Raw genomic sequence first — 54,061 nt, 5'->3', positions numbered from 1 at the left:
CGGCGAGCGCCCGGCCGAGTGCCGCGTTGCGGGCGAGCACCGTGACGTCGTCGAATCCCGCATCGCGGAACGCGGCGACGACGGCCTTCGCCATGCCGCCGGAGCCGCGCACGAGCACGCGCAGCTCGGGGTCGAGGTCGTTGCCGGCGATGAGCTCGGCGATCGCCTCGAAGTCGGTGTTCGAACCGGTCAGCACCCCGCCGTCGTTCACGATCGTGTTGACCGACTCGATCGCCGCGGCCGAGGGCTCGATCACGTCGATGAGCGGGATGACCGCCTCCTTGAACGGCATCGACACGGAGCATCCGCGGATGCCGAGCGCCCTGATGCCGCGCACCGCGCCCTCGAGGTCGTCGGTCGTGAACGCCTTGTAGGCGAAATTCAGGCCGAGCTCGTCGTAGAGGAAGTTGTGGAACCTCGTGCCGAGGTTCGACGGGCGGCCGGCGAGCGAGATGCAGAGCTGCATGTCCTTGTTGAGGATGGGCATGGATCCATTCTCGACCCGGTGGTCGAGGAGCGGAGCGTCTCGAGACCCAGGTATCGAGACGCGTCCTCCTGCGTCGGGCGCTCCTCCACCCGCTCGGCGGTCAGGCGATCTGGGGCGGGCCGATCAGGAGGAGCACGGCGAAGAGTGCCGCGATGCCGGCGACCGCGAGCACGGTGAGCAGGATCGGGCGGGCGAGGAAGAAGCGCAGCAGCCGATTCACCCAGTTGCCGTCGGCGGCGTGGTCGGTGGCCTCGAAGCGCCAGTCGCCCTCGAGGTGCCCCCTGCGGATGAGCCACAGCTCGAACGGGATCGTGGCGTAGGGCACGATCGCGGTGAGGACGGCGAACGCGATCCGGCCGACGTTCCAGCGCTGGTTCACGCCGACGAGCACCGACGAGAACGCGTACGACAGGAACACGAAGCCGTGGATCGAACCGCCCACGAGCACGGCCCACTCGATGCCGGCCGCGTACTTCAGGATCATCGCGACGATCAGGATGGTCCAGGTGACGGCCTCGGCGAAGGCGAGCGCGCGGTACAGGCTCTTCGGGGTCAGCCGGCTCGCGGGGGCGGCGACGGCGTCGGTCGTAGACGTGGCGGGGGAGGTGGTCATCTCGGTCGTGGCTCCAGTGGTCGGGATGCTTCCATCGTCGCAAACGGAGATGTGCGAGGCATCCGTCGAAGGTTGGAAAGACGCGCCCAGCAGGCGCCCGGGAGCGCGGGCTACTCTTGCACGGTGAACGAGCAAGATACCCGTGCCCTCGTCGAGTCACGGCTCGCGCTCATCCCAGACTTCCCCGAGCCCGGGGTGCTGTTCCGCGACCTGACGCCCGTCTTCGCCGACGGCGAGGCGTTCCACGCGCTCGCCGAGTCGCTGACGGCGCCGTTCGCCGGCCGATTCGACGTGCTCGCGGGCGTCGAGGCGCGCGGGTTCCTGCTCGCGGCTGCGGCCTCGGTCGCGGCCGGCGTCGGCGTGCTGCCGGTGCGCAAGGCGGGCAAGCTGCCGCGGGCGGTGCTCACCGAGGAGTACTCGCTCGAGTACGGCACCGCGGCGCTCGAGGTGCACGAGGGCGAACTGCCGCCCGGCACCCGGGTGCTCGTGGTCGACGACGTGCTGGCGACGGGCGGCACCGTGGGCGCCGCGGCCCGCCTCGTCGAGCGCGCGGGGTGGCGGGTCGCCGGCGTCTCGGTCGCGATCGAGCTCGCCGGCCTCGGCGGCCGGGCCGCGCTGCCGCCCGAGCTCGAGGTGTTCAGCCTGCTCCGGTACTGAGCCGCGCGCGGCGCGCGCCGCGCGCCCCGCGCGCCCGCCCGCGCGCGCCGCGCGCCCGCCCGCCCGCGCCCGCGCCCGCGCCCGCCCGCGCCCGCCCCGCCCGCCCGATGCGTTGCGGGGGTGCTTTTCCGCAACTCTCGTGTCGAACACGCGCCCGCGATTGCGCAACAGCACCCCCGGAACGGAAAAGTGGGCGGGTGCGGGTGCGGGTGCGGGTGCGGGTGCGGGTGCGGGTGCGGGTGCGGGTGCGGGTCCGGGTCCGGGTGCGTCACGCGTTCGCGGCGGTTTCGCGGGCCCGCAGGTCTTTGCGGAGGATCTTGCCCGACGCCGACTTCGGGATCTGCTCGATGAACTCGACGACGCGCACCTTCTCGTGCGGGGCGACGTGGGCCGCGACATGCTCCATGACTCCCGAGTCGTCGAGCGCGGCGCCCTGCTGCACGACGACGAACGCCTTCGGCACCTCCTGCCCGTCGTCGTCGGGCACGCCGATGACGGCGGCGTCGGCGATCGCAGGGTGCTCGAGCAGCACGGCCTCGAGCACCGCCGGCGCCACTTGGTAGCCCTTGTATTTGATGAGCTCCTTCAGCCGGTCGACGATGCGGTAGACGCCGTCGGCGGTGACGGTCGCGATGTCGCCGGTGTGCAGCCAGCCGTCGGAGTCGAGCATCTCGGCAGTGGCATCGGGTCGGCCGAGGTAGCCCTGCATGACCTGCGGTCCCCTGATCCAGATCTCACCGGGCTCGCTCGCCTCGCCGGGCGACGCCGGCACCGTGACATCCTGCCCGGTCTCGGCATCGATGATGCGCGCCTCGGTGTTCGCGAGCAGTACGCCGATCGTCGAGCGGTCGAGGTCGGGGCGGTCGATGGGGATCACGTGCGTCACGGGGCTCGTCTCGGTCATTCCGTAGCCCTGGCAGACGATGCAGTCGAGGCGCTTCGCGACGAGTTCGGCGAGCGCGCCGTCGAGCGGCGCCGCGCCCGAGAACACGACCTTCACGCTCGACAGGTCGAACTGGTCGATGAGGGGATGCTTCGCGAGGGCGACCGCGATCGGCGGGGCGATGAATACCCACGTCGTGCGGTGCTCGCTCACGACGCGCAAGAACTCGGCGAGGTCGAACTTCGGCATGGTGACGAGGCTCGCCCGCTGTCTGAGTGCGAAGTTGAGCAGCACGGTCATGCCGTAGATGTGGAAGAACGGCAGCACCGCGAGCACCCGGTCGTCGTCGGTGAGCGAGATGGTGGCGCCGCACTGGGCGACGTTCGCGACGAGGTTGCGGTGGGTGAGCATGACGCCCTTGGGTCGCCCGGTGGTGCCCGACGAGTACGGCAGCACGGCGAGGTGGGTGGCCGGGTCGAAGCTCACCTCGGGCGCGGGGCGGCCCTCGCCGAGCAGTTCGGCCAGCGACGGATGCCCCGGGGCGCCGTCGAGCACGATGATCTGCTCGCTCGGGATCGCGAGGTGCTCGGCCGCGGCGAGCACCCCGGGCAGGAGGGGGCTCACCGTGACGATCCAGCGCGCACCGGCGTCGCGCAGCTGGTTCTCGATCTCGTCGGGGGTGTAGAGGGAGTTGATCGTGGTCGCCGTCGCGCCCGCCCTGAGGATGCCGTGGAACACCGTCGCGAAAGCGGGCACGTTGGGGCACAGCACGCCCACGACCTCGCCCACGCCGATGCCGCGTGCGGCGAGCGCGCCCGCGAAGAGGCCGATGTGGGCGATCAGCTGCCGGTAGCTGGTGGCGGCACCGCTCGTGCCGTCGATGATGGCGACGGTGTCGAGCCGATCCTCGTCGAGCGAGCCGAACAGGAACTCGAAGACCGACACGTTCGGGATGTCGACCTCGGGGTGGGGGCTGCGAGCCATGCGATCTCCTTCGATCAGCCGCGCCGATCACCGTCGATCGGGCGTGGATTCATCCTGCTTCACCGAGGTCTCCGATGGAAGGGGCAGCCCGGGGCAGTTGTTTTGAATCACCCAAAACAACTGCTAGCGTGAGGGCATGGACACCGAGACGGCCCCCGAGCGCATTCGCGCCGCGGGCCTGAAGGTCACCGCACCGCGCTCGGCCGTGCTCGAGGCGCTCTCCGGCCCCGGCCACCTCGATGCCGAGGCCGTCTACGAGCGCGTGCGCCAGACGCTGCCGACGACCTCGCTGCAGGCCGTCTACGGAGTGCTCGCGGCGCTCACGGGTGCGGGTCTCGTGCGCCGCATCGAGCCCGCAGGCTCATCGGCACTCTACGAGGGGCGCACCGGCGACAACCATCACCACCTCGTGTGCACGAGATGCCACACCGTCGCCGACGTCGACTGCGTCGTCGGCGAGCCGCCCTGCCTCGAACCGAGCGACGCGGGCGGCTTCGCGATCCACACCGCCGAGGTCACCTTCTGGGGCCTCTGCGCCGACTGCCGATCGGAGACCGCGGTCTAGCCCGCGACATCCGCCCCATCGCTTCCGCCGGCCCTGCCCGGCGGAGTGCGAGCGCGCGCCCTCGAGCGCGCGCTCGTCGCCGCGCCCCGCCGCGGCATCGTCACCCGCCCGCCAACCGACCAGAAGGACGAACGCATGACGAACCACACCACCACCCAGACCGGAACTCCGGTCGCGAGCGACGCGCACTCGCTCACCGTCGGCGCCGACGGCGCGACCGTGCTGCACGACCGCTACCTCGTCGAGAAGCTCGCGCAGTTCAACCGCGAGCGCATCCCCGAGCGGATCGTGCATGCGAAGGGCGGCGGCGCGTTCGGTCGCTTCGAAGTCACGGCGGATGTCTCGCGCTACACGCGTGCGGCGGTGTTCCAGCCGGGCGCCGAGAGCGAGACCCTGCTGCGCTTCTCGTCGGTCGCGGGCGAGCAAGGTTCGCCCGACACCTGGCGCGACGTGCGCGGCTTCTCGCTGAAGTTCTACACGACCGAGGGCAACTACGACCTCGTCGGCAACAACACCCCGGTGTTCTTCATCCGCGACGGCATCAAGTTCCCCGACTTCATCCACTCGCAGAAGCGCCTGCCCGGCTCGGGCCTGCGCGACGCCGACATGCAGTGGGACTTCTGGACCCTCTCGCCCGAGTCGGCCCATCAGGTCACCTACCTCATGGGCGACCGGGGCCTCCCGACGTCGTGGCGCGAGATGCAGGGCTACGGCTCGCACACGTATCAGTGGATCAACGCCGAGGGCGAGCGCTTCTGGGTGAAGTACCACTTCCGCTCGCGCCAGGGCGACCTGCACCTGGACGCCGCGGAGGCCGAGGCGATCGCCGGTGCCGACGCCGACTACTACCGCCGCGACCTGTTCGACGCGATCGATCGCGGCGACTTCCCGAAGTGGGACATGTTCGTGCAGGTCATGCCCTACGAGGAGGCGAAGAGCTACCGCTTCAACCCCTTCGACCTCACCAAGGTGTGGCCGCACGCCGACTACCCGCTCATCGAGGTCGGCACGCTCACCCTCGACCGCAACCCGCAGAACTTCTTCGCCGAGATCGAGCAGGCGGCGTTCTCGCCCGCGAACACCGTGCCCGGCATCGGCATCAGCCCCGACAAGATGCTGATGGCCCGCGTGTTCAGCTACCCCGATGCGCAGCGGTACCGCGTGGGCACGAACTACAACCAGATCCCGGTGAACGCGCCGCACGCGGCCCCCGTCGCGAACTCCTCGCAGGACGGCGCGCAGCGCCACGGCTTCAACGCGCCGTCGACGCCCGTGTACGCGCCGAACTCGTTCGGCGGTCCGGTCGCGTCGGCCGAGGCCGCGGGCGAGGGCTCGTGGGAGGGTGACGGCGAACTCGTGCGCACCGCGTACACGTTGCGCGCCGACGACAGCGACTTCGGTCAGGCGGGCACGCTCTACCGTGACGTGTACTCGCCCGAGGCGAAGCTGCGCCTGCAGGCGACCCTCGCCGGGCAGGCGCAGGCGATCACGATCGACGAGATCCGCGAGCGCTTCTTCCAGTACTGGACGAACGTCGACGCGGGGCTCGGCGGGGTGCTGCGCGAGGGATTCGCCGCCGTACGCGCCGCGGCCTGATCGGTGCTCACGGGCCCGGATGCCGCCGTCGGCGCGTCCGGGCCCGCCCGCGGCATCCACGAGCCTCTGCCGGCGCCGCCGGCACGCGAGTAACATCGCGCGCATGGCCGAGCAGCCGGACTTCTCAGACCTCCGTGCCCTCTTCGTGAACTGCACGTTGAAGCGAAGTCCCGAGGTGAGCCACACGCAGGGCCTCATCGACGCGAGCGCCGCGCTGATGCGCGAGCATCGCGTGCAGGTCGACGAGTTGCGGTTCGTCGACCTCGACGTCGCGACGGGCGTCTACCCCGACATGCGTGAACACGGATGGCCCGTCGATGTCTGGCCCGACGAGGTGTGGCCGCGCGTCGAGGCCGCCGACATCCTCGTGGTCGGCGGGCCGATCTGGCTCGGCGACAACTCCTCGATCACGAAGAAGTTCATCGAGCGGCTCTACGCGATGAGCGCGCTCGTGAACGATCGCGGGCAGTACGTCTACTACGGCAGGGTCGGCGGGGCGATCATCACCGGCAATGAAGACGGCATCAAGCACTGCGCGCAGAACATCCTGTACAGCCTTCAGCACATCGGGTACTCGATCCCCCCGGGTGCCGACGCCGGATGGATCGGCGAAGCGGGACCGGGCCCGAGTTATCTCGACCCCGGATCGGGTGGCCCCGAGAACGACTTCACCAACCGCAACACGACGTTCATGACGTACAACCTGCTGCACCTCGCGCGGCTGCTGAACGATGCGGGCGGATTCCCCGTGGGCGGCAACGTGCGCGCCGAGTGGGATCGCGGTGAGCACTTCGGCTTCGAGGCGAACCCCGAGTACCGCTGAGCGGCGTCCAGCGTACCGGCTGCCAGGGGCTTGCGGGAGGGCTCGCGAGAAGCAGGGACGAACGGGTGGGGATCGTTCAACAATCCGGACGCCCGTCTCTTGAGTCGCGACCACCTCGCTCCATAGGCTGCCCATACGTCTCGGGGGAGACGGCCGCACCGACTCCCTCGGATTCGTGTCGCATTCGCGCCATGCCATCTCGATGAGGAGAAGAACATGACCAACGGCTCGAAATCACAACCACGCACCCGGCGCTCGATCACCCTCGCCGCTACGGCGGCGCTCGCGCTCGCCGCCCCGCTCGCCACGAGTTCCCCCGCCTTCGCCGACGCCAACTTCCCGTCGCCGAACGGCAACACCAACACGTCGAGCATGCTCGACTACGCCGACCTCGTGGCCGAGCTCGAGAAGCTCGAACAGACCTCGCGCTTCGGCCTCGACGCCTTCACGCTCGCCGAGGCGGGCACGTCGGTGAACACCTCCGAGTCGGGTCGCGACCTCTACGTCGCGACCGTGGGAAGCGGCCCCGAGAACGTCTGGCTGCAGGGCCGCATCCACGGCAACGAGCCCTACGGCACCGACTCGCTGCTCGCCGTGCTGAAGGAGCTCGGCACCAACGGCTCGCCCGACTGGCAACTGCTGCGCGACAGCTACACCTTCCACGTCATCCCGATGTACAACCCCGACGGCTCCGAGCTGAACATCCGCCACACGGTGCTGCAGGACGGCACCGCGAAGCGGATCGACCTCAACCGCGACTGGGGGGTCGGCAAGTTCGAGGCCGCCGAGTCGGAGGGCTACTACGAGTACTGGACGATGGTCGACCCGGCGTTCGCCGTCGACGTCCACCACCAGGGCCTCAAGACCGAGCGCGGCGACGGCGACGAGGTCACCCTGTCGCTCGGGGTCTCGCTCGCGCCCGGCGGGCAAACGCTGCCCGGCATCGAGGGCGGCGCCTACGACATGCTCACCCGCCAGATGCAGGTGCACGTCTTCGACGAGCTCTCGAAGTACGGGTACATCAACATCGACCGCTACGACGTCGGCCGCGGCATCGAGATCGACATCAAGGGCGGCGTGGTCTCGGCGATGATGCTCGGGCTGAACCACGACGGGCTGAACCCCGAGGGCCACAGCAACCCGGCGATCTTCTTCGAGACGAGCGGCAACACGAGCGACGGCAGCCTCGGCCAGAAGGCGCGCGGCAAGTCGATCAAGCAGAACGTGCTCGCGCTGCAGGAGCTGCTCGTCGGCATGGCGACCGGTGAGGTGGCGCAGGAGGACCCGGCCCGCTGGGACGAGATCCCGCACGCGCCGGTCACGGCCTACCAGACCGACAGCGGGGTGATCCCGGCGTCGTTCTAGGCACTGCTCTGACGCACGATGCGGCGGCCGGTCCCGGTTTCGGGGCCGGCCGCCGTCGTCGGTGCGGCGTGCCTCGGCGCGCCCGCCCTCCCTGGCCTGCCCGCCGTTCCTGCCCTGCTCACGGCATCCGTCGCGTCGCCGAAACCGCTCGTAATCGCCCCGTTTCGAACGGCTTTCGGCGACTCGGGCGTCTGGATGCCTCGCGTCAGTGTCGAGCGTCGCGTTCGGCCAGGTACCCCGCGTTGCCGCGGAGCGCCGGCTCGTAGCGACGCAGTTCGTCGGTCGGCAGCCGGTCGGCGATGAGTTCGACGAGCATCGCGACGGCGGCGTCGCTGCGCCCCGACTCGTGCAGCGTGAACGCCTCGAACACGCGAAGCGAATCGGACTCCGGGAACTCCGCGCGAGCTCGTGCGAACACGGCGAGTGAGTCGTCGAACCGCTCGAGGTTGCGCAGTGTGCTGCCGTATTGCAGCAGGCACCGACGCAGTGCGTCGCCGGCGAGCCCGCCGTCGATCGAACGCTCGTAGTATCCCGCGGCGACCTCCTCCTCGCCGGCCGTGTCGTACGACCCGCCGACCTCGTAGAGCACCTCGGGGTCCTCCGGGTGTTCGGCGAGCACGCCGAGGAACGCCTCGATCGTCGGTCGCATGTTGGCGCGGTCGCGGGCGGCGAAGATCTCGGCGAGACGAGCTCGCAAGTCGGGCGGCGTGGGGCGTGGCATCCGTTCAGTATGTCGTTCGCACGGGTGCGCCCGGGGGTTCGGCTCGCCCTCTCCGCTTCGTCGAGTCGTCACGAATCGTCCGAACGTGAACGGGTTCGAGCGGAAGTCGGCGACTCGCCCCGTCAAGTCCGGGCTCCGCGTGCAGCCAGAGCCCGCTCGACCCGCGCCGCCGTGTCACCGGGGAAGCGGAATCGCCCGCGGGCGCGACCGTGCACGACCTGCCGGCCGGCGCCCGCACCCGGGAAGTCCCGCGACCGTGCCGCCCGCTTGGGAGCCATCCAGTACGGTGAGCGAGGAGGATGACATGATCACACCGGAGTTTCCCCGCGACCTGCTCATGACCGGAGCGATTTTCGGGGTGGCGGCGTTCATCTGGGCCGGGTGGGCGCAGGAGCGCCCGCCACGGCACTGGATCTGGCGCGTGTTGCTGGCCGTGATCGGGCTCGGCGGAATCGCGCTCGCCGCGCTCAGCATCCCGAGGGCCATCCGCAACTGGAGCTCGCCGACCGCGATCGAGGTCGGCGGGCCGGCGTTCATCACCTACGTCGTGGTGTTCTGGGTCGAGGTGATCGCGATGATCGTGTTGTCGATCCTCGCCACCCGCCGCGGACGCTCCGACCTGATCGCCCCGCTGATCCTCGCGGTGGTGGGCATCCACTTCCTCCCGCTTGCGTGGGTGTTCGGCCAGCCGATCCTGGCTGTCACCGGTGCGCTCGTCACGATCGTCGCCGCGTTCGCCACGCGTCCCCCGCTGACGATCGCGGCGCGCAGCTTCTGGTGCGGCATCGTCGGCGGACCGATCCTACTGATCTCGGGCGCGGTCTGCGCCGCTGCGGGTGCTGCGGCGCTCGCCTGAGCCCGCTCGCTCCTACGCCTCGACGAGTGCCCGCTTCACGACGCTCGTGAAGAACCCGAGCCCGTCGACCCCCGACCGCATGGCGGCGGCGGTGTCGGGGCCGAAGCCGGGCTCGACCGCGTGCTCGGGGTGCGGCATGAGGCCCACGACGTTGCCGCGCTCGTTCGAGATGCCCGCGATGTCGCGCAGGGATCCGTTGGGGTTCACGTCGACGTAGCGGAACACCACGCGACCCTCGCCCTCGAGCCGGTCGAGCGTGTCGCCTGCGGCGATGAACCCGCCCTCGCCGTTCTTCAGCGGGATGGTGATCTGCTGGCCGGCGTCGAACTCGGCCGTCCACGCGGTCGAGTCGTTCTCGACCGTGAGCACCTGGTCGCGGCAGATGAACGAGCCGTGGTCGTTGCGGATGAGCCCGCCTTCGAGCAGGCCCGCCTCGGTCAGCATCTGGAAGCCGTTGCAGATGCCGAGCACCGGCATGCCGGCGTTCGCGGCGGCGACCACCTCGGTCATGATCGGGCTGAGCGAGGCGATCGCGCCGGCGCGCAGGTAGTCGCCGTAGCTGAAGCCGCCGGGCAGGATGAGCGCGTCGACGCCCTCGAGGTCGTGCGAGCCGTGCCAGAGCGCGACGGGCTCACCGCCCGCGAGCCGTACCGCGCGCTGCGCGTCGCGGTCGTCGAGCGAGCCGGGGAAGGTGATGACGCCGATGCGCATGCGATCGCTCCCGGCGCTCAGTGGGTCTCGCCGGCGGGCGCGCCGAAGCCGTCGGCCGTCGTCGAGCCCGCGTGGGCGGCCTCTTCGGCGAGCTCGGCGTTGGTGACCTCGTAGTGGATGCCAACGACGTCCTCGATGACCTGGTTCGAGAGGATCTCTTCGGCGATCTGCTGCACGTTCGCACGGAGCGCGTCGTCGACGGGCCCGTCGATGGTCAGTTCGAAGCGCTTGCCGATGCGCACGCCGCTGAACGCGGTGTGGCCGGTGCGGGCGAGGGCGCCGGCGACGGCCTTCCCCTGGGGGTCGAGCAGTTCGGCCTTGGGCATCACGTCGACGACGATGGTGGGCACCGCGGTTCTCCGTCCGGTGTCGAGGGTGTGGATGCCTCGATTCTAACGTGCCGGCGCAGGCCTCCTCCGCAGTGCCGTCGACACGCTCGAGTCGAGGATGTCGCGCCGCGCGCCGCTCGTCCTCCCGCCGAGGTTTACAGGACAATTGCCGCTTTGCAGGACGCGTCACCCACGAGTTCGTCCTGTAAACCCCAAGATGTCCTGTCAACCCAAGGGGGGCGGCGGGGGGCGGCACAGGGCGGGACGGGTGAGAGGCGTGCGACTACGCCAGCCCCGCCCGCTCGGTGAGGACTTCGCGCAGCACTTCGCGCGTGGCAGCCAGACCTCGGTGCACCTCTTCGAAACTCGTCGACAGCGGCGAGAGGCCGATGCGGAGGCCGCCGGGGTCGCGGTAGTCGGGGATGACGTCGCGCTGCCAGAGCCGGGCGGTGACCTCGCGCATCGAGTCGTGGTGCAGCGTGACGTGTCCGCCGCGCTCCTCGGCGTCGGCGGGGGAGGCGAGCGTCACCCCGAGCGGGGCGAGCCACTCCTCGGCGAGCGAGATCGCGAACGACGTCAACGCGACCGACTTGGCGCGCAGCGCAGGCATCCCGGCCTCTTCGATCATCGCGAGGGTCTCCTCCATGGCGAGCATGCCGACGATCGGGGCGGTGCCGCTCACGAAGCGGCGGATGTCGGGCACCGGCTCGTACGAGGGACCCATCGCGAACATGTCCTTCGTGCCCCACCAGCCCTGGATCGGCTGGGTGAGCACGCCCTGCAGGTCTTCGCGCACGTACGCGAACGCGGGCGAGCCGGGCCCGCCGTTGAGGTACTTGTAGGTGCAGCCGACGGCGAGATCGAAGCCCCAGGCGTCGGCCTTCACCTCGACCGATCCGGCCGAGTGGCAGAGGTCCCAGAGGATGAGCGCGCCCGCGTCGTGCGCGATGCGGGTGAGCTCGGGGGCATCCGTCAAGTAGGCCGAACGGTACGCGACGTGCGAGACGACGACGAGTGCCGTCTCGGGGCCGGCCGCCTCGGCGAGCTGCTGGGGCGTCACGCCCGACGAGGTGTCGACGTCGATCCAGCGCAGCCGCATGCCCTTCTCGCGCGCGATGCCGTCGACGATGTACCGGTCGGTCGGGAAGTTGTCGGTGTCGATCACGATCTCGTGCCGGGCGGGGTCGCGCGCGAGCTGCGCGTCGACGGCGGCACGGGCGAGTTTGTAGAGGAGCACCGTCGTCGAGTCGCCGATGATCGTCTGGCCGGCCTTCGCCTCGATGAGGGCGCGACCGATGCGGTCGCCGATCTCGCCGGACATCGCGAGCCACGACTCGTCCCAGCCGCGGATGAGTCGACCGCCCCAGTCTTCGCGGAGGAACCGTTCGACCCGCTCGACCGCCGACACCGGGGGGCGCCCGAGCGAGTTGCCGTCGAAGTAGACGAGCTCGCTTTCGGCGCCGACGAAGCGCTTGCGGTAGTGGGCGAGCCCGTCGGCGCGGTCCATTCGGCGGGCGAAGGCGAGGTTCGGGTCGAGGGTCACAGGAGCTCCAGGTCGTCGGCCGGCACGACTCGCGCGTTCGCGAGCCAGGTCGGCAGGGAATCGGGGGGTTCGCCGGGCACGAAGGTCGCGACGCCCCCGTGACCCCAGCCGTCGCGCGCGGCGAGCGGCCACGGGTCGGTCAGTGCCTCGATGAGGTCGGATGCCTCGAGCCCGGCTCGCACGAGCAGTTCGAGCTCGTTCGTGTTCACTCCGACGGGCAGCTCGCCGTTGCCGAGGTCGGTGCCGTAGAGCACCCTGCCTCCGGCGGCGCGGAAACGGGCGAGGTTGTCGATCGCGAACGCGAGTTCGGGCGAGCCCTCGCCGAAATCGCGCGCGTGGATCGCGAGCGTCGAGATCCACGCCTGCCCTGCCGCCACGGCCCGCTCGACGAGGGCGTCGTCGAGCCGTTCGGTCCACGGCGCGTGCACGAGTGCATCGGCGCCCGCGTCGATCGCGAGGCCCGCGGTTCCGGCGCCTTCGGCGTGCACGGCGACGGGCAGGCCACGGGCGTGCGCGGCGGTGACGACGGCGTCGAGCGTCACGCGGTCGAATACCGGGCCCGCGTCGGCGTTGAGCACGACCTTCACGACGGATGCCCCGAACGCGCGCTGCTCGTCGACGGCGGCCTCGACGGGGCCGGGCAGGGCGGAGTGCTCGCGCGCGGCCTCGCGCCGGTCGCGCGACTCGCCGGCAGCCGGGAGCTGCGGCACCTCTCGGACACTGCCGTCGGGCCGCCACGCCCGGTCGGACGGGTACCCGCCGATCGCGGTCAGGAACGCGCCCGCGTAGCGCACCACCGGCAGCCCGTCGCGTGCCGCCCGCGCGGCGACCGCCGAGGGGTTCGCGCCGAGGTCGACGACGCCCGCGATGCCGCCGGCGACCGCCCGGTCGGGGCTCGTGAGCTGAACGTGCACATGGTGGTCGATGAACGGCGGCAGCACGATGCCGACCTCGCCCGCGTGCGCTCCGTTCAGCGACCGCCGGGCAGCCCGTCCGAGCTCATCGTCGTTCCGGGGGTGCATTTCCGCAGCATTCATGCTCGGAATCCGGCTCGCCTTGCGGGAAAGCACCCCCGCAACGGCATCGCCCGCATCGCTCGCATGATCAGCCCGGGATTTCTGTGCGCACGGCGTAGAGCTCGGGGAAGAAGGTCAGCTCGAGGGCCCGCTTGAGGAACGGCGCGCCGCTCGACCCGCCGGTGCCGGGCTTCGAGCCGATGATGCGTTCGACGGTCTTCAGGTGGCGGAAGCGCCAGAGCTGGAAATTGTCCTCGAGGTCGACGAGCTCCTCGCAGGTCTCGTACGCCGACCAGTGCTCGGTGGTGTCGCCGTAGATCTGCGCGAACACGGGAACGAGCTCGGGCGTGAAGGTCCACGCGAGGGTCACGTCGCGTTCGAGCACCGACGCGGGGATCGGGTACCCCGCCCGGGCGAGCAGCCGCAGGAACTCGTCGTAGAGGCTCGGCGACTCGAGGGCGTGGCGCAGCAGGGCCGTGGCCGAGGCATCCGCTTCGAAGACCTGCAGCATCTTCGCGTTCTTGTTGCCGAGCACGAACTCGACCGCGCGGTACTGGTACGACTGGAACCCGCTCGCGTTGCCGAGCACCCCGCGGAACTGCGCGTACTCGGCGGGAGTCAGCGTCGCGAGCACCGACCATTGCTCGGTCAGCGTCTTCTGGATGTGCTTGACCCGGGCGATGCACTTGAGCGCCCGGCCGAGCTCGTCGGCGCGCAGCAGGTCGCGCGCGGTCTCGAGCTCGTGCAGCACCAGCTTCAGCCACAGCTCGGTGGTCTGGTGCTGGATGATGAACAGCAGCTCGTCGTGATGCTCGGGTCGCGAGATCGGGCGCTGCGCGCTGAGCAGGGTCGGCAGGTCGAGGTAGCCGCCGTAGCTCATGCGGTCGCTGAAATCGGTGACGACGGATGCCTCGATGGTGCGGGTGTTCGCTGCGACGCCGCCGTCGGTCACGCCTTCGTGTTGTGTCACCCCACCAGCCTATGCGTCACCAGCGGGTTGAGGAGGAGCGCAGCGACGTCTCGAAACCCCGAAGCGACGCGGCGGACGCCGACCGGGCGAACCGGCGCGCCCGCCGCGTCGTGCCCTCCACCCCCCAGTGGAGGAGCGCCGACCCGTTCTTCGGGTAAACGGAGACGGCCCTCCGAATCATACGCGACGATTCCGCGTACAGTGAAGCGATGACCTCGTCGATGTCGTCGCGTCGTGACGCGCGGCGCAATCACGAACGCCTGCTCCGCGAAGCGCGGCGGCTCTTCGCGGAACGCGGCATCGACGCGCCGCTCGACGAGCTCGCCGCGCGGGCGGGGGTCGGCGCCGGCACCGTCTACCGGCATTTCCCGAACCGCGACGCCCTCGTGCGCGAGATCTACGACACCGCGGTCGCCGAGTTGCACGATCTCGCCCCCGAGATCCTCGGCGCCGAGACGGGCTGGCGTTCGGTCGAGCTCTACGTCGAACGACTCGGCGCCTGGGTCGCGGACTCGCCGTACCTGCCCGCCGTCATGCGCCGCGTCGCCGAGCTCGACCCCACGCATCGGCCGGGCGTCGAATTCGAGCCGCTGGTCGAGGGCCTCATCGCCAGGGCGCAAGCCGAGGGAGCCTTGCGCGCCGACGTCACGGCGGTCGACCTCGGCATCCTCGTCGACATGCTCGGCTCGCTCGGCCAGTACGGCGGCGAGTACCTGCCCTTCTGGCGCCGCCAGCTCACCATCGTGCTCGACGGGCTGCGGGCGAGGCCCGGCACGACGCCGATGCCCGTGCCGGGGCAGGCGTTCGCGGCGTTCCACGACATGTCGCACGCGAAGGGACCGAAGCCCGCTCCCCGGTGAGTCGGAGTCGTCGGTCCAGGACCGTGACTAGACCACGACCCCGCTCGCGCGGGCCCGGTACACCGCCTCGATCCGCGTCCTCGCGCCGAGTCGGGCGAGGATGTCGCGAACGTGCTGCTTCACGGTCGGCAGGCCGATGGCGAGCTCGCGCCGGATCTCGTCGTTCGAGTACCCCTTCGCCACGAGCGCGAGCACCTCGAGCTGCCGCGGGGTGAGGCGCGGCAGTCGATGCGCGCTGCGGCCCGCGCAGAGGGTGTGCACGGCGCTCGCGAGCTCGGCGGGTGCGGCGTCGGGGTCGAGCAGCAGGATGCCGTGGTCGCGACCGGTCTCGCCGGGGGCGGCGCCCCGGTGCAGGGCGAGCACTCCCGGGTTGCCGCCCGTCGCGCGGAGCTCGTGCAGGAAGCCGGCGCCGTGCTCGGTCGAGAGCTCGAGGTCGACGACGACGAGCTGCGCCCGGTCGGCGTCGGCGGCGATGATCGCCTCGGTGTACCCGGCGGCCTCGCCGACCGAGCCGATGCCCTGCGCCCGCAGCAGGTTCGAGAGCGCGATGCGCATCAGGCGTCGCGGTGAGACGACCACCGCTCTCACGTCGTTCCGGTCGTGGTGCATGTCGGGCTCCCTCGCAGGGGCCGTCGGGTGCGGCCTCTGCAATGAATATGTCCGGATGCGGCGTTCGGGTTCCCGATCGGGGCGGTCAGACCTGCGCGTCGCCCGCTCGCCGAGCGGCGCCGACGGGGTGCTGCGTCGCGGCCGGGCCCGCTGCCTCTTCCGCCGCGTCTTCTGCCTCGTCGGCCGCAGGCGATCGCACCTCCTTCTTCAGGATGTGCATCGACTGGCCGAGGCTTCGCGCGAGTTGCGGCAGCTTCGGCGCGCCGAAGATCAGGAGGATCACGAAGAGGATGATGACGGCGTGCCAACCGGTCAGATTGTGGAGCATGTGACTTCCTTGTCGTGGGCATGACTCGGGCGATGGCCAGGATGGACCCCACACCCGAGAGGTCGCCTCACTTCACCACATCTGACATCAGATGTCCAGTGTGGTTGGATGCATTCGGACACCCAGCGAGAGGACCCCGATGTACGTCGACCTGCCCGAGACCGAACTCCGTGAATACCGTGGAAGCGCACGCGAACCGAAGGACTTCGATCGGTTCTGGTCGGAGACCCTCGCGGAGGCGCGGGAGTTCGACCTCGACGTGCGGATCGAGCCGGTCGAGACGCCGCTCGCCACGGTCGAGGTCTTCGACGTGTCCTTCGCGGGTTCGGGCGGGCAGCAGGTGCGCGCGTGGCTCCGGATTCCGTCGGGGGCGAGGGGGCCGCTGCCCGCGGTGGTCCAGTTCCACGGCTACGGGCGGGGCCGCGGCGACGCCGCGGAGAACCTGCTCTGGGCGTCGGCGGGCTATGCGCATCTCGAGCTCGACACTCGCGGGCAGGCCTGGAGTGGATCGCGCGGCGCGACACCCGACGATGCGGGCTCGGGGCCGCAGGTGCCCGGCTTCCTGACCCGGGGGATCGAGGGCCCCGAGACCTACTACTACCGGAGACTGATCGTCGACGCGGTGCGGTTGACCGAGGTCGCTCGTGAACTGCCGCAGATCGATCCGAACCGCGTCGGCGTGTTCGGCGTCAGCCAGGGCGGCGGACTCGCGCTCGCCGTGGCCGGCCTCGTTCCCGCTCTCTCGTGCGTGGTGGCGAGGGTGCCTTTCCTCTGCGACTTCCCGCGGGCGACCGTCATCACCGATGCGCGGCCGTATCGCGAGATCGTCGACTACTTGTCGTGGTATCGCGACCGCCGCGAGGACGTGCTCGATACGCTCGCCTACTTCGACGGGGTGAATTTCGCCGCCCGGGCTGCTGCGCCGGTGCGGATCACCGTCGCCCTCATGGACCCGGTCTGCCCGCCCTCGACCGTGTTCGCGGCGTACAACCGCTATGCCGGGCCGAAGGAGATCACCGTCTGGCCGTACAACGCGCACGAGGGCGGCGGTCACGATGACGACCTGCTCACGCTCCAGACCTTCGCCGAGCTGCTCGGCGCAGAGTGAGGCGGGTGGTGCCACGCACGCCCGGTCAGTTGCGAGGCGACGCCTTCTCGAGCGCGCGCCGCAGCGGGAGGTAGTGTTCGACGACGGCGGCGCGATAGCGGGCGACATCGCCCGCGACCGCGGCCTCGAGCATGGCGCCGTGCGCGTGTGCGGTGTCGGCGATGTCGGCGGCCGGCGCGAGGCCGAGCTTCGGGTAGACCACCGTGTTCACCTCCCAGAACGCGGCGACGAGCTGGCCGACGAGGGCGTTGTCGAGGTAGTCGAGCAGACGTGTGTGAAAGGCGTAATCCTCTGCGGCGAACCCCTCGCCGCGATTCGCCTTCGCGGTCATCTTCGCGACGAGCTCGGCGAGGTCGGGGTCGTGCGTGCCCTCGAGCGCCGTGACCACCTGTTCGGCCATGGCGAGATCGAGCGCCTCGCGAACCTCGACGACCTCGCGCAGGGCCGCGACGCTGTCGTCCTGGTCGACGACGCCCCTGAAGACGAGCCCCTCGACGAGTGGGGCGAGCGAGAGCTGGCCGACATAGGTGCCGTGGCCGTGGCGCACCTCGACGATGTCGAGCGCCGCGAGCATCCGCATCGCCTCACGCACGCTCGAGCGACTCACTTCGAGGCGGGCGCAGATGTCGGCCTCGGTGGGCATCAGGTCGCCGGGTCGCAGACCCTCCGAGAGAATCAGGTCCTTGATCCGATCGGTCACCGCATCGCGCTTGCGCGGAGCGGCTGAGAAGACCGGGGTGACGGTCTGATCCTGTGTCGCCATCGTCGGCTTGACCTTTCGTTCGTATCGGGGCTAGATTCACTTTACTCAGATACGACGTCTGATGTCCGATATCCAGGAGAATTCATCCAATGTTGAAGGAAACGCTCCACGTTGAGACGAGCCGCCGGGTCTTCCTCCAGGCGGCCGGCGCTGCCGGCATCATCGCCACCCTCGCCGCCTGCTCGGGGCCCGCGTCCACCAACAAGCCCGGCGCCGAGGCATCCGGCGGTGCCGTCGATGAGAATGCCACCATCGAGGCCGGCATCTCGTACGCGCTCTCGACCGGCTTCGATCCGATGACCACGACCGGCGCCGTGACCGTCGCCGCGAACTGGCACATCCTCGAGGGGCTCGTCGAGCTCGACCCCGTCAGCCGCGAGCCGTACGCGGCGCTGGCCGCCGACCTCCCTGAGGTCGACGGGACGAAGGTCACCGCCGCGCTGCGCAAGGACGCCGTCTTCCACGACGGCAGCCCGGTGACCGCCGACGACGTCGTCTTCTCGTTCCAACGGGTCCTCGACCCGGCGAACGCCTCGCTCTACGCGACGTTCATCCCGTTCGTCTCGGGAATCACGAAGGTCGACGACCAGACGGTCGAGATCTCGCTCAGCCAGCCGTTCTCGCTCGCGCTCGAGCGGCTCTCCGTCGTGAAGATCGTGCCGAAGGCGATCGTCGAAGCCGACCAGGCCGCATTCGATGCGCTGCCCACCGGCACCGGCCCCTACAAGATCACGAGCGCCAAGAAGGACGACAAGATCACCTTCGAGCGCAACGACGCCTACAACGGCCCGCGCCCCGCGCTCGCCGCGGCGATGACCTGGAACCTGCTCTCCGACGCCGCAGCCCGCGTGACCGCGGTGCAGTCGGGCCGCGTGCAGGCCATCGAAGACGTGCCCTACATCGACGTCGCGTCGCTCTCCAAAGACGTCCACGTCGAATCTGTGCAGTCGTTCGGCCAGCTGTTCATGATGTTCAACGCCGCCGCGAAGCCCTTCGACGACGTGCGCGTGCGCCAGGCGTTCCGCTACGCGATCGACTACGACAAGCTCGTCGACGTCGGCATGCTCGGGCAGGCCGCCGCCGCGACGAGCTACCTCCAGAAGGAGCACCCCTCGTACCAGAAGGCGTCGACGGTCTACAGCTACGACCTCGACAAGGCGAAGTCACTGCTCGCCGACGCGGGCGTCAAGGACCTCTCGATCGAACTCATCGCGACCGACACCAGCTGGGTGAAAGACGTGCTGCCGCTCATCAAGGAGGATCTCGATGCGCTCGGCGTGAAGACCACGCTGAACGTCAACCAGTCGGGTGCGCAGTACAAGATCGTCGATTCGGGTGCCTACACGGTCATGGTCGCCCCCGGCGATCCCTCGGTGTTCGGCAACGACGCCGACCTGCTGCTGCGCTGGTGGTACGGCGCGGCGACCCCCTGGCCGACCCAGCGCTACCGCTGGGCCGACTCCGAGGGCTTCGCCGAGATCACCCGGCTGCTCGACTCGGCGGTCGCGACCGCCGATGCGGCCGAACAGAAGCAGCTCTGGGGTCAGGCGTTCGACATCATCGCGGAGGAGGGGCCGGTCTACCCGCTCGTGCACCGCAAGCTGCCCACCGCATGGGACGACGACGCCCTCGCCGCCTTCGAGCCGCTCGCCTTCACCGGCCTGTCGTTCATCGACGTCGCCCGCAAGGGCTGACGCCGGGTCCGATCGCTTCCGGGGGCCGGCGTTCCACACCGCCTGCCCCCGGTCTCCACTTCGAAGGAGTCCACCCGTGACGACCCTGCTGCGGCTCATGCTGCGCCGCCTCGCGATCCTGCCGATCATGGTGCTCGGCATCACCGCGCTCGTCTTCTTCGTGATGCAGTTCGCCCCCGGCGACCCCGCGATCAACGCCCTCGGCGAGAGTTCATCGCAGGAGGCCCGTGACGCGTATCGCGAGAAGATGGGACTCAACGACCCGGTCATCCTGCAGTACCTGCGATTCCTCGGGAACCTGCTCCAGGGCGACCTCGGTACCACCGTGCCGCCGGCGCAGCCGGTCTCCGAGGCGATCGCGACGGCGTTCCCGCTCACGCTCCAGCTCACCTTCCTCGGCCTCCTCATCGCCGCGGTGCTCTCGCTCACGATGGGCGTCACCGGAGCCCTCTATCGCGACCGGTGGCCCGATCAGCTCACGCGCGTGCTGTCGATCGCCGGCATCGCCATCCCCTCGTTCTGGCTCGCGATCCTGCTCATCCAGACCTTCGCGCTCGGCCTCGGCTGGTTCCCGACGGGCGGCTACGTGAATCCGAACGACTCGTTCAGCGGCTGGCTGATGTCCATGGCGCTGCCCGCGGTCGCCCTCGGCATCCCCGTCGCCGCCTCCCTCACCCGCGTCGTGCGCACCTCGATGGTCGAAGAACTCGACCGCGACTACGTGCGCACCGCCATCGGCAGCGGGCTTCCCCGCCACGTCGTCGTCGGCCGCAACGTGCTGCGCAACGCGCTCATCACCCCGGTCACCGTGCTCGGCCTTCGAATCGGCTACCTCCTCGGCGGGGCGGTCGTCATCGAGGTCATCTTCGACCTGCCCGGCATGGGCAAGCTCATCCTCAACGGCGTCACGAACAACGACATCAACCTCGTTCAGGGCGTGACCCTCACCATCGCGCTCACCTTCGTGTTCGTGAACATCGCCGTCGACCTGCTGTACCTCCTCATCAACCCAAGAATCCGGACGGTGTAACCGATGCGTCGCTCACTCGCCGAACGCCTCAGCGTCCCCGGTCAGCGCATCGGGGCGATGCCGATCGGCTCGAGGATCGCGCTCGCGTTCCTCGTGCTCATCGTCCTCCTCGCTGTTTTCGCCCCACTCGTGGCGCCGTACGACCCGCTCAAGTCGGGCATCCCCGCTCAGCCCCCGTCGTGGGAGCACCTCTTCGGCACCGACCGGAACGGCCGCGACATCTTCTCGCGGCTCGTCTTCGGGGCGCGGTACTCGCTCGCGATCGGTCTCGGCGCGACGACTCTCGCCCTGATCGCCGGTGCGGTCGTCGGCTCGATCGCCGCGACCGGGCCGAACTGGGTCCGCGAAGTCATCATGCGGATCCTCGACATCATCATGTCGTTCCCCGGCATCGCCCTGGCGATCGTCTTCGTCGCGGTCTTCGGCAAGGAGCTTCCGGTGCTCATCGGCACCATCGCCTTCCTCTACATTCCGCAGATCGCGCGAATCGTGCGGGCGAACGTGCTCGCACAGGTCGGTGAGGACTACGTGGCGGCCGAGCGCGTCATGGGCGCGCGCATGCCGTACATCCTCGCGTGGCACGTCGCCCGCAACTGCGCCGCACCCATCCTCGTGTTCGTGACGGTGCTCGTCGCCGACGCGATCGTCTTCGAGGCGAGCCTCTCGTTCATCGGTGCCGGCGTGCAGGATCCGGCGCCGTCCTGGGGCAACGTCATCGCCTCCGGCCGCAACCTGCTGCTCTCGGGCGGCTGGTGGGCGACCTTCTTCCCCGGCGTGCTCATCCTGTTGACGGTGCTCTCGCTCAACGTCCTGGCCGAGGGCGTCACCGATGCGCTGGTGAAGCCGGGCGTGAAGCCCCGCGCCGCCAGGGCCATCGCCGAGGTCGCCGCCGAAGACGCCGCGCTCGACGCCGTGGTCGACGCCGAGGCGGGCTACGACCCGGCGCTCGACACCAGGTCGGCGACGATCACCACGGTCACCACCACCGCGACGAGCGCGATCGGCCGCGAGGCCGCCGAGGCGGCCGCCCGATCGGGGGCGCTCGAGGCGCACCTTGCCGAGCTTCGGGCCGCGGAGTCGGCGCGTAGCGGCCGGCTCGTCTACGAAGGCGACGCCGAGCCGCTGCTCGAGGTGCGCAACCTCTCGATCCGGTTCCCCGAGCGGCACGGCGACGTCGCCGTCGTCGACGGGGTCGGCTTCTCGGTTCGTCCCGGCGAGACGATGGCGCTCGTCGGTGAGTCGGGGTGCGGAAAGTCGATCACGAGCCTCGCGATCATGGGCCTCCTCCCCGAGTCGGCGGTCGTGAGCGGCGAGATCCTCTTCCAGGGGCGCGACCTGCTCACCATGCCGCCGAAGGAGCGCCGGGCGCTGCTCGGCCATGAGATGGCGATGGTCTACCAGGACGCCCTGAGCTCGCTCAACCCGTCGATGCTGATCCGTTCGCAGCTCGCGCAGCTGACGAAGCGCGGCGGAACCCGCACGGCGGAGGAGCTCCTGACCCTCGTCGGCCTCGACCCGGAGCGCACGCTCAAGAGCTACCCGCACGAACTCTCGGGTGGACAGCGTCAGCGGGTGCTCATCGCGATGGCGCTGACCCGCAGCCCCAAGCTCGTGGTCGCCGACGAGCCGACGACCGCGCTCGATGTGACCGTGCAGGCCCAGGTCGTCGACCTGCTCAACGAGCTCCGCGAGAAGCTCGGCTTCGCCATGGTGTTCGTGAGCCACGACCTCGCCCTCGTCGCCGAGCTCGCCCACCGCATCACGGTCATGTACGCGGGACAGGTCGTCGAGTCCGCACCGACCACGAGTCTGCTCACCAGGCCCCAGCACGAGTACACCCGGGGCCTGCTCGGCTCGGTGCTCTCGATCGAGGACGGTGCGGACCGACTGCATCAGATTCCCGGCACGGTTCCGTCACCGCGGGACTTCGTGACCGGAGACCGCTTCGCGCCACGCTCGATCGAGGGTCGGCCGGTCGGCGCCCGCCGCCCGGAGCTCGTGCCGCTGACCGACGCGACCGGCCACAGCTATGCGGCTCGCGCCGACGACGCGGCGCCCGAGAAGGAGGAGGCCCGATGAGCGGCGAAGAGATCCTGCGGCTCGACGACATCCACGTCGTGCACAAGGCCCGCACCGGAAAACTGTTCCGCCGGGATCGCGTGCACGCGGTCGCAGGTGTCAGCCTCTCGGTGCGCCGCGGCGAGACGATCGGCGTCGTCGGCGAGTCGGGCTGCGGGAAGTCGACCCTGGCCCGCGTCATGGTCGGACTTCAGGAGCCGACCGCCGGCACGGTCGCGTTCCGCGGCACCGAGCTCGGCAAGCGCGACGGAGCGCTCCGGACGGCGTACGGCAAGGCCGTCTCCGTGGTCTTCCAGGACCCCTCGACGGCATTGAACGCACGCATGAGCATCAGGGACATCCTGCTCGACCCGCTCAACGTGCACGCCATCGGCACGAAGGCCCAGCGCGAGGCCAGGGTGGTCGAACTTCTGCAGCTCGTCGGGCTGCCCGCCTCGGCCGCAGAGGTGTTGCCCGGTCAGGTCTCGGGCGGCCAGCGGCAGCGTGTCGCGATCGCCCGCGCGCTCGCGCTCGAGCCAGACCTCATCGTCGCCGACGAGCCGACCAGTGCGCTCGATGTCTCGGTGCGTGCGCAGATCCTCAATCTGCTGGCTGACCTCAAGGAGCGGCTCGACCTCGGCATGGTGTTCATCTCGCACGACATCCAGACCGTGCGCTACGTCTCCGACCGGCTCATCGTCATGTTCGCCGGCCGCATCGTCGAGGAGGGCGACGCCGACACGGTGCTCGCCGACCCACGCGACGCCTACACCCGCACCCTGCTCGGAGCCGCACCAGGCCTCCTCGCCGGCTGAGCGCGAGCGCAGGTGCAGAGTGCCGGCGCCGACCGCCCCCGCACACCGCGAACCGAGACATCCATCACCGCAGCACCACTGAATCACCCACTGGAGAACCGCACGTGACCACCACCTTCCGGGGAGTCATCCCTCCCGTTCTCACTCCGCTCGACGAATCGGGCGCGTTCGACGAGCCCGCCTTCGAGCGGCTCGTCGAACGTCTCGTCGCCCGCGGCGTGCACGGGCTGTTCGTGCTCGGCTCCTCGGGCGAGGTCGCCTTCCTCTCCGACGCCGAGCGGGCGCGCGTGCTCGCCTCGGCCGTGCGCATCGCCGCGGGCCGCGTGCCCGTCATCGCCGGGGTCAACGAGATGACGCCGGCCCGCGTCATCGGCCAGGTGCGCCTCGCCGAGGCGGCGGGCGCCGACGCGATCGTCGCGACGGCACCGTACTACGCGCGTCCGAGCGCCGCCGAGACCGAGTCGCATTTCCGTGCGATCGCCGCGGCCACCTCGCTGCCGGTCTTCGCGTACGACGTCCCCGTGCGCGTGCATTCGAAGCTCGACCCGGCGATGCTCGTGCGGCTGGGCGCCGAGGGCGTCATCGTCGGCGTCAAGGACTCGAGCGGCGACGACGTCGCCTTCCGACGCCTCGTGATGGCCAACCGCGCCGCGGGCAGCCCGCTCGTGATCTTCACCGGACACGAGGTCGTCGTCGACGGAGCCCTGCTCGCCGGGGCCGACGGCGTCGTACCCGGGCTCGGCAACGTCGACCCCGCCCGCTACGTCGAACTGTTCGACGCGGCCGCCGCCGGCGATTGGACGCGCGCGAAGGCGGTGCAGGACGAGCTCGCAGAACTCTTCGAGATCGTCTTCCAAGCGAGCGGCGTGAGCGGCGAGGCGGCGGGGCTCGGAGCATTCAAGTCCGCGCTCGCGCACCTCGGGGTGCTGTCGTCGAATCGCATGTCGGCGCCCGTGCCGTCGCTCGACGACGCGACCGTCGCCCGCATCGCCGCGATCGTCGACCGGTCGGCGCCGGCCTTCTGATGCGTCTCGTGATCGGCGTCGACCTCGGCGGCACCAAGATCGCCGCCGGGCTCGTCGGCGATGGCGCGGTGCTCGATCGCGAGACGGCGCCGACGCCGGCGCAGGAGGGGCCGGAGGCGGTGCTCGCCGCTCTCGTCGACGTCGCGCGCCGCCTCGTCGCCCGTGCGCCCGCGGGTGCCCTCATCACGGGGTGCGGCGTCGGCTCGGCCGGCGTCGTCGCGCCGGGCACGGGCGTCATCGTCTCGGCGACCGACTCCCTGCCCGGCTGGGCGGGCACGCGCGTTCGCGGGCGCCTCGAGGCGGAACTCGGAATGCCCGTCGCCGTCGTCAACGACGTGCACGCGCACGCGCTCGCCGAATCGCGGCAGGGTGCCGGGGCCGGTCTCGCCACGGTGCTCGTGCTCGCCGCGGGCACGGGCATCGGCGGTGCCCTCGTGATCGACGGCCGGGTGCAGACGGGCCGCGTCGGCGTAGCGGGCCACTTCGGCCACGTCACCTCGCCGGATGCCGCGGATCGCCCCTGCACGTGCGGCGGCGCCGGGCACCTCGAGGCGGTCGCCTCGGGGCCGGCCATGTGTGCCGACTACCGCGCTCGTTCGGGCGACGACTCCGTCGACGACGGGCGCGAGGTGGTGCGGCGCGCGCTCGAGGGCGACGCCGACGCCGAGACATCCGTCGTTCTCGCGGGCACCGCACTCGGTCGTGCGGTGGGCGGGTTCGTGAACTCGCTCGACCCCGACGCGGTCGTCGTCGCCGGGGGGCTCGCCGATTCGGGTGAACTGTGGTGGAGTGCGGTGCGGGCCGCGTTCGCCGCGGAACGTCTGCCGGTGCTCGCCGACACCCCGCTCATCCCGGCCGAGCTCGGCGGCGACGCCGCGATCCTCGGGGCGGCGGCGCTCGTGACCGACCCAACCGGCCGGCCGGCTTCCCCGCGAACGAAGGAGACCCGATGACCTCGCTCGACCTGAACGCACTGCGGGGCGGCCTGATCGTCTCGTGCCAGGCGTACCCGGGAGAGCCGATGCGCCACCCCGAGACGATGACCCAGCTGGCCGAGTCGGCAGTCGTCGGCGGCGCGGTCGGAATCCGCGCCCAGGGCGTCTCCGATGTGCGCAGCATCCACGAACGCGTCGCGCTCCCGCTCATCGGACTCTGGAAGGACGGCGACGGCGACGTCTTCATCACGCCGAGCCTCGAGCACGCGATCGCCGTCGCCGGGGCCGGTGCCGAGATCGTCGCCCTCGACGGCACGCGTCGCGCCCGCCCCGACGGGCTGAGCCTCGCGGAGACGATCCGTCGTCTGCGTGACGAGACCGGTGCGCTCGTGATGGCCGACGTCGGGTCGGTCGATGACGGCCTCGCCGCGGTCGACGCGGGAGCCGACCTCGTCGGCACGACCCTCTGCGGCTACACGGGCGAACGGCCGAAGACCGCCGGGCCCGACCTCGAGGTGCTCGCGGCGCTCGCCGACCGGATCGCGGTGCCCGTGATCGCCGAGGGCCGGGTGCACACGCCCGCGCAGGCGTCGGCGTGCATCGACGCGGGCGCGTTCGCGGTCGTCGTCGGCACCGCGATCACGCACCCGGCGACGATCACCGGCTGGTTCGCCGACGCGATCAGTCGCTGAGTGCGCCGACCGGCTCGACCCGGTCTGCGACCGGCTCGACCCGGTCGCCCACCCTGATGGTCGCCGGCACCACCACATCGGCGTAGACGGCGAGCGACATCTCGCGTTCTTTCGTGAGCGGAATCAGCAGTCGGCCCTCGGCTGCCGTGCCGTCTTGTGCGACATCGATGGTTCGGCACCGCTCGACGCGCTCGACGACGCGCAGCCGGGCGTCTCCGACCGTGATCTCGTGCCCGAGCCACGTCTCTTCGATGAAGGGCTCGTCGGTCTCGACGACGAAGTTGACGCGTAGGCGCCGCGAGTCGGCATCGATGCCGAAGCGCTCGGCGCACCACGCGAGCGACGCGGTTCCGACGATCGAGATCTGCCCGCCGTCCTGCATGGGGATGTCGGCCTCGGGCAGCGCCCGCACGCTCGCGCCCATGCGCTTGGAGAGGTCGGCGTCGAGTTCTTCGTCGCCGATGAGCCAGAGCCCGTGGTCGCCGCGCTGCACCTGCACCGAGCCATCCGCCGTCGTCGACGCCGCGTACTCGAAGACCCCGTCGCGTCGGCGGAACCGGCGCGTGTTCTTGCCCGAGGCGAACTTGCCGTCGTCGTCGGCCACCGCGAATCCGCGGTCGCCCACGAGCCCGCGGGCGTCGAGCTCCACCTCGGTGAGGGCCTCGCCTCCCATCGCCTTCACTGGGTACCGGCGGATCGAGCGGAGCGGAAAGGTCATCGGGGCAGTTTATCGGGGCGGCCCCCGCTGATTCCCCTGACGAGCTGTGGGCAGTCTCCTCCGTACAGATATGTCCGGGCGACCCGCCCGCACGCGGCGTCGAAGGTGACGAAGACGGTCGGTACGACGCAGACCGCGTTGAACTACTCGTACGACAACGCGGGCAATACGTTGACGCGCTCGACCGACACGCTGGCGTACGATCCGCTGGGTCGGATGACGTCGTTCACGGCCGGGACGCGGACGCAGAAGAACGTCTTCGATGCCGAGGGCAACCTGTTGCTGCGGGTCGATTCGAGCGAGGGCTCGACGCTGTTCCTCGGCGACACCGAGCTTCGTAAGGCGGCGGGTTCGTCGTCGACGACGGGTGTGCGCACGTACGAGTTCGGTGGCATGCCGGTCGCGGAGCGGGTGTCGGTGGCGGGGTCGTCGACGAACAAGGTGTTGTGGCTGTCGCCGGATCATGTCGGCACGGTCGGGTTGCAGGTGAACTCGGCGTCGGGTGCGATCACGCGGCGTTGGGCTGACCCGTACGGCGTCACGCGGGGACGGCGGCGACGTGGTCGTCGAACCATGGCTATTTGAACGCGCCGTCCTCGTCGTCGGGGATGACGCGGCTGGGGGCCCGCGAGTACGACCCGGTGCTCGGGAAGTTCTTGACGGTCGACCCGATCCTGGTCGCGGGTGATCGGCAGCAGGGCAACGCGTACTCGTACTCGGGCAACAACCCGGTCATGTTCGAGGACGCGTCCGGGCTGTGTGCGCTCGGTGCGGATGACTACACGGATGTGTGCGGCAACCAGAAGCTCACGAACCCGAACACGGCCGGTGGTGGGACGACGACGTCGTACAAGCCGCCCGCCGCCGGGGATGGTGATGGTGGGGACGGTGACCCGTGGCTGCCGTGGGAGTGGTCTGAGGATCAGTGGCAGGACGCGGGAGCGATCGCGGGCGGCATCGTCGTCGGTGTTGTGATCGGCGCTGCGGTCGGGGCGTGCGTCGTGGCGACGGCTGGGATCGGTGCTGCGGCTGGGGCTGGGTTCTTCATCGCCGGGATGGCGGTCGCGGGTGCGACGTCGAGCGCGATGACGTACCACTGGTCGTCGGGCGAGAAGACCGCCGACGGTTTTGTTAGGGTTCGCGACCGCCGGCGGCGAAGAAACTGACCGCGCGCCCCGAATGGAGGGTCCGCACCGGTGACTACCGAGTGCTGTATCGGATCAACGACGGCGAGCTGATCGTCGTCGTGGTCGGCGCCGGCCATCGTCGCGAGATCTCCGACGTGCGCTGACGTCGTACATGCCGCACAGCCGGCCTACTGCGCCGCCCGCACCTCCACGAGGTTCGCCCACGGGTCGTCGAACGCCAGCGTGCGGCCGTCGTCGCGAGTTCCCACCCGGTAGTGCGCCATGCGTTCGCCGAGTTCGCCGAGGTCGTCGGCGGTCGGCACGACGATCTCGACCTTGCCGAGGCCGAGGGCGAGCCCGCGGCGGCGGGCGCCCCGGCTGTTCCACGTGTTCATCGCCATGTGGTGGTGATAGCCGCCGGCCGAGACGAAGAGCGCCTGGTCGCCCATCTCGGCCGTCGTCTCGAAGCCGAGCCGCTCGACGTAGAACTCGCGTGCGCTCGCGACATCGCCCACGGAGAGGTGCACGTGGCCGACGACGGCGTGGCCGAGCCGGGTGCCGTCGGTCGCGGCGACGGCCGCCGTGCCGGCCTCGCCGAGGTGCTCCCGCAGGTACCCGTTGGGGTCGAGGTAGATCGTCGCCATCTCGACCGTGCCGTGCACCCAGCTCCACTGCGAGCGGTCGCGATCGAAGTACAGCTCGACGCCGTTGCCCTCGGGGTCGGTGAAGTAGAACGCCTCGCTCACGAGGTGGTCGGCGCTGCCGGTGAACGTGCCGGGGTAGCGGGTCGCGACCGACGCGATCGCGGTGGCGAGCGCCTCGCGGGTGTCGAAGAGGATCGCGGTGTGGAACAGCCCGGCGTCGCGCGGCGAGGCGTGCTTCAGCTCGGGCGCGTGCTGCAGGATCACGATCGGCGTCGTGCCGCGACCGAGCACGGCGACGGGGCCGTCGTGGCTCAGCAGTTCGAGGGTGACTCCGTCGCGGTAGTAGCGGACCATGCCGTCGAGGTCGGCGACGCGCAGCGTCACGGCGCCCATGCCGGTGTCGGCGGCGAGGAGTCCGGCGCCCTCAGGCGCCCCATTGGTTGTAAGCACAACTAATACTAACGGATGCCACGGCGAAGGTATTCCGTCAGGGCCCGGGTCAGGCCATCCGCACGAGATACCATCTGGAGGGTGAGCCCGACCTCCGCGAGCACGTTCGCCGGGCTCAGCGCGTTTCCGCTCACCCCGCTGTCGGGTGACGTCGTCGACGAGCGGGCGTTCGAGAGGCTCGTCGAGCGGCTCGCCGCCGCGGGCGTCGACTCGATCACCGCGCTCGGCTCGACCGGGTCGTACGCCTACCTCTCGAGCGACGAACGCGCCCGCGTCGCGCGGCTCGCGGTCTCGCACGCGGGCGAGACGCCGGTTTTCGTGGGGATCGGAGCGCTGCGCACGCGCGACGTGCTCGCGAACGCGCGCAACGCCGAAGCGGCGGGCGCCCGTGGGGTGCTGCTCGCGCCGATGAGCTATCAGCCGCTGACGCACGACGACGTGCTCGAGCTGTTCCGTGAGGTGACGTCGAGCACCGAGCTGCCGGTCATCGTCTACGACAATCCGGGCACCACGCACTTCACGTTCACGACCGAGCTGTACGCGCGCCTCGCCGAGCTGCCGGGCGTCGCCTCGATCAAGATCCCGGGCATGCCGCTCGATGTCGACGCGATGCGTGCGCGGGTCGCGTCGATCAGAGCGGTCGTGCCGCCGCAGGTCACCATCGGCATCTCGGGCGACGCGTACGCGGCGACCGGACTCATCGCCGGTTGCGATGCCTGGTACTCGGTGATCGCCGGCACGCTGCCGGAGCCGGCGCTGCGCATCACGCGGGCGGCGCGGGAGGGGCGAGCGGCGGCGGCGCTCACCGAGTCGGCCCGGCTCGACCCGCTCTGGACGCTGTTCGCCGAGTTCGGCGGCAGCCTGCGGGTCGTTGCCGCGATCGCCGAGCACCTCGGGCTCGCGCCCGCTCGGTGCCTGCCCCGACCCATCCTCGGTCTCGACGAGGCGCAGCGTGCTCGCGTCGCCGATGTGGTCGCGGATCTCGGGCTCGCCCCCTGATCCGCCCGCCGCCCGCCGCCCGCCGCCCACCGCCCGACGCCCACCGCCCGCCGCCCACCGCGTGACGCCCTTTTGCCGCCGTACGACGCTTGACGGAGCAGCGCGAACCGGCGTGGGACGGCAAAAGGTCGTCACGCCGCCCGCGTGCGGACCGCGGGCGGGCGGGCGGGCCCGCGGGCGGGCGGGTTCAGGCCGCGCGCGGCTGGCTGAAGCGCAGCATGTTGCCCGCCGGGTCGCGGAACGCGCAGTCGCGGACCCCGTAGAACTGGTCCGTCGGCTCCTGCAGCACGTCGGCTCCCGCCGCCCGGATCGCCTCGAAGGTCGCGTCGCAGTCGGACGTCGAGAAGTTGACGCCGCGCAGCAGTCCCTTGGCCAGCAGCTGCGCCGCGGCATCCTTGTCGGCCTGGGTGGCGTTGGGGTCGGCGATCGGCGGTTCGAGCACGATGTTCACGTCGGGCTGCGACGGCGAGCCGACCGTGACCCACCGCATGCCTTCGTAGGCGATGTCGTTGCGCACCTCGAGGCCGAGCACGTCGCGGTAGAACGGGATCGCGGTCTCGTGGTCGTCGACGGCGATGAAGCACTGGGAGAGTGAGATGTCCATGACCCCGACGCTACCGAGGCGAGGCCTGACCCGCTTCTCCATTTCTGACGGGTCTCGTCTGCACCTTCACGATGCACGCGGGGATGGGCGCGGCGACCTCGTGCGAGCGGGCGCGATAGGCGCTCGGGCTCTCGCCGACGAGCTCGCGGAAGCGCGAGCTGAACGAGCCGAGCGAGGTACAGCCGACCGCGAAGCAGACCTCGGTCACGCTGAGGTCGCCTCGGCGCAGCAGCGCCTTCGCCCGCTCGATGCGCCGGGTCATCAGGTAGCCGTACGGCGTCTCGCCGTAGGCCTCGCGGAAGCTGCGCGAGAAGTGCCCCGACGACATCAGCGCGACGCGCGCGAGCGCCTCGACGTCGAGCGGCTGCTCGTAGTCGCGGTCCATCGTGTCGCGGGCCCGGCGCAGGCGCACCAGATCGTCGAGGTTCACGTCACCACTCTGGCACAGGGCGGAGGCGAAGGGGCCGGGCGGTTTCGAGACGCTCGCTGCGCTCGCTCCTCAACCAGCGGAAGGACGCTCGCTGCGCTCGCTCCTCAACCGGCGGAAGGACGCTCGCTGCGCTCGCTCCTCAACCAGCGGAAGGACGCTCGAGCCGCTCGAGCAGCTCGCGGTAGCGCGCCGCCGTCTGCGCGACGATCTCGTGGGGGAGGGTCGGCGGCGTCTCCGAGACATCCTGATCCCAGTTGGCGGCGAGCCAGTCGCGCACGATCTGCTTGTCGAAGCTCGCCATGCGCAGCTCGGGCGTCGCGGCCGAGGCGAACACCGCGGCATCCCAATAGCGACTCGAATCGCTCGTGAGCACCTCGTCGGCGAGCGTCACGATGCCCGTCGCGCGGTCGGCGCCGAACTCGAACTTCGTGTCGGCGAGGATGAGCCCGCGCTGCTCGGCGATCTCCTGCGCGTTCGCGAAGATCTCGAGCGAGAGCGCCCGCAACTGCTCGGCGACGACCTCGCCGACGAGTTCGACGGTGCGCTCGTACGAGATGTTCTCGTCATGCTCGCCGAACGGGGCCTTCCACGCGGGGGTGTAGACCGGTTCGGGCAGGCGGTCGCCGTTCTGGAGGCGCTCGGGCAGCGGGATGCCGCCGATCGCCCCCGTCGCGACGTACTCCTTGTAGCCGCCGCCGGTGAGGTAGCCGCGCACCACGCACTCGATCGGGAACATGTCGAGCGTGCGGCAGAGCGTCGCCCGATCGGCGACCTCGGCCGGCACATCGGGCAGCTCGAGCACTTCGAGCCGGTCGTCGAGCGGGTGCGCCAAGTGGTTCGGCACCTGGGGCAACTGATCGAACCACCAGTGGGTGAGCGAGGTGAGCATGGCCCCCTTGCCGGGGATCGCCGGCTCGAGCACATGGTCGTACGCGCTCACCCGGTCGCTCGCGACGACGAGCACGACGGGGGAGACGGCGAGCGGGTCGCCGGTCCAGCTGTCGTCGTCGGTCATCAGCTTCGTCGGCACGTACAGGTCGCGCACCTTGCCCGAATAGACGTGGGTCCAGCCGGGCAGTTCGCCGCTCTCGTTCATGCTCGCTCCTCGTGCTGGGTTATTCGGCGACGCGCGCCGCGATGTCGGTACGGTACTGGGCGCCGTCGAGGCGGATGCGCCCCAACGCCTCGTAGGCCCGGCGCCGGGCCTCGGCGAAGCCGTCGCCCACGGCGACGACGTTGAGCACGCGCCCGCCGGTCGAGAGCAACGGGGCCTCGTCGCCGGGCTGGGCCTCGTCGGGCAGGGCGCCGACGGCGGTCGCGGCGTGGGCGAGGTGCACCCCTGGCACGGATGCCGCGGCGTCGAGCCCCTCGATGGCCCGGCCCGTCGCGGGCGACTCGGGGTAGCCCTCGCTCGCGAGCACGACGGTCACGGCGGCGTCGGCGCTGAACACCGGGCGCGGCAGCTCGCCGAGCCCGCCCGTGGCCGCCGCGAGCAGCAGGCCCGAGAGCGGGGTCTCGAGGCGGGGCAGCACGACCTGGGTCTCGGGGTCGCCGAAGCGCGCGTTGAACTCGATCACGCGAATGCCCCGCGAGGTGAGGATGAGCCCCGCGTAGAGCAGGCCGACGAACGGGGTCTGCTCGTCGGCGAGTCGCCGCACCGTCGGCAGGGCGATGGTCTCGATGACCTCGTCGACGAAGGCCCGCTCGCTGCCGAACCGGCCGCCGCGACCGTCGACCGCGTCGTCGAGCCAGGGCAGCGGCGAGTAGGCGCCCATGCCGCCCGTGTTGGGGCCGGCGTCGCCGTCGCGGAGGCGCTTGTAGTCCTGCGCGGGCGAGAGCGGCAGCACGTTCGTGCCGTCGGAGAGGAGGAACAGCGAGACCTCCTGGCCGTCGAGGAACTCCTCGACGAGCACGGGGCCCTGCTGAAGGTAGTGGGCGGCGTGCGCGAGCGCGGCGTCGCGATCGTCGGTGACGAGCACGCCCTTGCCGGCCGCGAGGCCGTCGGCCTTCACGACGTAGGGGGCGCCGAACTCGTCGAGCGTCGCCGCGACCTCGTCGAACTCGGAGATGAGCTTCGCGCGGCCGGTCGGCACGTTCGCCGCCTCCATGATGCGCTTGGCGAAGGTCTTCGATCCCTCGAGGGCCGCGGCCTGCCTGCCCGGCCCGAACACGGGGATGCCGGCGGCACGGACCGCGTCGGCCACCCCCGCGACGAGCGGTGCCTCGGGGCCGACGACGACGAGCCCGACGCCGCTGTCGCGGGCGTACTCGGTGACGAGTTCGGGGTCGCTCGCGTCGAGCGCCACGGTGGTCACGCTGCCGCGCGCCGAGGAGGTGGGGGATGCCGCGATGCCCGCGTTGCCCGGGGCGGCGATGATCTCGTGCCCGGCCTCCTCATCGAGGAGCGCGAGGATGATGGCGTGCTCGCGCGCGCCCGAGCCGAGGACGAGGATTTTCACCGGTTCAGGCTACCGCGTCCAGCCGGGCGCCCCGTCGATCCCCTCCCCCACCGACGTTTCTCAGGAGGATCTGTCCCAGGTGCCCGATCCGGGCCGGATTTCTCGTGAGAAGCATGCGCTTCGGGGCCCCGCTCCTGAGAAACGGGAGCGGGCGGGGGAGGATGGGGGTATGGCACGGGCGAGGATCGGCGACGACATCGGGCGGGCGGCGATCGCGACGATCGTCGCGATCGCCGATCAGCACGACGGGGATGTCGCGGCCGCGGCATCCTCGATCGACCGCACGACGCTCGCGCTCGCGGTGCGCTACTCGCTGCAACTGCTCGCCGAACGGGCCCCCGGCGGCACCCTCGAGGTGCGCGTGCCGCCGTACGCGGCCGTGCAGTGCGTCGAGGGCCCCAAGCATACGCGTGGCACGCCGCCGAACGTGATCGAGACGGATGCCTCGACCTGGCTCGCACTCGCGACCGGCCGCCTGTCGTGGGCCCACGCGCGTGCGAGCGGGCGCATGCACGCCTCGGGGCAGCGCGCCGAGCTCGACGGGCTGCTCCCGGTCGCCTGATCGGGCGGCGGCACGGGAGGGTCGGCCGCACGCCGTAGCATCCGAGCATGGAAGCATTCACGATCGCCGTCGGATCCGACGTGCTCGACGAGCTGCGCGCACGCCTCGAACGATCGCGATTCAGTGCGCCGAGCGCAGCCGGGTGGGAGGCGGGCGCAGACCCGTCGTTCCTCCGAACCCTCGTCGACCACTGGGCGCACGACTTCGACTGGCGCGCGGCAGAGCACCGGCTGAACGCGTACCCCCAGTTCATCGATCGGGGGCAGCACTTCGTGCACCTGCGCCGCGATGCGAGCCGCCCGCCCGTGCTGCTCGCGCACGGCTGGCCGAGCAGCTTCCTCGAGATGCTGCCGCTCGCCGAGTTGCTCGAGGTCGATGTCGTCATCCCGTCGCTGCCCGGGTTCGGCTGGTCCGAGCTCCCCGAAGGGCCGTTGACACGCGCCGCGATGGCCGAGCGGTACCACTCGCTCATGACCGAGACCCTCGGCTACGAGCGGTATTTCGTATTCGGCGGCGACATCGGCGGTGTCGTCGCGAGTTGGCTGGGCGCGACCTATCCCGACGAGGTCGCGGGCGTGCACATGATCCACGGGCCGTTCCCCGCGAGCTTCGACGCCTCGCCCGTCGCACCCGAGGAGCAGGCGTTCCTCGACGCCGACGACGCCCGTGGCGAGTGGGACTCGGGCTACAGCGCGATCATGGGCACCCGGCCCGACACGATCGCGGCGGCGCTCGTCGACTCGCCGGTCGGCCTCGCGGCCTGGATCGTCGACAAGCTGCGTGCGTGGAGCGACTGCGGCGGCGACCTCGAGTCGCGCTTCGACCGCGACTCGCTGTGCGAGCTGCTCACCCTGTACTGGGTGACGGAGTCGATCGGCACCTCGTTCCGCCAGTACCTCGACTACCCCGAGAACTCGCCTCGCCCCATGATCACGGTGCCCGTCGCGGTCACGCTGAGCTGCGAACCGCCGTTCGAGCTCTTCCCGCGGTCGATCGCCGAACGAGCCGCGAGCGACATCCGGCAGTACTCGACGCCGGGGCGCGGCGGCCACTTCCTCGCCTTCGAGGAGCCGCAGCTCGTCGCCGACGAGCTCGATGCGTTCATGAGGTCGGTCGGGTAGGGCGCCGGTCGGAGTTCCGGGGCGATCGCCCAGCCCGATGCGAGACAATGGTGGGGTGAGCGACACCCACGATCAGCCCGAGACCCCCGAGCCCGCCGGGCAGGTGCCGTCCGAGGCATCCGCGACGCCGACCGGGTCGGCGCCCGAGCCGCAGTACCGCACCGAGGCGAGCCGCGACGAGGTCGTCGTGCGCCGCAGCCCTCGTTACGGTGCGTTCATCGCGGCCGGAGCCGTCGTGGGAGCGATCGTCGCACTCGTGCTCTCGATCTCGTTCGCGCCCAGCGAGGCGGAGCTCGCCGAGCGCATGGCCGACGACTTCACCTACAGCCAGAGCCAGGTGTTCGGCTTCCTGCTCGTCTGCGGCGTCGTGATCGGCGTCGGTCTCGGTGCGCTCGTCGCGCTCATCGTCGATCGGGCGATGTCGCGGCGAGCGACGCGCGCCCTCGCCGAGCACGACGAGACGCACCGCGTCGGCGGCTAGCCGTACAGTCATCCGGAGTCCCCCGGGAGGTCATGAACGCGATTCGGCGGCGGGCGCTCAGGCGGTCGACGGCAGTTCGACGCGTTCAGCGCCGATCAGCTCCATACGCCGGCGTCCCCACTCGGCGAGCGGTTCGAGTGCAGCGTTCAACTCTCGACCGAGTTCGGTGAGTGAGTACTCGACCCGTGGTGGCACTTCGCGGTAGACCTCGCGGTGCACGAGGCCGTCGAGTTCGAGTTCGCGCAGATGCTGGATCAGCATCTTCTCGCTGACCCCGGGAAGCCCGCGGCGCAGCTCGCCGAAGCGCCGGGTGCCGGCGTCGAGTTCCCACAGGATCAAGGACTTCCATTTGCCGGAGACGACGTCCATAGCGGCGTCGATCCCGCAGATGTACGGGCCGCTTCGGGGTTCTCCAGGCATCGTGGCTCCTTCTTACTTACCCTGAGGAGGGTATTGCACCAAATAGTGGGTACTTGTCTGTCCCACAGTAGCGCGACAGTATTGCGGTGCTGGTCGGCACCGGAACACCGACGACGTGCAGCCAGAGAAACTTCCGAACGAGAGGACACCAGCATGAACGCACCCGTCACCGTCAGCATCCTCGGCCTCGGCGAGATGGGGCGGGCGCTCGCGGCCGCCCTGCTCGGGGCAGGCCACACGGTCACCGTGTGGAACCGCACGCCCGGCCGAGCCGAGCGGCTCATCGAAGACGGTGCCATCGAGGCGCCGAGCGCTGGCGTCGCGATCGACGCGTCCGAGCTCGTCGTCGTCTGCCTGTTCGACCACGATTCGGTGCATGAGACGCTCGACCCGATCGTAGACCGCCTGCATGGCCGGGTACTCGTCAACCTCACCACCACTTCGCCCGAGCAGGCGCGCGAGCTCGGGCTCTGGGCGCGAGCCGGCGGCATCGCGGCGCTCGACGGCGGCATCATGGCCGTCCCGTCGATGATCGGCGGTCCCGGCAGCGAGATTCTGTACAGCGGCGATCAGAGCTCGTTCGAGCGTTACCGCAACGTACTCGACCGCTGGGGCACGAGCAGCTATCTGGGCGCCGACCCCGGCCTCGCTTCGCTCTACGACATCGCACTGCTCTCGGGCATGTACGTGATGTTCGCGGGGTACATGCAGGGCGCGGCGCTGGTCGCCACCGCGGGCGTCTCCGCAACGGCGTTCGCCGAGCGCTCGGCGGCTTGGCTGTCGGCGATGACGGGCGAACTCGCGGGCTACGGCCGCGTGATCGACGGAGGCGACTACACGGTCGCCGGGCAGCAGAGTCTCGACTTCTCCGACTTGTCGAAGATGCTCGAGGCAGCCGACGAAGCCGGAGTCGGCGCTGTGCCGCTCGCGATGGTGCAGTCTCTCATCGAGCGCCAGCGCGGTGTGGGGCTCGGCGCGGAGGGTTTCGCACGCATCTTCGAGTCGGTGAGGCATACCGTCGGGTAGATCGCCAGCCGCGGTCGTCGTTACGGGGGCTCGCGCACCTTGCCGGACGCGCTCCAGCTGAACGGCGCAACCGCTGGAGATGCCCGCGGCGCAAGCACTACGTCACTGATGCCCCAGGCGGATCAGTGACGTAGGCGCGCGCAGGGCACACCCCACGGGCGCGCCCCGCGCACCGATCAGCTGAGTTGTGTGCGCTCCACCCAGCCGAGGTACTCCTCGGTGACCGTGCCGGTGACGTACTCGCCGGTGAAGCACGAGAGGTCGAGCTGCTCGATCGAGGTGCCTTCGGTGATCGCCGCCTGAAGGTCGGCGACCTCCTGGTAGATCATGTGGTCGGCGCCGAGCTCGGCCGCGATCTCGGGGATCTTGCGGCCGTGCGCGATGAGCTCCTGCCGGCTCGGCATGTTGATGCCGTAGACGTGCGGGTAGCGCACGGGGGGCGCCGCCGAGGCGAACGTCACCTTGTTGGCGCCGGCGTCGCGGGCCATCTGCACGATCTGCTGCGATGTCGTGCCGCGCACGATCGAGTCGTCGACGATGAGGATGTTCTTGCCGCGGAACTCGGTGCCCATCGCGTTGAGCTTCTGCCGCACCGAGCGTTTGCGCTCGGCCTGGCCCGGCATGATGAAGGTGCGGCCGACGTAGCGGTTCTTGTAGAAGCCCTCGCGGTACTCGATGCCGAGCTTCTGTGCGACCTGCATCGCCGAGGGGCGCGACGAGTCGGGGATCGGCATGACGACGTCGATGTCGCCGAGGGGCATGTGCGTCGCGACGGTGTCGGCGAGCCGGTCGCCCATTCGCAGCCGCGACTCGTAGACCGAGATGCCGTTCATGACCGAGTCGGGGCGGGCGAGGTACACGTACTCGAAGGAGCAGGGGATGAGCACGGGGTTCGCGGCGCACTGGCGCGAGATCATCTCGCCGTCGAGGGTGATGAAGATCGCCTCGCCGGGCTCGACGTCGCGCACGATCTCGTAGTCGCCGTTCTCGAGCGTGAGCGACTCGCTTGCGACGATCCACTCGTCGCGGCCGGCCTCGGTGACCCGCTTGCCGAGGATGAGCGGACGGATGCCGAAGGGGTCGCGGAACGCGAGCAGGCCGTAGCCGGCGATCATCGAGATGACGGCGTACGAGCCCTCGACGCGCTCGTGCACGTTCGCGACCGCTTCGAAGATCTGGTCGGGGTCGAGCTCGAGGCCCTTGATCTGACCCTGCAGTTCGGTTGCGAGCACGTTCAGCAGCATTTCGGTGTCGCTCGTCGAGTTCACGTGGCGGCGATCGATCGAGAACAGGTCGCCCGAGAGCTCACGGGTGTTCGTGAGGTTGCCGTTGTGCACGAGGATGATGCCGTAGGGCGCGTTCACGTAGAACGGCTGCGCTTCCTCCTCGCGCTCGGCGGCGCCCTTCGTCGTGTAGCGCACATGGCCGAGGCCCATGTTGCCGATGAGCGAGCGCATGTCGCGCGTGCGGAACGCCTCGCGCACCTGCCCGCGGGCCTTCGCCATGTGGAAGACGGGGCCGTCGGCGGTCGCGATGCCCGTGGAGTCCTGCCCGCGGTGCTGCAGGAGGAGCAGGCTGTCGTAGATCTGCTGGTTGACGGGCTCGGTGGAGACGATGCCGACGATGCCGCACATGCGAGCGATGGCTCCTCGTGGGGGTGTGGTGAGCGACCGGAACCGGCCTCGTCGATTCTCCCATACTGCGCGGGTGAGCCCGCCGCGTGCCGGCGCCTGCTCAGATGCGCAGCCCGGGTGTCATCCGCGCGTCGGACCGGGGCTTCGGTCAGTACTCCGAGGGCTTGGGCAGCACGGCCATCGTGCAGCGCGAGATGCAGACGAGCTTGCCGTCCTCCTGGGTGATCCTGATCTCCCACACCTGGGTGGTGCGGCCCCGCGTCAGCGGAGCGGCCTCGCCGTAGACCCAGCCCCCGGCGACCGGGCGAACATGGTTCGCGTTGATCTCCATGCCGACGCAGTAGAACTGCGCGGGGTCGACGGTGAAGGTCGCGCCCCAGCTCGCCAGCGTCTCCGCCAGCGCGACGGATGCCCCGCCGTGCAGCACCCCGCCGGGCTGGCGCGTGCGCTCGTCGACGGGCATGCGGCCCTTCAGCGACGTCTCGGTGATCTCGGTCATCTCGATGCCGAGCGCGCGGAGCGCGGTGCCTTCGCTGCGGGAGTTCGCCCACTCGACCTCGGGGTCTCCGTGCCAGATGCTCATTCCACCGAGATTACGCGGGTTGAGGAGGAGCGAAGCGACGTCTCGAAACCCTGTCGCACGTTCGGATCGGTCTCGAGACGGCGCTGGCGCCTCCTCAACCCGCCTCAGGCCAGTTCGGCGATGATCGGGTGGATGGCGTCGTCGAACGCCGAGGCATCCGAACGCAGCGTGTCGGTGACCGCGACGGTCATCGCGCCGATCCACCAGACCCCGACGCCCGCGAGCGGCAGCACCTCGACGTTGAGCTCGAAGGAGTGCGCCCGACGCCCCACCTCGCGCTCGTGCTCGGCGATCGTTCCGGCGTACGCGCGGTACGAGTTGCCGAGTCGCGCAGCCGAGACGCTGCGATAGTTCTCGTGCGCCCACTCGGCCCAGGCGCGGGCCGCCCCGGCATGCGGCACGACCGCGGCCGCGAGCACCTCGGCGTCCGAGGTGGGCAGCGCCATCTCGGTGTCGAAGGCGGGCACGAGCTCGAGCGGCACGGGCGAGGGGTGCGCCTCGGGCTCGACCGTCATCGCCCACCAGGCGCGCCACTGGCGTTCGAGCAGGTCGTGCCGATCGATCTCGAGCCGCTCGCCCACCGCGCCGACATCGCGCAGCCGCGGCAGCTCGACGGGGGAGGCGATCGCGAGCACCTCGCGCAGGTAGAGGGCGAGCAGTACCGGGCGACTCGCGTTCTCACGGATCACCCACGATGGTGTGGCCCCCGGTGCCATGGTCGAATTCTACGCCGTACGGGGCGCGGCGGCCCTGTGGGTCAGGGCGACACGCCGCCGGGCCGGCACAGGTACCCTTGACGGGTGAGCGCGAACTCGTCATATGCCGCTGCCGGAGTCGACACCCGGGCGGGGGATCTCGCCGTCGAACTCATGAAGGAGGCGGTCGCCGCCACGCACGGGCCCAACGTGCTCGGCGGAGTCGGCGGATTCGCCGGCCTCTTCGACCTCTCGTTCGTGAAGGACTACGAGAAACCCCTCCTCGCGACCTCGACCGACGGCGTCGGTACGAAGATCGCGATCGCGCAGGCGCTCGACAAGCACGACACCATCGGCCAGGACCTGGTGGGCATGGTCGTCGACGACATCGTCGTCGTGGGTGCGAAGCCCCTGTTCATGACCGACTACATCGCCTGCGGCAAGGTCGTGCCCGAGCGCATCGCCTCGATCGTGACCGGAATCGCCCGCGCCTGCGCCGACACCGGCACCGCCCTCGTCGGCGGAGAGACCGCCGAGCACCCCGGCCTCATGGGCGTCGACGACTACGACGTGGCGGGCGCCGCGGTCGGCGTGGTCGAGGCCGACCGCCTGCTCGGTGCGGAGCGCGTGGCCGACGGCGACGTCGTCATCGCGATCGAGTCGAGCGGGCTGCACTCCAACGGCTTCTCGCTCGTACGGCACACACTGAACGCGAAGGGCATCGGCTACACCGATCATTCCGCCGAGCTCGGCACGACGTGGGGCGAGGCCCTGCTCGAGCCGACCCGCCTCTACACGGGCCCGCTCGTGCAGTTGCTCGCCGGCGCGAACGGCACCGCGGTGCACTCGCTCTCGCACGTCACGGGCGGCGGCATCGCCGCGAACCTCGCCCGGGTGCTTCCGCTCGGCTCGCGCGTCGAGCTCGACCGCGCGACGTGGTCGCCCGCACCGGTGTTCCGCGTGCTGGGCGAACTCGCCGGCACGACGCTCGAGTCGACCGAGGGCACCTGGAACCTCGGCATCGGCTTCTTCGCCGTCATCGACGCCGCGGCCGCTCCCGCGGTCATCGCCGAACTCGAGACGCTCGGGCTCCCCGCATGGCAGGCCGGCACGGTCGCCTTCGGCGACGCGGTGACCGCGGCGGCCGACGGCTGGGAGCAGGGCGCCAAGGGCGTCGACGGCGGCGCGGTGCGCCTGGTCGGGTCGTACGCGGGCTGAGCCGCAGCATGCGCGCACGCGTCTCGTTCGGCATCATCGGCACGACGGATGGCTCGACCGTCGCCGCGCTCGCACCTCGGCTGGAACGGCTCGGCTTCGCGACCCTGTGGGTGAACGACGTCCCGGGGGGCGATTCGCTCGCCCGACTGCGTGTCGCCGCCGACGGCACCGAACGGCTGCACCTCGCCACGGGCGTGATCCCGATCGACCGGCGCCCGGTGGCGACGCTCGACCTCGTCGGCCTCCCCGCCGCGCGCACGACGCTCGGCATCGGGTCGGGGCGGGCCGAACGCCCCCTCGGGCTCATGCGCGCGGGCATCGCCGAGCTGCGGGGCCGGAGCGAGGCATCCGTCGTGCTCGGCGCGCTCGGACCGCGGATGCGCCGCCTCGCCGCCGAGCGCGCCGACGGGGTGCTGCTCAACTGGTTGACGCCCGCGGCCGCGGCGACCGCGACCGCCGAGCAGCACGCCGCCGCCGCCGCGTACGGTCGCTCGCCCGCCGACGGCCGCGTCGTGACCTATGTGCGCACCATCGTCGACGAGGCGGCCCGGCCGGCGCTCGAGATCGAGGCGCACAAGTACGAGCGGGTGCCCGCGTACGCCGCGAACTTCGCGCGCCTCGGCACAGGCGCGCTCGACGCCACCATCTCGTCGGCCGCGAGGCTCGCCGACTACCTCGCCGACGGCGTCGCCGACGAGGTCGTCGTGCGAGCGATCACCCCGACGAACTCACTCGCCGAACTCGAACGGTTCGCCGAGACGACCGCCGAATGGCACGATGACGCGGTCGCGGACGCACGCTTCAGCGAGGAGTGACGAGAGTCGATGAGGTGCGTCGGAGACCGTGACGGTGGCGACTACGCGCGCTGTTCGCGCTGTTCGTCGCCCGCGACGTAGGTGTCGTCATCGTCGGCGGCATATTCCGCCCACTTCGACGCCTCTTCGCTGTACTCGTCATGCTGCGAGCTCGTGAGCTCGCGCTCAAGCGCGTTGTAGTCGGTGTTCGGGCTGAAGTACTTCAACTCCCGAGCGACCTTGGTGTGCTTGGCTTTCTGACGGCCGCGCCCCATGCGTGACCCCCTTACGACATCTGGCCGGGTGGGATTTGGTCTTCACCCGGCGCTCATCTGATAAATGAATTCGTCCAGCCGCCAGTTTAGCACCGCGGATCGCACCCGACGGCGGTCTCCGCAGCGCGCCCGAACGCGTTCAGCCGACGTGCTGCGAGCACACAGCCAGACGTGCTGAGATTGGGGTGTGAATACGAGCCCCGAACGCGTCAAGGTGGTCGTGATCGGGGCCGGTCAAGCCGGCCTCTCTGTCGCGTACTACCTTCGTCGATTCGAACTCGTCGCCGGCGAGGACTTCGTCATGCTCGACCGCGCGCCCGGCCCCGGCGGCGCATGGCAGCACCGGTGGTCGTCGCTCCGTCTCGGCACCGCGCACCGGGTGAACGACCTTCCCGGACTCGCGGAGCTCGGCCTCAGCTTCGACACCGCCGACCGCGCGCTCCCGGCGAAAGACGTCGTCGCCGAGTACTACGGCCGGTTCGAAGAGCACTACGAGCTGCACGTGCGCCGTCCGATGAACGTGCGCACCGTCGTGAACGAGGGCGTCGACCTCCTCGTCCACTACGAAGATCTGAGTCCCCAGCCCGCCGAGGAACTGAAGACCCGCGGGCTCTTCGGCCGCCGGCGCAAGACGTTCGAGGCGCCGCAGGCCGCCCAGGCGCCGCAGCACGAGCTCGCGACCCAGTTCCTCGTCAACGCCACGGGCACCTGGGGCTCGCCGTTCGTGCCGTTCTACCCGGGCATGGGCGAGTTCGCCGGACGCCACCTGCACACCTCCGACTTCAGCTCGGCAGAAGACTTCCGCGACCAGCACGTCGTCGTCGTCGGCGGCGGCACGAGCGCAATCGGGTTCATGCTCGAACTCGAAGATGTCGCGGCGGGCCTCACCTGGGTGTCGCGTCGCCCCATCGACTGGGTCGATCGCCAGGAACTCGACCTCGAGGGCGCCTCGGCGGCCGTCGCGATGCAGGACGAGGCGGCGCGCTCGGGGCGCGCGCTGCCCTCGATCGTGAGCGGCACCGGGGTGCCGAAGAGCCGCCGCATCGCCGCAGGAATCGAGCGAGGACTGCTCGTCGCGCGACCCATGTTCGACCGCATCGAGGGCGACCGCATCGTCTGGGACGGCGAGCAGCAGGGCGCCGCCCGCGCCGACGCCATCATCTGGGCGACGGGGTTCCGGCCCGAACTGCGCCATCTCGCGCCGCTGAAGCTCCGCGAGAAGGCCGGCGGCATGACGGTCGGGCAGGGCGCCGCCTGGAGCGACCCGCGCATCTTCCTCGCCGGCTACGGGCCGCAGGCCTCGACGATCGGCGCGAGCCGCGCGGGCCGCATGATCGCCCGACAGATCATGGCGATGCTCTAAGGCGCTGATTGGGTCGAGGTGGGAGCGCAGCGACCGTCTCGAAACCTGAGGCGGCCCACCGGGGTTTCGAGACGCGTGCTCCTTCGTCGGGCGCTCCTCGACCCGCTCCTCGATCTGCTCAGCTGGGCGGAGCCGTCGGCTGCGCGAACTCGTACGACTCCCGCACGAGCTCGGCCAGTACCTCGAGGTCGACCTCGGCGAGGTCCTTCAGGTAGAGGCAGCCGACCCCGGTCGAGTGCGGGCCGAGGCGGTCGAGCAGTTCGGGTCGTTCGGTCAGCCCGGGTAGGAGGTACACCGTCGAGGCCGCCTTGCGCGGCGAGAACGCCGCAGCCGGGGTCACGCCCTCACGCCCGCTGTCGTAGCGGTAGTGGTACTCGCCGAACCCGACGATCGACGGGCCCCACATGTAGGCGGTCTCGCCGGTCACGCGTTCCATCAGGGCGAGGAGCGTCGCGGCATCGCGCCGGCGCACCCGATGCGTCACCCCGTCGAGGAACACCTCCACCGGGACATCCGTGCGCTCGGTCGCCATGCGGGCAGCCTACCGCCGTCTACCGCCTGCGTTTCGATTCGCTCTCGGCGAGCGGGCGCCGAGGGATCGGGCGCACGGGTTCGCCGCGGCGATCCTGACCGGGCAGCGGTCGCGAACGCCGGCCGTAGATCAGATCGGAGGAGTCGAGCAGCCACGGCACGAGCGCGACCGTGACGCCGTGCACGAGCATGAGCTTCTGACGGATGCGACGGGCGGTTCGCCCGCGCCGTTCGTCACGGCGGACGACGCTACTCCTGCACCGGCGCATGTCAAGACGGACTTGCTAGAGTTGACGCGCTCTGCCCTCATCCACCGATCTCCGGGAGCCACCGTGAACCGTGCGACGCAGCTCGCACGAGGCGCCGCAACGGCCGCCGTCGCGCTGTTCCTCGCGGCGTTCTCGCACGGCGTCGCCGGCGGCGAGGCGCCCGGCGGCGTGGGGCTCGCACTCGCTGCGATCGTCGCGCTCGCCGCGTCGGTCGCGTTCGTCGGCCGGCGCACCTCGCCCGTGCGCACCGCGCTCGCCGTGCTCGTCAGCCAGGGCGCGTTCCACCTGCTGTTCGGCGTCGGCGCGGGCCCCGGCACCGGGCAGTTCGTCGCGAGCGGCGCGGGCCACCACCAGACGGTCTCCTTCATCGACGCGGGCGGCGCCCCGGTCGCCTCCGGGCATGCCGCGCACGCCGGCCTCGGCGACGGGGCGATGTTCGCCGGTCACGCGCTCGCCGCGGTGCTCACGATCGTCTACCTCCTCGCCGTCGAGCGGGTCGCATGGGCGGCGCTGGCCGCCGCGACCCGACGTTTCGTGCTCGTGCTCAGCGGTCGCGCCGCCGAGCCGGTGCTCGTCGCCGAGCGGCCGGCGCGCTCACGGCTCGGCGCCGTCGCGCCGATGCGGCTCAACTCCCGCCTCCGCTTCGCCGCCCTCCGCTACCGCGGCCCGCCCTCGCTCCTCGCCTTCGCCTGACCCCTCCGCCGTTCGGCGGAACATCACGAAGCCTCCGGATGCCTCGCGCCCACGCGGCGCGGCACGGCTCGCCGTCCGTCCGGAGCACGAGGAGAGAGACTCCCGAATGAACCAGCGCATCACCGACGCGGCACCCGCAGGCCGCCTCCGCACCGCCCTCGTCGCGGCTGCCGCCATCACCTTCGCCGCCGCGCTCGCACTCACCGGCGGCACCGCCGCGCAGGCGCACGACGAGCTCGTCGGATCGAACCCCGAGCCCGGCCAGGTGTTCGACACCTCGCCCGCCGAGGTCTCGCTCGAATTCTCGAACGACATCATCGAGGTCGGCACCGCCGTCGTCGTGGTCGACCACCACGGCGAGGAGATCGAGGTCGGCGATCCCGTCATCGCCGGCGCGACCGTCACCGCGAGCCTGCCGGCCGACCTCTCGGGCGACTACCAGGCGCGCTGGCGCGCCGTGTCGAGCGACGGCCACCCGATCGAGGGAACGATCGACTTCGGCGTGGGCGCCGACGCAACCGGATCCTGGACCGAGGAGGCCCCGCACGACGCCGCCGCGAGCGGCGACACCGACAGCGAACACGACGAGGGTGCCGAGGGCGACCACGCCGCCGACACCGCGGCCGGCCCCGACGGCTGGGCCGTCGCCGGATTCGTGGTCGGCGGGCTCGGGGTCATCGCGCTCATCGTCGCCGTCATCGTGAACGCGCGCCGCAAGAGCGCCGGCCCGGGCGCGGGCAGCGGCCCTGCGGCAGGCAACGGCCAGGGGGCCGGCAACGGCCCGACCGCCTGAGCCGCGGGGAACGATCATCATGCAGCGACACGCCGCGATCACCCCTGCCCTCGGGGCGGCTCTCGCCGCCCTTCTGCTCCTCTCGGGATGCGCCGGTGCCGCAGGCGCCGCCCCGGGCGGCGCCGCGCCGACGGCCGCAGCCGAGGCCGCGGCATCCGTCACCGTCGAAGAGGCCTGGGTCAAGGCCGCCGACGACGGCATGACCGCGCTCTTCGGCAACGTCGTGAACGGCGGCGCGGCCGACGTGACACTCGTGGGCGCCTCCACCGATGCCGCCGAGACGGCCGAGCTGCACGAGACCGTCGAATCCGACGGCACCATGCAGATGCGGCAGAAGGAGGGCGGCTTCGAACTCCCCGCGGGCGAGGCCTTCGCGCTCGAGCCCGGTGCGAACCACGTCATGCTCATGGGGCTCACCGGTCCCGCGCAGGCCGGCGACGAGGTCACGGTCACGCTCGAGTTCTCCGACGGCTCGACGCTCGACGTGACGGCGCCCGTGAAGGACTACGCGGGAGCGAACGAGCAGTACGACGACGGGCACGAGGCGCACTGATGACCGGTGAACCCGGCGGTTCCGGGTTCTCGCGGCGGCAGCTCCTGCTCGGGGGTGCCGCCGCGGCCGGCGCGGCGAGCGTGCTCGGGGGGCAGGCGATCGGCGGGGCCCTGGCGGGTGCGGCGGTCGCCCCCGGCGCGGCGACCACGGCGAGCGTCGCCCATTCGGCCGCGGCCCGCGAGACCGCCGTCGGTGAGGCGGTCGTGCCGTTCCACGGCGCCCGGCAGGCCGGAATCGAGACCCCGCCGCAGGCGCACGCCCGCTTCATCGCACTCGACCTCGTTCCCGAGGTCGATGCGGCGGCGATCCGCCGCATGCTGCGGGTACTGAGCGACGATGCCGCCCGCATCACGCAGGGGCGCGCGCCGCTCGCCGACACCGAGCCCGAGCTCGCGCTCATGCCCGCCCGGCTCACCGTCACCTTCGGGTTCGGCCCGGGGCTCGTCGAGCGCGCCGGCGGCACGGCGCCCGCGTGGCTGCGGCCGCTGCCCGCGTTCGGCATCGACCGGCTGCGACCCGAGTTCGGCGGCGGCGACCTGCTCGTCCACCTCGGGGCCGACGACCCCGTGTCCGTCGCCCACGCCGCCCGCATGCTGCTGAAGGACTCCCGCTCGTTCGCGAGCGTGCGATGGTCGCAGCAGGGATTCCGGCGGGCGGCGGGCGCCGAGGCATCCGGCTCGACGATGCGAAACCTCTTCGGGCAGCTCGACGGCACCGTCAACCCGGCCCCCGGCACCGCCGACTTCGACGAGCTCGTCTGGCACACGGGCGACCCCGACTGGCTCGCCGGCGGCACCTCGATGGTGCTGCGCCGCATCGCGATGGACCTCGACGGCTGGGACCGCGTCGACCGGCCGGGCCGCGAGGCCTCGGTCGGCCGCAAGCTCGGCAGCGGCGCCCCGCTCACCGGCGAGCGCGAGCACGACGAGCCCGACTTCGCGGCGCTGACCCCGGTCGGCTTCCCCGTGATCGGCGACTTCTCGCACCTGCGCCGATCGCGCGGCGAGGTGCCGGGCGAGCGCATCTTCCGGCGCGGGTACAACTACGACGAGTCGCCCGCCGACGGCGAGGTCTCGGACGCGGGGCTGCTCTTCGCCTCGTACCAGGCCGACATCGACCGGCAGTTCGTGCCCATCCAGCGGCGGCTCGACGAGCTCGACCTGCTCAACGAGTGGACGACGCCCATCGGCTCGGCGGTGTTCGCGATCCCGCCGGGCTGCGCCGAGGGCGGGTACGTCGGCGAGACCCTCGTCTGACGCGCGACGCGGGTGGATGCCACGGGGCGCCGGGGCATCCGCTCGCCGCCGCTCGCCGCCGCCCGCGACGCTCAGCGGAACGCGAGGTATGCGGCCGCCGCGGCGCCGAGGCCGAGCACGAGCGTCACGGCGACGTTGAGCACCGCCGCGCGCCACCGGCCGCCCGTGGCGAGTTCGACCGTCTCGACACTCCAGGTGCTGAACGTCGTGAGGCCGCCGCAGAACCCGGTGACGAGCACGAGTCGCAGGTCGCCGTCGAGCGCCGCGCGTTCGGCGAGGCCGATGAGCGCTCCGGCGACGCCCGAGCCGATGACGTTCACGATGAGGATGCCGCCCGGCAGGTGCCCGGGCCGTACCGGGAACGCCCGCGACAGCAGGTAGCGCAGCACCGCCCCGGCGGCGCCCGCGCCGAGCACGGCCGCGATGACCGGCGGACTGAGCGCGCCGCTCACAGGGTGGACCCCGCATCGCCGACCTCGTGCGGCATCGGGCGGTGCGCGAGACGCGAGCCCAGCTTCAGGCCGAGGGCCGCGAGCAGCAGCCCGCCCGCCACCGAGACGAGCAGGTAGAGGGCGCCGAGCCAGGCCTCGCCCTCGCGGGTGAGTACGAGGAGCGAGGCCATCACCGCCGAGAGCGTGGTGAACGAGCCGATGAGACCAGGGCCGAGCCCTGCCTTGAGCCAGGTCGGCGTCGTCGGCCTCGTCCAGAGCCCGCCCGCCAGCCAGCCGAGCGCGAACGTGCCGACGAGGTTCACGAGGAGGGTCTCGATCGGGAACTCGGCATCGCCGTGGGGGAACGCGAGATCGAACGCGAGCCTGAGGCCCGTGCCCGCCATGCCGCCGACCGCGACGGCGAGCAGCGTCGGGGCGGGGGAGGGCATGACTCGAGGTTACGCCCCGCGGTCGCCGAGCGGCGGCACCGGGGCGTGTGCGAGCTCGACGACCCAGTCGTATGTGCGGAGCACCCCGCCGACCTCGAAGTCCTCTTCGCCGAGCAGCGTGACGCCCGCCGTGCGGCACACGGCGTTCGACGCGGGGTTGTCGGTGCTCGGGTACGCGTGCACCGGCAGCGTCTCGCCGGCGCGGGCCGCCTCGAGCATCAGCCGCACGGCGGTCGGGGCCCCGGCCCCGATACTCGGACTCGACGGACCACCCGCTCTCGAGGGCGGGCGCACCCCGCCACTCGTGCTGCCAGTAGCCGACGATGCCGACGCCCTCGGGGTGCCCCGCGATCGTGATGCGGAACTGCTGCCCGCGTCCCTCGCGGGCGGGACGAAGGTAGCGTTCGTGCCTGGCCCGCACCTGCTCGTCAGTCTCGGCGCCGCCGACCCGATCCATGAGCTCGGGCGTGTTCGCCCGGCGCAGGAGGTCGAGGTCGCCCTCTGACCACGGGTGCAGCGCGACCTCGTCCATGCCTGCATCGAATCACCGCCCACCGACCGCGGCATCTACGCCACCAACGCGGGAAGGTGCTCACCGCGCACCCACGACGGGAGGAGATCGCACGATCGGGAGGACCCCGTGCGGGATTGGCTCCTCCCGATCGTGCGATCTCCTCCCGAACGCCGCTGCGGGTGAGCTGCGGGTCAGCTGCGCGTGAGGGGCGGGTGAGCTGCGGGTCAGGTGCGGGTCAGTGTGGCGATCACGTCGGCGTGCACCTGGGCGAGGCGGGCCTTCAGCAGGGTGACCGTCTCGGGTGGCACGAGGCCGTGGTTGGCCTGCGTGCGCAGTTCGGTGCGCACGAGTTGGCGGAACTCGTTGAGCACGAGATCGGCCTCGTGCACCGCGCGCGTCGATTCGACCCGGGCGTCGACACCGGTGCGCGAGTCGCCGGCGTCGCCGACGGTGGTCGTCGAGCCGGCTCGGGCGTCGGATGCGGCGGCGGACGCCGTCGCGGAGTTCGCGGCGCGCTTGGCCTCGCGGGCGGCGCTCGCGAGCTCGGCGCGGAGCGACCGCATGGCGTCGTTCACCTCGGCGCGCACGCCTTCGGCGAGGCGTCTCACCGAGTCGGTCACCTCGTCTTCGATGGCGTCGAGCTCGTGCCTGCGGGCATCGAGCTCGGTGCGGCCGGCGTCGGTGATCTCGTACACGGTCTTGCGGCCGTCGCTCGACTTGGTGACGAGCCCCTCCTCCTCGAGCTTCGAGAGCCGGGGGTAGATCGTGCCGGCGCTCGGCGAGTACGTGCCGCCGAAGCGCTCGGAGAGCGCCTGGATCAGCTCGTAACCGTGCCGCGGCCGCTCTTCGAGCAGGGCGAGCAGGTAGAGGCGCAGGCTGCCGTGGGCGAAGACGGGCGGGGTCATGCGGCGCCGCCTTGAGCCTGCCGGGGGGATGCCTCGTCGTCGCTCTCGTTCGGCGATCCGGTGCCGTCGGCGGCACCGTCGTCGGTCTGTGCGACCGGCTCGCGGCGGATGACCGAGATCGAACCCGAGACGCTGTTCGCGCCGAAGTCGAGCCAGCGGCCGGCGAGCTCGCCCGTGACGCGCTCGAAACCCTTGCCGAGCACGCCCTTGATGGTGGTGTCGTCGATGAGCACGGTGCCGCCGACGGTGTTGACGCGGTACCGGGCGCCGCTGCCTCCGTCGAAGCGCACGGTGAGGTCGCCGGCGACCGTGTTGGTGTCGATGCGGTCGGGGGTGCCGAACGCGTCGAGCATCATGTTGCCCGAGACGGTGTCGACGTTGAACGAGCGCACGTCGCCCGTCGCGACGATGTCGCCCGAGATCGTGTGGCCGGTGATGCGGCCCGTGTGGTTGCCGGCCGACAGCTCGCCAGAGACGCTCGAGAGCTCGACGTCGCCCTCGTGATTGTCGAGCACGAGTTCGCCCGAGACGGTGCTGAGCTTGGCGTCGGTCGTGAAGCCCGAGACGAGGGCGTCGCCCGAAACGACGCCGAGCTTCAGCGCGACGTCGCGCGGCGCGAGGATCGAGACCTGCGCCTTCGCGTTGCCGGCCCAGCCCTTGAACGCCTCGATGAAGTTGTCCCAGCGGAGCTGCGGGTGGTCGATCTCGAGCGCGTCGCCGTCGATCTTGACGAGCAGGTCTTTGCCGGTGACACCGGTGATCTCGACGCGGGCGCCGGGTTCGTCGTGCGCGATGAGGTCGACCTTGCCGCCGATGAGGCCGACCTTGAGCTTGCGCACGAGTTCGAGGTCGATGACCCGGGACTGGCCGGGGGTGATGACCCACTTCTCGATCGTCATGTCGTGGTGCTCCTTCGTGTTCGAGGGGATGCCCGTGGCATCCGGCCCCATCTCAAGTCCTTGTCGCGATATATCGCGTTCTCGACGATTCTCACGATATATCGCGTTTGCCGGAGTTGCAAGTCGCATCCGGATGCTGCGTGCTTGACATTGACGTAGCGTCAAGTTCTAACGTGGTGAGCACGAGAGAGGAGGCCGCACGTGGACTGGTCGATCCAGGAGATCGCGAAGCTCGCGGGAACGACGAGCCGGACCCTGCGTCACTACGGCGAGCTCGGCTTGCTCGCGCCGAGCCGCATCGCGGCGAACGGGTACCGCCACTACGACGAGCGCGCGCTCGTGCGACTGCAGCGCATCCTGCTGCTGCGCGAGCTCGGCCTCGGGCTGCCCGCCATCGGCGAGGTGCTCGAGGGTGACGCCGGCGAAGCGCACGCCCTGGCGGCCCATCTCGGCTGGCTCCGCCAGGAGCAGCAGCGGCTGGCGCGGCAGATCGCGTCGGTCGAGACGACCATCGAGAAACTGGAAGGAGGTGAACGACTCATGGCAGAAGAGATGTTCGACGGATTCGACCACACGAAGTACCAGGACGAGGTCGAGGAGCGCTGGGGCAAGGACGCATACGCAGCGGGTGACCGCTGGTGGCGCGGCCTCGGCGAGGCCGGGCAGCACGAGTGGAAGGCCCGCGCCGAGGCGCTCGGTCGCGACTGGATCGCGGCGGCGGAGTCGGGCGTGGAGCCCGGCGGCCCCGAGGGGCAGGCGCTCGCGAAGCGTCACGTCGAGTGGCTGACCGGCATTCCCGGCACGCCCGCGGCGAAGCCCGGCGGCGACGTCAAGGCGTATGTCATCGGCCTCGGCGAGATGTACGTCGCCGACCCGCGCTTCGGCGTGAACTACGGCGGCACCGAGGGTGCCGAGTTCGTGCGCGACGCGCTGCGGGCGTACGCCGACCGCGAGCTCTAGTCGGGCCCGTGTGCAGAACTCAGGATCGGCCCGGCTTCGGGCGGCGTGTCGGGTGACGACACGCCGGCGGGCTGGTCGGTCGTCCTGAGTTCTGCACGGCCGGGGGAGGGGGTGCTGCGGCGTCCGAGGTGTCCCGGCCTCGGAGGCCGCAGCGGTCTGGTCGGCCGCAGGCGTTCAGCCGGCCGGAGCCGTCTCGACCGCTGGGGTCGCGGCGGTGCCCGTGCCGACGGCGTCGGCACGCGGCATCCGCTCGGCCTTCTCGGGCACGGCGAAGAACGGCAGGGTGAGGCCGCAGAGCGGACCGACGAGCAGTGCGAACGCGACGGTGCCGAGGCCGACGTCGCCGCCCAGTACCCAGCCGATCGCGAGGACGCTGAGCTCGACGATGGTGCGGCCGACCCAGATCGGCCAGCCGGTGCGCGCGTGGATGCCGGTCATGAGGCCGTCGCGCGGGCCGGGGCCGAAGCGGCTGCCGATGTAGAGGCCGCTCGCGACGGCGAGCAGCAGCAGGCCGCCCGTGAACAGCAGGATCTGCTGCCACAGCTCGGGCGGCGTCTGGATGAACCAGAGGCCGAGTTCGATGCTCGGGCCGATGAGCAGGATGTTGAGCACCGTGCCGAGGCCCGGCTTCTGCCGCAGGGGGATCCAGAGCAGGAGGACCGCGAGTCCGATGAGGTTCGTGAGCCAGCCGATGCCGATGCCGGTCAGCTGCGAGAGGCCCTGGGCGAAGACCGTCCACGGGTCGACGCCGAGGGCGGCGCGGATGAGCATCGCGTCGGCGATGCCGTAGAGCACGAGCCCGATGAGCAGTTGGGGAATGCGGCGGAGCATAGAGACATCCAATTTCACGATTGGACTGTTGACAAGTAGCCAATTCAACTAAAGTGGCTCGCATGTCGGATGCCACACTCAGCGCCCGTGCGCTCGAGAACCTCATCGGCGACTGGCGCGGCGCTGCCCGCGGGGCCGCCTACCTCGCGCTCGCCGAACGGGTGCGTCTGCTCATCCTCGACGGTCGGGTGAGCGTCGAGACCCGCCTGCCCGCCGAACGCGAGCTAGCCGAGCGGCTCGGCCTCAGCCGCACCACCGTCACCGCCGCCTACCGGCACCTGCGCGAGCAGGGCCTGCTCAGAAGCGTCCGAGGCTCGGGCAGCGTCGCCCGCCTGCCCGGCGCGCCCGCCGCGATGCCCGCCCCGCCCGCGTCGCTCCACCTCGACCTCTCCAAGGCGGCGCCGCCCGCCCTGCCCTGGCTCGCCGAGGTCGCCCGCGAGGCCGCCGAGGAGCTGCCCGCCCACATCGGCCACTCGGGCTTCGACCCGATCGGCACCCCCGCGCTGCGGCAGGCGATCGCCGATCGCTACGCACTCCGGGGCCTGCCGACCTCGCCCGAGCAGATCATGGTCACCATCGGCGCGCAGCACGCGATCGCCCTGCTCTCGCGCGTGCTCGTCGGTCGCGGCGATCGGGCGGTCATCGAGGCGCCGACCTACCCGCACGCCTACGAGGCGCTGCGCGTCGCCGGAGCCCGCCTCGTGCCCGTTCCGGTCGGCCCGCACGATGCGATCGACGCGCTGACATCGGCCGACGACGAGGTCGAGGCGCTCGAACGCGCCTTCGCCCGCGCGAACCCCTCGACGGCGTACCTCATGCCCGACTTCCAGAACCCCACGGGCCGCAGTCTCGACGACGCGGGGCGTGAGCGCGTGCTCGACGCGGCCGCGCGCCAGGGCACCGTGGTCATCGCCGACGAGACGACGGCCGAACTCGACATCGATCGGGCGTTCGCGCCGCTGCCGCTCGCCGCCTACGGACCGCGCGGCACCGCCGTGCTCATCGGCTCGGTCGGCAAGACCGTGTGGGGCGGAGTGCGGATCGGTTGGATCCGCGCCGAACCGACGCTCATCCGCAAGCTCGTGGCCGTGCGCGCGCCCGGCGATCTCGGCACACCCATCATCGAGCAGCTCCTCGTCACCCGGTTGATGCCCCGCATGGACGAGATCCTCGCGCTGCGTCGCACCGAACTGCGGGCAGGTCGCGACCGGCTCGAGGAGCTCATCGCGGAGGCGTTCCCCGAGTGGCACGTGCCCCATGTCGACGGGGGCATCGCGACCTGGATCGGCATCGGCGCGCCCGTGAGCTCGCAGCTCGCGCTCGCCGCACGCTCGCAGG

At 71.0% G+C, this 54,061-nt stretch carries 62 protein-coding genes and 2 pseudogenes (2 of these 64 running past the window's edge); 32 read left to right on the top strand and 32 right to left on the bottom strand.

What is annotated here, in order from left to right; all coding sequences use genetic code 11:
* A protein-coding gene (locus H516_RS0105910; protein WP_022888798.1) for a shikimate 5-dehydrogenase crosses the window boundary here: on the bottom strand, positions 1-487 show its 5' portion. Its footprint begins 332 nt before the window's first position; the window shows 487 of its 819 coding nt (coding positions 1-487); it begins with the start codon at positions 485-487; its stop codon lies off the left edge, out of view.
* Between the two features lie 100 nt (positions 488-587).
* Positions 588-1,100: a DUF3817 domain-containing protein gene (locus tag H516_RS0105905; protein ID WP_022888797.1), complete on the bottom strand. Its 513-nt coding sequence runs from the start codon at positions 1,098-1,100 to the stop codon at positions 588-590.
* Positions 1,101-1,223: 123 nt separating this feature from the next.
* Here H516_RS0105905 and H516_RS0105900 point away from each other — a divergent pair, with 123 nt between their 5' ends.
* Positions 1,224-1,757 (top strand): adenine phosphoribosyltransferase, encoded by a 534-nt coding sequence (locus tag H516_RS0105900; RefSeq protein ID WP_022888796.1) that lies wholly within the window; start codon positions 1,224-1,226, stop codon positions 1,755-1,757.
* 268 nt (positions 1,758-2,025) lie between these two features.
* On the opposite strand, the gene H516_RS0105895 is transcribed toward H516_RS0105900, so the two are convergent.
* A complete protein-coding gene (locus H516_RS0105895; protein WP_022888795.1) occupies positions 2,026-3,624 on the bottom strand; it encodes an AMP-binding protein in 1,599 nt (532 codons plus the stop codon).
* 136 nt (positions 3,625-3,760) lie between these two features.
* Between H516_RS0105895 and H516_RS0105890 the strand changes: the two genes are divergently transcribed.
* From H516_RS0105890 to H516_RS0105875, 4 genes are all read left to right on the top strand, one after another.
* Complete coding sequence (locus tag H516_RS0105890) at positions 3,761-4,189, top strand: Fur family transcriptional regulator (RefSeq protein WP_022888794.1); 429 nt, start codon at positions 3,761-3,763, stop codon at positions 4,187-4,189.
* Positions 4,190-4,324: 135 nt separating this feature from the next.
* Positions 4,325-5,785, top strand: a complete 1,461-nt coding sequence (locus H516_RS0105885) for a catalase (protein ID WP_026378480.1) — start codon at positions 4,325-4,327, stop codon at positions 5,783-5,785.
* 103 nt (positions 5,786-5,888) lie between these two features.
* Positions 5,889-6,608, top strand: a complete 720-nt coding sequence (locus H516_RS0105880; RefSeq protein ID WP_022888792.1) for a flavodoxin family protein — start codon at positions 5,889-5,891, stop codon at positions 6,606-6,608.
* A 216-nt stretch (positions 6,609-6,824) separates the two neighbouring features.
* Positions 6,825-7,973 (top strand): M14 family zinc carboxypeptidase, encoded by a 1,149-nt coding sequence (locus tag H516_RS0105875; RefSeq protein WP_022888791.1) that lies wholly within the window; start codon positions 6,825-6,827, stop codon positions 7,971-7,973.
* 205 nt (positions 7,974-8,178) lie between these two features.
* Here the strand turns inward: H516_RS0105875 and H516_RS0105870 are convergent, their stop codons facing one another.
* Positions 8,179-8,694 (bottom strand): tetratricopeptide repeat protein, encoded by a 516-nt coding sequence (locus H516_RS0105870; RefSeq protein WP_022888790.1) that lies wholly within the window; start codon positions 8,692-8,694, stop codon positions 8,179-8,181.
* A gap of 304 nt (positions 8,695-8,998) precedes the next feature.
* Between H516_RS0105870 and H516_RS21205 the strand changes: the two genes are divergently transcribed.
* Positions 8,999-9,550, top strand: coding sequence for a hypothetical protein (locus tag H516_RS21205; protein ID WP_157432160.1), 552 nt, complete (start codon positions 8,999-9,001; stop codon positions 9,548-9,550).
* Positions 9,551-9,562: 12 nt separating this feature from the next.
* Here the strand turns inward: H516_RS21205 and purQ are convergent, their stop codons facing one another.
* From purQ to kynA, 5 genes are all read right to left on the bottom strand, one after another.
* Positions 9,563-10,261, bottom strand: a complete 699-nt coding sequence (gene purQ, locus H516_RS0105860) for a phosphoribosylformylglycinamidine synthase subunit PurQ (RefSeq protein WP_022888788.1) — start codon at positions 10,259-10,261, stop codon at positions 9,563-9,565.
* A gap of 17 nt (positions 10,262-10,278) precedes the next feature.
* Positions 10,279-10,611: a phosphoribosylformylglycinamidine synthase subunit PurS gene (purS, locus tag H516_RS0105855; RefSeq protein WP_022888787.1), complete on the bottom strand. Its 333-nt coding sequence runs from the start codon at positions 10,609-10,611 to the stop codon at positions 10,279-10,281.
* 262 nt (positions 10,612-10,873) lie between these two features.
* Positions 10,874-12,097 (bottom strand): kynureninase, encoded by a 1,224-nt coding sequence (locus tag H516_RS0105850; RefSeq protein ID WP_084620491.1) that lies wholly within the window; start codon positions 12,095-12,097, stop codon positions 10,874-10,876.
* Positions 12,098-12,129: 32 nt separating this feature from the next.
* Entirely contained in the window at positions 12,130-13,155 is a 1,026-nt protein-coding gene (locus H516_RS18640; RefSeq protein WP_022888785.1) for an amidohydrolase family protein, read from the bottom strand.
* Positions 13,156-13,237: 82 nt separating this feature from the next.
* A complete protein-coding gene (gene kynA / locus H516_RS0105840; RefSeq protein ID WP_425393472.1) occupies positions 13,238-14,119 on the bottom strand; it encodes a tryptophan 2,3-dioxygenase in 882 nt (293 codons plus the stop codon).
* 209 nt (positions 14,120-14,328) lie between these two features.
* Between kynA and H516_RS18635 the strand changes: the two genes are divergently transcribed.
* Positions 14,329-14,979 carry a TetR/AcrR family transcriptional regulator gene (locus tag H516_RS18635; RefSeq protein WP_022888782.1) on the top strand — a complete coding sequence of 217 codons (651 nt, stop codon included), beginning with the start codon at positions 14,329-14,331 and terminating at the stop codon, positions 14,977-14,979.
* Positions 14,980-15,006: 27 nt separating this feature from the next.
* Here the strand turns inward: H516_RS18635 and H516_RS0105825 are convergent, their stop codons facing one another.
* Both H516_RS0105825 and tatA read right to left on the bottom strand, forming a co-directional pair.
* Positions 15,007-15,588 carry a response regulator transcription factor gene (locus tag H516_RS0105825; protein WP_022888781.1) on the bottom strand — a complete coding sequence of 194 codons (582 nt, stop codon included), beginning with the start codon at positions 15,586-15,588 and terminating at the stop codon, positions 15,007-15,009.
* 85 nt (positions 15,589-15,673) lie between these two features.
* On the bottom strand, positions 15,674-15,916 hold the full coding sequence (gene tatA / locus H516_RS0105820) for a twin-arginine translocase TatA/TatE family subunit (RefSeq protein WP_022888780.1): 243 nt from the start codon (positions 15,914-15,916) through the stop codon (positions 15,674-15,676).
* A 139-nt stretch (positions 15,917-16,055) separates the two neighbouring features.
* On the opposite strand from tatA, the gene H516_RS18630 reads away from it, so the two are divergent.
* Positions 16,056-17,024 carry an acetylxylan esterase gene (locus tag H516_RS18630; protein ID WP_022888779.1) on the top strand — a complete coding sequence of 323 codons (969 nt, stop codon included), beginning with the start codon at positions 16,056-16,058 and terminating at the stop codon, positions 17,022-17,024.
* A gap of 25 nt (positions 17,025-17,049) precedes the next feature.
* Here H516_RS18630 and H516_RS18625 read toward each other — a convergent pair whose 3' ends face one another.
* Complete coding sequence (locus tag H516_RS18625) at positions 17,050-17,787, bottom strand: FadR/GntR family transcriptional regulator (RefSeq protein WP_022888778.1); 738 nt, start codon at positions 17,785-17,787, stop codon at positions 17,050-17,052.
* An 89-nt stretch (positions 17,788-17,876) separates the two neighbouring features.
* Here H516_RS18625 and H516_RS0105805 point away from each other — a divergent pair, with 89 nt between their 5' ends.
* From H516_RS0105805 to H516_RS0105775, 7 genes are all read left to right on the top strand, one after another.
* Positions 17,877-19,481, top strand: a complete 1,605-nt coding sequence (locus H516_RS0105805; protein WP_022888777.1) for an ABC transporter substrate-binding protein — start codon at positions 17,877-17,879, stop codon at positions 19,479-19,481.
* 76 nt (positions 19,482-19,557) lie between these two features.
* Positions 19,558-20,511, top strand: coding sequence for an ABC transporter permease (locus H516_RS0105800; RefSeq protein ID WP_022888776.1), 954 nt, complete (start codon positions 19,558-19,560; stop codon positions 20,509-20,511).
* 3 nt (positions 20,512-20,514) lie between these two features.
* Positions 20,515-22,590, top strand: a complete 2,076-nt coding sequence (locus H516_RS0105795) for a dipeptide/oligopeptide/nickel ABC transporter permease/ATP-binding protein (RefSeq protein WP_022888775.1) — start codon at positions 20,515-20,517, stop codon at positions 22,588-22,590.
* Entirely contained in the window at positions 22,587-23,384 is a 798-nt protein-coding gene (locus H516_RS0105790; RefSeq protein ID WP_022888774.1) for an ATP-binding cassette domain-containing protein, read from the top strand. The genes H516_RS0105795 and H516_RS0105790 overlap by 4 nt, the downstream gene beginning before the upstream one ends.
* 104 nt (positions 23,385-23,488) lie before the next feature.
* A complete protein-coding gene (locus tag H516_RS18620) occupies positions 23,489-24,409 on the top strand; it encodes a dihydrodipicolinate synthase family protein (protein ID WP_022888773.1) in 921 nt (306 codons plus the stop codon).
* On the top strand, positions 24,409-25,362 hold the full coding sequence (locus H516_RS0105780; RefSeq protein WP_022888772.1) for an ROK family protein: 954 nt from the start codon (positions 24,409-24,411) through the stop codon (positions 25,360-25,362). Before H516_RS18620 ends, H516_RS0105780 begins: the two co-directional genes overlap by 1 nt.
* Positions 25,359-26,036, top strand: coding sequence for an N-acetylmannosamine-6-phosphate 2-epimerase (locus tag H516_RS0105775; protein ID WP_022888771.1), 678 nt, complete (start codon positions 25,359-25,361; stop codon positions 26,034-26,036). Before H516_RS0105780 ends, H516_RS0105775 begins: the two co-directional genes overlap by 4 nt.
* Here H516_RS0105775 and H516_RS18615 read toward each other — a convergent pair.
* Positions 26,026-26,754: an MOSC domain-containing protein gene (locus H516_RS18615; RefSeq protein ID WP_022888770.1), complete on the bottom strand. Its 729-nt coding sequence runs from the start codon at positions 26,752-26,754 to the stop codon at positions 26,026-26,028. The two genes, H516_RS0105775 and H516_RS18615, sit on opposite strands and share 11 nt — an antisense overlap.
* 105 nt (positions 26,755-26,859) lie before the next feature.
* Between H516_RS18615 and H516_RS0105765 the strand changes: the two genes are divergently transcribed.
* From H516_RS0105765 to H516_RS22865, 3 genes are read left to right on the top strand one after another with little or no spacing between them, the layout of a single operon-like run.
* Positions 26,860-27,339 (top strand): hypothetical protein, encoded by a 480-nt coding sequence (locus H516_RS0105765; protein ID WP_022888769.1) that lies wholly within the window; start codon positions 26,860-26,862, stop codon positions 27,337-27,339.
* Between the two features lie 23 nt (positions 27,340-27,362).
* Positions 27,363-27,920: an RHS repeat-associated core domain-containing protein gene (locus H516_RS0105760; protein ID WP_022888768.1), complete on the top strand. Its 558-nt coding sequence runs from the start codon at positions 27,363-27,365 to the stop codon at positions 27,918-27,920.
* Positions 27,921-27,961: 41 nt separating this feature from the next.
* The gene (locus H516_RS22865) at positions 27,962-28,045 is read left to right on the top strand and encodes a hypothetical protein (protein WP_022888767.1); all 84 of its coding nucleotides are present in this window, start codon (positions 27,962-27,964) and stop codon (positions 28,043-28,045) included.
* A 24-nt stretch (positions 28,046-28,069) separates the two neighbouring features.
* Here H516_RS22865 and H516_RS0105750 read toward each other — a convergent pair whose 3' ends face one another.
* Positions 28,070-28,918, bottom strand: a complete 849-nt coding sequence (locus H516_RS0105750) for a VOC family protein (RefSeq protein WP_033196822.1) — start codon at positions 28,916-28,918, stop codon at positions 28,070-28,072.
* Positions 28,919-29,056: 138 nt separating this feature from the next.
* Here H516_RS0105750 and H516_RS0105745 point away from each other — a divergent pair, with 138 nt between their 5' ends.
* Positions 29,057-29,974: a dihydrodipicolinate synthase family protein gene (locus H516_RS0105745; RefSeq protein WP_022888765.1), complete on the top strand. Its 918-nt coding sequence runs from the start codon at positions 29,057-29,059 to the stop codon at positions 29,972-29,974.
* Positions 29,975-30,161: 187 nt separating this feature from the next.
* Here H516_RS0105745 and H516_RS0105740 read toward each other — a convergent pair whose 3' ends face one another.
* The 4 genes from H516_RS0105740 to purD form a co-directional block, all read right to left on the bottom strand.
* Entirely contained in the window at positions 30,162-30,578 is a 417-nt protein-coding gene (locus H516_RS0105740) for a VOC family protein (protein ID WP_022888764.1), read from the bottom strand.
* 10 nt (positions 30,579-30,588) lie between these two features.
* Positions 30,589-30,963: a helix-turn-helix transcriptional regulator gene (locus tag H516_RS0105735; protein WP_211217079.1), complete on the bottom strand. Its 375-nt coding sequence runs from the start codon at positions 30,961-30,963 to the stop codon at positions 30,589-30,591.
* Between the two features lie 184 nt (positions 30,964-31,147).
* Positions 31,148-32,104, bottom strand: a complete 957-nt coding sequence (locus tag H516_RS0105730) for a phosphoribosylaminoimidazolesuccinocarboxamide synthase (protein WP_022888762.1) — start codon at positions 32,102-32,104, stop codon at positions 31,148-31,150.
* 19 nt (positions 32,105-32,123) lie between these two features.
* Positions 32,124-33,467 (bottom strand): phosphoribosylamine--glycine ligase, encoded by a 1,344-nt coding sequence (gene purD / locus H516_RS0105725; RefSeq protein WP_022888761.1) that lies wholly within the window; start codon positions 33,465-33,467, stop codon positions 32,124-32,126.
* A 169-nt stretch (positions 33,468-33,636) separates the two neighbouring features.
* Here purD and H516_RS0105720 point away from each other — a divergent pair, with 169 nt between their 5' ends.
* Genes H516_RS0105720 through H516_RS18605 form a run of 3 tightly spaced genes read left to right on the top strand, consistent with a single transcriptional unit; the run spans position 33,637 to position 35,631 of the window.
* Positions 33,637-34,029, top strand: coding sequence for a sterol carrier family protein (locus H516_RS0105720; protein WP_022888760.1), 393 nt, complete (start codon positions 33,637-33,639; stop codon positions 34,027-34,029).
* A gap of 47 nt (positions 34,030-34,076) precedes the next feature.
* Positions 34,077-35,150, top strand: a complete 1,074-nt coding sequence (locus H516_RS0105715) for an epoxide hydrolase family protein (protein ID WP_022888759.1) — start codon at positions 34,077-34,079, stop codon at positions 35,148-35,150.
* A 55-nt stretch (positions 35,151-35,205) separates the two neighbouring features.
* A complete protein-coding gene (locus H516_RS18605; RefSeq protein ID WP_022888758.1) occupies positions 35,206-35,631 on the top strand; it encodes a hypothetical protein in 426 nt (141 codons plus the stop codon).
* 57 nt (positions 35,632-35,688) lie between these two features.
* On the opposite strand, the gene H516_RS0105705 is transcribed toward H516_RS18605, so the two are convergent.
* Positions 35,689-36,051 (bottom strand): winged helix-turn-helix transcriptional regulator, encoded by a 363-nt coding sequence (locus tag H516_RS0105705; RefSeq protein ID WP_022888757.1) that lies wholly within the window; start codon positions 36,049-36,051, stop codon positions 35,689-35,691.
* 153 nt (positions 36,052-36,204) lie between these two features.
* On the opposite strand from H516_RS0105705, the gene H516_RS0105700 reads away from it, so the two are divergent.
* Positions 36,205-37,077 (top strand): NAD(P)-dependent oxidoreductase, encoded by an 873-nt coding sequence (locus H516_RS0105700; protein WP_022888756.1) that lies wholly within the window; start codon positions 36,205-36,207, stop codon positions 37,075-37,077.
* 176 nt (positions 37,078-37,253) lie between these two features.
* On the opposite strand, the gene purF is transcribed toward H516_RS0105700, so the two are convergent.
* The 3 genes from purF to H516_RS0105685 form a co-directional block, all read right to left on the bottom strand.
* Positions 37,254-38,711 carry an amidophosphoribosyltransferase gene (purF, locus tag H516_RS0105695; protein ID WP_022888755.1) on the bottom strand — a complete coding sequence of 486 codons (1,458 nt, stop codon included), beginning with the start codon at positions 38,709-38,711 and terminating at the stop codon, positions 37,254-37,256.
* 148 nt (positions 38,712-38,859) lie between these two features.
* A complete protein-coding gene (locus tag H516_RS0105690; RefSeq protein WP_022888754.1) occupies positions 38,860-39,294 on the bottom strand; it encodes a PaaI family thioesterase in 435 nt (144 codons plus the stop codon).
* Positions 39,295-39,398: 104 nt separating this feature from the next.
* Entirely contained in the window at positions 39,399-40,010 is a 612-nt protein-coding gene (locus H516_RS0105685; protein WP_022888753.1) for a hypothetical protein, read from the bottom strand.
* Between the two features lie 84 nt (positions 40,011-40,094).
* Between H516_RS0105685 and purM the strand changes: the two genes are divergently transcribed.
* Entirely contained in the window at positions 40,095-41,207 is a 1,113-nt protein-coding gene (gene purM / locus H516_RS0105680; RefSeq protein ID WP_022888752.1) for a phosphoribosylformylglycinamidine cyclo-ligase, read from the top strand.
* An 8-nt stretch (positions 41,208-41,215) separates the two neighbouring features.
* Positions 41,216-42,022 carry an LLM class flavin-dependent oxidoreductase gene (locus tag H516_RS18600; protein WP_022888751.1) on the top strand — a complete coding sequence of 269 codons (807 nt, stop codon included), beginning with the start codon at positions 41,216-41,218 and terminating at the stop codon, positions 42,020-42,022.
* A 41-nt stretch (positions 42,023-42,063) separates the two neighbouring features.
* On the opposite strand, the gene H516_RS0105670 is transcribed toward H516_RS18600, so the two are convergent.
* Positions 42,064-42,276: a DUF3073 domain-containing protein gene (locus H516_RS0105670; protein ID WP_022888750.1), complete on the bottom strand. Its 213-nt coding sequence runs from the start codon at positions 42,274-42,276 to the stop codon at positions 42,064-42,066.
* A gap of 187 nt (positions 42,277-42,463) precedes the next feature.
* On the opposite strand from H516_RS0105670, the gene H516_RS0105665 reads away from it, so the two are divergent.
* Positions 42,464-43,639 carry an FAD-dependent oxidoreductase gene (locus H516_RS0105665; RefSeq protein ID WP_026378475.1) on the top strand — a complete coding sequence of 392 codons (1,176 nt, stop codon included), beginning with the start codon at positions 42,464-42,466 and terminating at the stop codon, positions 43,637-43,639.
* Positions 43,640-43,757: 118 nt separating this feature from the next.
* Here the strand turns inward: H516_RS0105665 and H516_RS0105660 are convergent, their stop codons facing one another.
* Both H516_RS0105660 and H516_RS21620 read right to left on the bottom strand, forming a co-directional pair.
* The gene (locus H516_RS0105660) at positions 43,758-44,171 is read right to left on the bottom strand and encodes a DUF1801 domain-containing protein (protein WP_022888748.1); all 414 of its coding nucleotides are present in this window, start codon (positions 44,169-44,171) and stop codon (positions 43,758-43,760) included.
* 19 nt (positions 44,172-44,190) lie between these two features.
* Positions 44,191-44,385 (bottom strand): annotated as a pseudogene (locus tag H516_RS21620) (hypothetical protein); the annotation flags it as partial.
* A 117-nt stretch (positions 44,386-44,502) separates the two neighbouring features.
* On the opposite strand from H516_RS21620, the gene H516_RS22355 reads away from it, so the two are divergent.
* The 4 genes from H516_RS22355 (at position 44,503) to H516_RS0105635 (ending at position 47,734) form a co-directional block, all read left to right on the top strand.
* Positions 44,503-45,132, top strand: a complete 630-nt coding sequence (locus H516_RS22355) for a hypothetical protein (RefSeq protein ID WP_022888746.1) — start codon at positions 44,503-44,505, stop codon at positions 45,130-45,132.
* A gap of 106 nt (positions 45,133-45,238) precedes the next feature.
* On the top strand, positions 45,239-45,925 hold the full coding sequence (locus H516_RS22350; RefSeq protein ID WP_022888745.1) for a copper resistance CopC family protein: 687 nt from the start codon (positions 45,239-45,241) through the stop codon (positions 45,923-45,925).
* Positions 45,926-45,944: 19 nt separating this feature from the next.
* Positions 45,945-46,478 (top strand): copper chaperone PCu(A)C, encoded by a 534-nt coding sequence (locus H516_RS0105640; RefSeq protein WP_022888744.1) that lies wholly within the window; start codon positions 45,945-45,947, stop codon positions 46,476-46,478.
* Entirely contained in the window at positions 46,478-47,734 is a 1,257-nt protein-coding gene (locus tag H516_RS0105635) for a Dyp-type peroxidase (protein WP_022888743.1), read from the top strand. Before H516_RS0105640 ends, H516_RS0105635 begins: the two co-directional genes overlap by 1 nt.
* 71 nt (positions 47,735-47,805) lie before the next feature.
* On the opposite strand, the gene crcB is transcribed toward H516_RS0105635, so the two are convergent.
* The 6 genes and pseudogenes from crcB to H516_RS18575 all read right to left on the bottom strand — a co-directional run bounded on the left by crcB (position 47,806) and on the right by H516_RS18575 (position 50,983).
* Positions 47,806-48,186, bottom strand: coding sequence for a fluoride efflux transporter CrcB (gene crcB / locus H516_RS0105630; RefSeq protein ID WP_022888742.1), 381 nt, complete (start codon positions 48,184-48,186; stop codon positions 47,806-47,808).
* Positions 48,183-48,614, bottom strand: coding sequence for a fluoride efflux transporter FluC (locus H516_RS18585; RefSeq protein WP_022888741.1), 432 nt, complete (start codon positions 48,612-48,614; stop codon positions 48,183-48,185). The genes crcB and H516_RS18585 overlap by 4 nt, the downstream gene beginning before the upstream one ends.
* 9 nt (positions 48,615-48,623) lie before the next feature.
* The gene (locus H516_RS22510; RefSeq protein WP_211217074.1) at positions 48,624-48,833 is read right to left on the bottom strand and encodes a hypothetical protein; all 210 of its coding nucleotides are present in this window, start codon (positions 48,831-48,833) and stop codon (positions 48,624-48,626) included.
* Between the two features lie 79 nt (positions 48,834-48,912).
* Positions 48,913-49,146: pseudogene (locus H516_RS22905) on the bottom strand (GNAT family N-acetyltransferase); the annotation flags it as partial.
* A gap of 206 nt (positions 49,147-49,352) precedes the next feature.
* Positions 49,353-50,033 carry a PadR family transcriptional regulator gene (locus H516_RS0105610; RefSeq protein WP_022888740.1) on the bottom strand — a complete coding sequence of 227 codons (681 nt, stop codon included), beginning with the start codon at positions 50,031-50,033 and terminating at the stop codon, positions 49,353-49,355.
* Positions 50,030-50,983, bottom strand: a complete 954-nt coding sequence (locus H516_RS18575) for a DUF4097 family beta strand repeat-containing protein (RefSeq protein WP_022888739.1) — start codon at positions 50,981-50,983, stop codon at positions 50,030-50,032. The genes H516_RS0105610 and H516_RS18575 overlap by 4 nt, the downstream gene beginning before the upstream one ends.
* Positions 50,984-51,133: 150 nt before the next feature.
* On the opposite strand from H516_RS18575, the gene H516_RS0105600 reads away from it, so the two are divergent.
* On the top strand, positions 51,134-51,892 hold the full coding sequence (locus H516_RS0105600; RefSeq protein ID WP_022888738.1) for a MerR family transcriptional regulator: 759 nt from the start codon (positions 51,134-51,136) through the stop codon (positions 51,890-51,892).
* A gap of 174 nt (positions 51,893-52,066) precedes the next feature.
* Here H516_RS0105600 and yczE read toward each other — a convergent pair whose 3' ends face one another.
* Complete coding sequence (yczE, locus tag H516_RS18570) at positions 52,067-52,723, bottom strand: membrane protein YczE (RefSeq protein ID WP_022888737.1); 657 nt, start codon at positions 52,721-52,723, stop codon at positions 52,067-52,069.
* 62 nt (positions 52,724-52,785) lie between these two features.
* Here yczE and yczR point away from each other — a divergent pair, with 62 nt between their 5' ends.
* Positions 52,786-54,061 carry the 5' portion of a MocR-like transcription factor YczR gene (gene yczR / locus H516_RS0105590; protein ID WP_022888736.1) on the top strand. 182 nt of this gene lie beyond the right edge of the window, so the window shows 1,276 of its 1,458 coding nt (coding positions 1-1,276); the start codon lies at positions 52,786-52,788; its stop codon lies off the right edge, out of view.

The organism is Agromyces italicus DSM 16388 (assembly GCF_000421545.1).
Lineage (GTDB): Bacteria > Actinomycetota > Actinomycetes > Actinomycetales > Microbacteriaceae > Agromyces > Agromyces italicus.
The sequence above is the reverse complement of the archived record's forward strand: the minus strand, read 5'-3'. Positions and strand labels throughout refer to the sequence as shown.

Excerpts from the sequence above, each read along its gene's own strand:
- H516_RS0105905 (WP_022888797.1), bottom strand. The coding sequence starts at position 1,100 with ATGACCACCTCCCCCGCCACGTCTACGACCGACGCCGTCGCCGCCCCC.
- H516_RS0105895 (WP_022888795.1), bottom strand. The coding sequence starts at position 3,624 with ATGGCTCGCAGCCCCCACCCCGAGGTCGACATCCCGAACGTGTCGGTC.
- H516_RS0105890 (WP_022888794.1), top strand. The coding sequence starts at position 3,761 with ATGGACACCGAGACGGCCCCCGAGCGCATTCGCGCCGCGGGCCTGAAG.
- H516_RS0105885 (WP_026378480.1), top strand. The coding sequence starts at position 4,325 with ATGACGAACCACACCACCACCCAGACCGGAACTCCGGTCGCGAGCGAC.
- H516_RS0105880 (WP_022888792.1), top strand. The coding sequence starts at position 5,889 with ATGGCCGAGCAGCCGGACTTCTCAGACCTCCGTGCCCTCTTCGTGAAC.
- H516_RS0105875 (WP_022888791.1), top strand. The coding sequence starts at position 6,825 with ATGACCAACGGCTCGAAATCACAACCACGCACCCGGCGCTCGATCACC.
- H516_RS0105870 (WP_022888790.1), bottom strand. The coding sequence starts at position 8,694 with ATGCCACGCCCCACGCCGCCCGACTTGCGAGCTCGTCTCGCCGAGATC.
- H516_RS21205 (WP_157432160.1), top strand. The coding sequence starts at position 8,999 with ATGATCACACCGGAGTTTCCCCGCGACCTGCTCATGACCGGAGCGATT.
- purQ (WP_022888788.1), bottom strand. The coding sequence starts at position 10,261 with ATGCGCATCGGCGTCATCACCTTCCCCGGCTCGCTCGACGACCGCGAC.
- H516_RS0105850 (WP_084620491.1), bottom strand. The coding sequence starts at position 12,097 with ATGGACCGCGCCGACGGGCTCGCCCACTACCGCAAGCGCTTCGTCGGC.
- H516_RS18640 (WP_022888785.1), bottom strand. The coding sequence starts at position 13,155 with ATGCACCCCCGGAACGACGATGAGCTCGGACGGGCTGCCCGGCGGTCG.
- H516_RS18635 (WP_022888782.1), top strand. The coding sequence starts at position 14,329 with ATGACCTCGTCGATGTCGTCGCGTCGTGACGCGCGGCGCAATCACGAA.
- H516_RS0105825 (WP_022888781.1), bottom strand. The coding sequence starts at position 15,588 with ATGCACCACGACCGGAACGACGTGAGAGCGGTGGTCGTCTCACCGCGA.
- tatA (WP_022888780.1), bottom strand. The coding sequence starts at position 15,916 with ATGCTCCACAATCTGACCGGTTGGCACGCCGTCATCATCCTCTTCGTG.
- H516_RS18630 (WP_022888779.1), top strand. The coding sequence starts at position 16,056 with ATGTACGTCGACCTGCCCGAGACCGAACTCCGTGAATACCGTGGAAGC.
- H516_RS18625 (WP_022888778.1), bottom strand. The coding sequence starts at position 17,787 with ATGGCGACACAGGATCAGACCGTCACCCCGGTCTTCTCAGCCGCTCCG.
- H516_RS0105805 (WP_022888777.1), top strand. The coding sequence starts at position 17,877 with ATGTTGAAGGAAACGCTCCACGTTGAGACGAGCCGCCGGGTCTTCCTC.
- H516_RS0105795 (WP_022888775.1), top strand. The coding sequence starts at position 20,515 with ATGCGTCGCTCACTCGCCGAACGCCTCAGCGTCCCCGGTCAGCGCATC.
- H516_RS0105790 (WP_022888774.1), top strand. The coding sequence starts at position 22,587 with ATGAGCGGCGAAGAGATCCTGCGGCTCGACGACATCCACGTCGTGCAC.
- H516_RS0105780 (WP_022888772.1), top strand. The coding sequence starts at position 24,409 with ATGCGTCTCGTGATCGGCGTCGACCTCGGCGGCACCAAGATCGCCGCC.
- H516_RS0105775 (WP_022888771.1), top strand. The coding sequence starts at position 25,359 with ATGACCTCGCTCGACCTGAACGCACTGCGGGGCGGCCTGATCGTCTCG.
- H516_RS18615 (WP_022888770.1), bottom strand. The coding sequence starts at position 26,754 with ATGACCTTTCCGCTCCGCTCGATCCGCCGGTACCCAGTGAAGGCGATG.
- H516_RS0105760 (WP_022888768.1), top strand. The coding sequence starts at position 27,363 with ATGACGCGGCTGGGGGCCCGCGAGTACGACCCGGTGCTCGGGAAGTTC.
- H516_RS0105750 (WP_033196822.1), bottom strand. The coding sequence starts at position 28,918 with ATGGGCGCCGTGACGCTGCGCGTCGCCGACCTCGACGGCATGGTCCGC.
- H516_RS0105740 (WP_022888764.1), bottom strand. The coding sequence starts at position 30,578 with ATGGACATCTCACTCTCCCAGTGCTTCATCGCCGTCGACGACCACGAG.
- H516_RS0105735 (WP_211217079.1), bottom strand. The coding sequence starts at position 30,963 with ATGGACCGCGACTACGAGCAGCCGCTCGACGTCGAGGCGCTCGCGCGC.
- H516_RS0105730 (WP_022888762.1), bottom strand. The coding sequence starts at position 32,104 with ATGAACGAGAGCGGCGAACTGCCCGGCTGGACCCACGTCTATTCGGGC.
- H516_RS0105720 (WP_022888760.1), top strand. The coding sequence starts at position 33,637 with ATGGCACGGGCGAGGATCGGCGACGACATCGGGCGGGCGGCGATCGCG.
- H516_RS0105715 (WP_022888759.1), top strand. The coding sequence starts at position 34,077 with ATGGAAGCATTCACGATCGCCGTCGGATCCGACGTGCTCGACGAGCTG.
- H516_RS0105705 (WP_022888757.1), bottom strand. The coding sequence starts at position 36,051 with ATGCCTGGAGAACCCCGAAGCGGCCCGTACATCTGCGGGATCGACGCC.
- H516_RS0105700 (WP_022888756.1), top strand. The coding sequence starts at position 36,205 with ATGAACGCACCCGTCACCGTCAGCATCCTCGGCCTCGGCGAGATGGGG.
- purF (WP_022888755.1), bottom strand. The coding sequence starts at position 38,711 with ATGTGCGGCATCGTCGGCATCGTCTCCACCGAGCCCGTCAACCAGCAG.
- H516_RS0105690 (WP_022888754.1), bottom strand. The coding sequence starts at position 39,294 with ATGAGCATCTGGCACGGAGACCCCGAGGTCGAGTGGGCGAACTCCCGC.
- H516_RS0105685 (WP_022888753.1), bottom strand. The coding sequence starts at position 40,010 with ATGGCACCGGGGGCCACACCATCGTGGGTGATCCGTGAGAACGCGAGT.
- H516_RS18600 (WP_022888751.1), top strand. The coding sequence starts at position 41,216 with ATGCGCGCACGCGTCTCGTTCGGCATCATCGGCACGACGGATGGCTCG.
- H516_RS0105670 (WP_022888750.1), bottom strand. The coding sequence starts at position 42,276 with ATGGGGCGCGGCCGTCAGAAAGCCAAGCACACCAAGGTCGCTCGGGAG.
- H516_RS0105660 (WP_022888748.1), bottom strand. The coding sequence starts at position 44,171 with ATGGCGACCGAGCGCACGGATGTCCCGGTGGAGGTGTTCCTCGACGGG.
- H516_RS22350 (WP_022888745.1), top strand. The coding sequence starts at position 45,239 with ATGAACCAGCGCATCACCGACGCGGCACCCGCAGGCCGCCTCCGCACC.
- H516_RS0105640 (WP_022888744.1), top strand. The coding sequence starts at position 45,945 with ATGCAGCGACACGCCGCGATCACCCCTGCCCTCGGGGCGGCTCTCGCC.
- H516_RS0105635 (WP_022888743.1), top strand. The coding sequence starts at position 46,478 with ATGACCGGTGAACCCGGCGGTTCCGGGTTCTCGCGGCGGCAGCTCCTG.
- H516_RS18585 (WP_022888741.1), bottom strand. The coding sequence starts at position 48,614 with ATGCCCTCCCCCGCCCCGACGCTGCTCGCCGTCGCGGTCGGCGGCATG.
- H516_RS22510 (WP_211217074.1), bottom strand. The coding sequence starts at position 48,833 with ATGCTCGAGGCGGCCCGCGCCGGCGAGACGCTGCCGGTGCACGCGTAC.
- H516_RS0105610 (WP_022888740.1), bottom strand. The coding sequence starts at position 50,033 with ATGACCCCGCCCGTCTTCGCCCACGGCAGCCTGCGCCTCTACCTGCTC.
- H516_RS18575 (WP_022888739.1), bottom strand. The coding sequence starts at position 50,983 with ATGGGGCCGGATGCCACGGGCATCCCCTCGAACACGAAGGAGCACCAC.
- yczE (WP_022888737.1), bottom strand. The coding sequence starts at position 52,723 with ATGCTCCGCCGCATTCCCCAACTGCTCATCGGGCTCGTGCTCTACGGC.